The 55,297-nt window shown below is 69.2% G+C and carries 55 protein-coding genes (1 of these 55 cut by a window edge); 30 read left to right on the forward strand and 25 right to left on the reverse strand.

From position 1 onward, the window contains the following. The first annotated feature begins 397 nt into the window (after window positions 1-397). Window positions 398-1,618, forward strand: coding sequence for a glycosyl hydrolase 53 family protein (locus AC1DYP_RS19585; RefSeq protein ID WP_477047743.1), 1,221 nt, complete (start codon window positions 398-400; stop codon window positions 1,616-1,618). 55 nt (window positions 1,619-1,673) lie between these two features. On the opposite strand, the gene AC1DYP_RS19590 is transcribed toward AC1DYP_RS19585, so the two are convergent. The 4 genes from AC1DYP_RS19590 to AC1DYP_RS19605 all read right to left on the reverse strand — a co-directional run bounded on the left by AC1DYP_RS19590 (window position 1,674) and on the right by AC1DYP_RS19605 (window position 5,074). Next, window positions 1,674-2,393 carry a M48 family metallopeptidase gene (locus AC1DYP_RS19590; protein ID WP_477034513.1) on the reverse strand — a complete coding sequence of 240 codons (720 nt, stop codon included), beginning with the start codon at window positions 2,391-2,393 and terminating at the stop codon, window positions 1,674-1,676. A 167-nt stretch (window positions 2,394-2,560) separates the two neighbouring features. Then, window positions 2,561-3,817, reverse strand: coding sequence for a polyhydroxyalkanoate depolymerase (locus AC1DYP_RS19595; protein ID WP_477047744.1), 1,257 nt, complete (start codon window positions 3,815-3,817; stop codon window positions 2,561-2,563). 92 nt (window positions 3,818-3,909) lie between these two features. Continuing rightward, complete coding sequence (locus tag AC1DYP_RS19600; RefSeq protein WP_477047745.1) at window positions 3,910-4,491, reverse strand: hypothetical protein; 582 nt, start codon at window positions 4,489-4,491, stop codon at window positions 3,910-3,912. Then, complete coding sequence (locus AC1DYP_RS19605) at window positions 4,478-5,074, reverse strand: SCO family protein (protein WP_477047746.1); 597 nt, start codon at window positions 5,072-5,074, stop codon at window positions 4,478-4,480. The genes AC1DYP_RS19600 and AC1DYP_RS19605 overlap by 14 nt, the downstream gene beginning before the upstream one ends. Before the next feature lie 55 nt (window positions 5,075-5,129). On the opposite strand from AC1DYP_RS19605, the gene AC1DYP_RS19610 reads away from it, so the two are divergent. Together AC1DYP_RS19610 and AC1DYP_RS19615 are read left to right on the forward strand one after the other, a co-directional pair. Beyond that, the gene (locus AC1DYP_RS19610; RefSeq protein WP_477047747.1) at window positions 5,130-6,539 is read left to right on the forward strand and encodes an ActS/PrrB/RegB family redox-sensitive histidine kinase; all 1,410 of its coding nucleotides are present in this window, start codon (window positions 5,130-5,132) and stop codon (window positions 6,537-6,539) included. An 88-nt stretch (window positions 6,540-6,627) separates the two neighbouring features. Continuing rightward, window positions 6,628-7,185: an ActR/PrrA/RegA family redox response regulator transcription factor gene (locus AC1DYP_RS19615; RefSeq protein WP_056443726.1), complete on the forward strand. Its 558-nt coding sequence runs from the start codon at window positions 6,628-6,630 to the stop codon at window positions 7,183-7,185. A 155-nt stretch (window positions 7,186-7,340) separates the two neighbouring features. Here the strand turns inward: AC1DYP_RS19615 and AC1DYP_RS19620 are convergent, their stop codons facing one another. The 3 genes from AC1DYP_RS19620 to AC1DYP_RS19630 all read right to left on the reverse strand — a co-directional run bounded on the left by AC1DYP_RS19620 (window position 7,341) and on the right by AC1DYP_RS19630 (window position 9,284). Then, complete coding sequence (locus tag AC1DYP_RS19620; protein ID WP_477047748.1) at window positions 7,341-8,126, reverse strand: SDR family oxidoreductase; 786 nt, start codon at window positions 8,124-8,126, stop codon at window positions 7,341-7,343. Between the two features lie 202 nt (window positions 8,127-8,328). Further along, window positions 8,329-8,613 (reverse strand): 4a-hydroxytetrahydrobiopterin dehydratase, encoded by a 285-nt coding sequence (locus AC1DYP_RS19625; RefSeq protein WP_477047749.1) that lies wholly within the window; start codon window positions 8,611-8,613, stop codon window positions 8,329-8,331. 29 nt (window positions 8,614-8,642) lie between these two features. Continuing rightward, complete coding sequence (locus AC1DYP_RS19630; RefSeq protein ID WP_477047750.1) at window positions 8,643-9,284, reverse strand: HAD-IA family hydrolase; 642 nt, start codon at window positions 9,282-9,284, stop codon at window positions 8,643-8,645. Window positions 9,285-9,436: 152 nt separating this feature from the next. Between AC1DYP_RS19630 and AC1DYP_RS19635 the strand changes: the two genes are divergently transcribed. From AC1DYP_RS19635 to AC1DYP_RS19645, 3 genes are all read left to right on the forward strand, one after another. After that, on the forward strand, window positions 9,437-9,811 hold the full coding sequence (locus AC1DYP_RS19635; RefSeq protein WP_477047751.1) for a hypothetical protein: 375 nt from the start codon (window positions 9,437-9,439) through the stop codon (window positions 9,809-9,811). Between the two features lie 344 nt (window positions 9,812-10,155). Then, window positions 10,156-12,150, forward strand: coding sequence for an AsmA family protein (locus AC1DYP_RS19640; RefSeq protein WP_477047752.1), 1,995 nt, complete (start codon window positions 10,156-10,158; stop codon window positions 12,148-12,150). Between the two features lie 327 nt (window positions 12,151-12,477). Beyond that, window positions 12,478-12,753 (forward strand): YjhX family toxin, encoded by a 276-nt coding sequence (locus AC1DYP_RS19645; protein ID WP_477047753.1) that lies wholly within the window; start codon window positions 12,478-12,480, stop codon window positions 12,751-12,753. On the opposite strand, the gene rsmD is transcribed toward AC1DYP_RS19645, so the two are convergent. Next, entirely contained in the window at window positions 12,754-13,317 is a 564-nt protein-coding gene (gene rsmD / locus AC1DYP_RS19650; protein WP_477047754.1) for a 16S rRNA (guanine(966)-N(2))-methyltransferase RsmD, read from the reverse strand. It abuts the gene before it with no gap. 2 nt (window positions 13,318-13,319) lie between these two features. After that, window positions 13,320-13,958: a TMEM175 family protein gene (locus AC1DYP_RS19655; protein ID WP_477047755.1), complete on the reverse strand. Its 639-nt coding sequence runs from the start codon at window positions 13,956-13,958 to the stop codon at window positions 13,320-13,322. A gap of 141 nt (window positions 13,959-14,099) precedes the next feature. Between AC1DYP_RS19655 and AC1DYP_RS19660 the strand changes: the two genes are divergently transcribed. Continuing rightward, window positions 14,100-15,062 carry a lysostaphin resistance A-like protein gene (locus AC1DYP_RS19660; RefSeq protein ID WP_477047756.1) on the forward strand — a complete coding sequence of 321 codons (963 nt, stop codon included), beginning with the start codon at window positions 14,100-14,102 and terminating at the stop codon, window positions 15,060-15,062. 4 nt (window positions 15,063-15,066) lie between these two features. Here the strand turns inward: AC1DYP_RS19660 and AC1DYP_RS19665 are convergent, their stop codons facing one another. Both AC1DYP_RS19665 and AC1DYP_RS19670 read right to left on the reverse strand, forming a co-directional pair. Beyond that, window positions 15,067-15,705, reverse strand: coding sequence for a lysophospholipid acyltransferase family protein (locus AC1DYP_RS19665; RefSeq protein WP_477047757.1), 639 nt, complete (start codon window positions 15,703-15,705; stop codon window positions 15,067-15,069). A gap of 2 nt (window positions 15,706-15,707) precedes the next feature. After that, the gene (locus AC1DYP_RS19670; RefSeq protein WP_477047758.1) at window positions 15,708-16,682 is read right to left on the reverse strand and encodes a phosphatidate cytidylyltransferase; all 975 of its coding nucleotides are present in this window, start codon (window positions 16,680-16,682) and stop codon (window positions 15,708-15,710) included. Between the two features lie 71 nt (window positions 16,683-16,753). Between AC1DYP_RS19670 and AC1DYP_RS19675 the strand changes: the two genes are divergently transcribed. Then, the gene (locus tag AC1DYP_RS19675) at window positions 16,754-17,416 is read left to right on the forward strand and encodes a CDP-alcohol phosphatidyltransferase family protein (protein ID WP_477047759.1); all 663 of its coding nucleotides are present in this window, start codon (window positions 16,754-16,756) and stop codon (window positions 17,414-17,416) included. 8 nt (window positions 17,417-17,424) lie between these two features. Here the strand turns inward: AC1DYP_RS19675 and AC1DYP_RS19680 are convergent, their stop codons facing one another. Next, entirely contained in the window at window positions 17,425-18,915 is a 1,491-nt protein-coding gene (locus AC1DYP_RS19680) for a pseudouridine synthase (protein WP_477047760.1), read from the reverse strand. A gap of 129 nt (window positions 18,916-19,044) precedes the next feature. Here AC1DYP_RS19680 and AC1DYP_RS19685 point away from each other — a divergent pair, with 129 nt between their 5' ends. Genes AC1DYP_RS19685 through AC1DYP_RS19695 form a run of 3 tightly spaced genes read left to right on the forward strand, consistent with a single transcriptional unit; the run spans window position 19,045 to window position 20,481 of the window. Next, window positions 19,045-19,575, forward strand: a complete 531-nt coding sequence (locus AC1DYP_RS19685; RefSeq protein WP_477047761.1) for a DUF7662 domain-containing protein — start codon at window positions 19,045-19,047, stop codon at window positions 19,573-19,575. A gap of 4 nt (window positions 19,576-19,579) precedes the next feature. Beyond that, window positions 19,580-19,990 (forward strand): type II toxin-antitoxin system VapC family toxin, encoded by a 411-nt coding sequence (locus tag AC1DYP_RS19690; protein ID WP_477047762.1) that lies wholly within the window; start codon window positions 19,580-19,582, stop codon window positions 19,988-19,990. Window positions 19,991-20,022: 32 nt separating this feature from the next. After that, entirely contained in the window at window positions 20,023-20,481 is a 459-nt protein-coding gene (locus AC1DYP_RS19695; protein ID WP_477047802.1) for a nucleoside deaminase, read from the forward strand. 3 nt (window positions 20,482-20,484) lie between these two features. On the opposite strand, the gene AC1DYP_RS19700 is transcribed toward AC1DYP_RS19695, so the two are convergent. Then, on the reverse strand, window positions 20,485-20,892 hold the full coding sequence (locus AC1DYP_RS19700) for a hypothetical protein (protein ID WP_477047763.1): 408 nt from the start codon (window positions 20,890-20,892) through the stop codon (window positions 20,485-20,487). 128 nt (window positions 20,893-21,020) lie between these two features. Here AC1DYP_RS19700 and pseB point away from each other — a divergent pair, with 128 nt between their 5' ends. The 3 genes from pseB to AC1DYP_RS19715 are packed head-to-tail and all read left to right on the forward strand — an operon-like array spanning window position 21,021 to window position 23,434. Then, window positions 21,021-22,055 (forward strand): UDP-N-acetylglucosamine 4,6-dehydratase (inverting), encoded by a 1,035-nt coding sequence (gene pseB, locus AC1DYP_RS19705; RefSeq protein WP_477047764.1) that lies wholly within the window; start codon window positions 21,021-21,023, stop codon window positions 22,053-22,055. Further along, on the forward strand, window positions 22,055-23,221 hold the full coding sequence (gene pseC, locus AC1DYP_RS19710) for a UDP-4-amino-4,6-dideoxy-N-acetyl-beta-L-altrosamine transaminase (protein ID WP_477047765.1): 1,167 nt from the start codon (window positions 22,055-22,057) through the stop codon (window positions 23,219-23,221). The genes pseB and pseC overlap by 1 nt, the downstream gene beginning before the upstream one ends. Next, window positions 23,222-23,434, forward strand: coding sequence for a hypothetical protein (locus AC1DYP_RS19715; protein ID WP_477047766.1), 213 nt, complete (start codon window positions 23,222-23,224; stop codon window positions 23,432-23,434). Here AC1DYP_RS19715 and AC1DYP_RS19720 read toward each other — a convergent pair. After that, window positions 23,431-25,152 carry a hypothetical protein gene (locus AC1DYP_RS19720; RefSeq protein WP_477047767.1) on the reverse strand — a complete coding sequence of 574 codons (1,722 nt, stop codon included), beginning with the start codon at window positions 25,150-25,152 and terminating at the stop codon, window positions 23,431-23,433. The two genes, AC1DYP_RS19715 and AC1DYP_RS19720, sit on opposite strands and share 4 nt — an antisense overlap. A 230-nt stretch (window positions 25,153-25,382) precedes the next feature. Between AC1DYP_RS19720 and AC1DYP_RS19725 the strand changes: the two genes are divergently transcribed. The 5 genes from AC1DYP_RS19725 (at window position 25,383) to AC1DYP_RS19745 (ending at window position 28,993) form a co-directional block, all read left to right on the forward strand. Continuing rightward, window positions 25,383-26,090, forward strand: coding sequence for a response regulator transcription factor (locus tag AC1DYP_RS19725; RefSeq protein ID WP_165190936.1), 708 nt, complete (start codon window positions 25,383-25,385; stop codon window positions 26,088-26,090). A 43-nt stretch (window positions 26,091-26,133) separates the two neighbouring features. Further along, window positions 26,134-27,804, forward strand: a complete 1,671-nt coding sequence (locus tag AC1DYP_RS19730) for a sensor histidine kinase (protein ID WP_477047768.1) — start codon at window positions 26,134-26,136, stop codon at window positions 27,802-27,804. Next, window positions 27,801-28,235, forward strand: coding sequence for an HPr kinase/phosphorylase (locus tag AC1DYP_RS19735; RefSeq protein WP_477047769.1), 435 nt, complete (start codon window positions 27,801-27,803; stop codon window positions 28,233-28,235). Before AC1DYP_RS19730 ends, AC1DYP_RS19735 begins: the two co-directional genes overlap by 4 nt. A gap of 75 nt (window positions 28,236-28,310) precedes the next feature. Next, window positions 28,311-28,718, forward strand: coding sequence for a PTS sugar transporter subunit IIA (locus AC1DYP_RS19740; protein WP_029909326.1), 408 nt, complete (start codon window positions 28,311-28,313; stop codon window positions 28,716-28,718). Then, window positions 28,715-28,993 carry an HPr family phosphocarrier protein gene (locus AC1DYP_RS19745; protein WP_165190933.1) on the forward strand — a complete coding sequence of 93 codons (279 nt, stop codon included), beginning with the start codon at window positions 28,715-28,717 and terminating at the stop codon, window positions 28,991-28,993. The genes AC1DYP_RS19740 and AC1DYP_RS19745 overlap by 4 nt, the downstream gene beginning before the upstream one ends. A 13-nt stretch (window positions 28,994-29,006) precedes the next feature. Here the strand turns inward: AC1DYP_RS19745 and AC1DYP_RS19750 are convergent, their stop codons facing one another. Continuing rightward, a complete protein-coding gene (locus tag AC1DYP_RS19750; RefSeq protein ID WP_477047770.1) occupies window positions 29,007-29,918 on the reverse strand; it encodes a diiron oxygenase in 912 nt (303 codons plus the stop codon). 65 nt (window positions 29,919-29,983) lie between these two features. Beyond that, a complete protein-coding gene (locus AC1DYP_RS19755; RefSeq protein WP_477034540.1) occupies window positions 29,984-30,268 on the reverse strand; it encodes a DUF4242 domain-containing protein in 285 nt (94 codons plus the stop codon). Between the two features lie 107 nt (window positions 30,269-30,375). Between AC1DYP_RS19755 and AC1DYP_RS19760 the strand changes: the two genes are divergently transcribed. After that, complete coding sequence (locus AC1DYP_RS19760; protein WP_477047771.1) at window positions 30,376-31,311, forward strand: LysR substrate-binding domain-containing protein; 936 nt, start codon at window positions 30,376-30,378, stop codon at window positions 31,309-31,311. A 7-nt stretch (window positions 31,312-31,318) separates the two neighbouring features. Here the strand turns inward: AC1DYP_RS19760 and bioB are convergent, their stop codons facing one another. Then, window positions 31,319-32,341 carry a biotin synthase BioB gene (bioB, locus tag AC1DYP_RS19765; RefSeq protein WP_477047772.1) on the reverse strand — a complete coding sequence of 341 codons (1,023 nt, stop codon included), beginning with the start codon at window positions 32,339-32,341 and terminating at the stop codon, window positions 31,319-31,321. Window positions 32,342-32,450: 109 nt separating this feature from the next. Here bioB and AC1DYP_RS19770 point away from each other — a divergent pair, with 109 nt between their 5' ends. The 3 genes from AC1DYP_RS19770 to ahcY all read left to right on the forward strand — a co-directional run bounded on the left by AC1DYP_RS19770 (window position 32,451) and on the right by ahcY (window position 36,608). After that, window positions 32,451-33,989 (forward strand): CYTH and CHAD domain-containing protein, encoded by a 1,539-nt coding sequence (locus AC1DYP_RS19770; protein ID WP_477047773.1) that lies wholly within the window; start codon window positions 32,451-32,453, stop codon window positions 33,987-33,989. Between the two features lie 54 nt (window positions 33,990-34,043). Continuing rightward, window positions 34,044-35,093 (forward strand): DUF1176 domain-containing protein, encoded by a 1,050-nt coding sequence (locus tag AC1DYP_RS19775; RefSeq protein WP_477047774.1) that lies wholly within the window; start codon window positions 34,044-34,046, stop codon window positions 35,091-35,093. Window positions 35,094-35,216: 123 nt separating this feature from the next. After that, window positions 35,217-36,608, forward strand: a complete 1,392-nt coding sequence (gene ahcY / locus AC1DYP_RS19780; protein WP_477047775.1) for an adenosylhomocysteinase — start codon at window positions 35,217-35,219, stop codon at window positions 36,606-36,608. Window positions 36,609-36,665: 57 nt separating this feature from the next. On the opposite strand, the gene AC1DYP_RS19785 is transcribed toward ahcY, so the two are convergent. Further along, a complete protein-coding gene (locus AC1DYP_RS19785) occupies window positions 36,666-37,997 on the reverse strand; it encodes a site-2 protease family protein (RefSeq protein WP_477047776.1) in 1,332 nt (443 codons plus the stop codon). Between the two features lie 107 nt (window positions 37,998-38,104). Here AC1DYP_RS19785 and AC1DYP_RS19790 point away from each other — a divergent pair, with 107 nt between their 5' ends. After that, window positions 38,105-38,953, forward strand: a complete 849-nt coding sequence (locus AC1DYP_RS19790; RefSeq protein WP_477034546.1) for a pyridoxal kinase — start codon at window positions 38,105-38,107, stop codon at window positions 38,951-38,953. Here the strand turns inward: AC1DYP_RS19790 and AC1DYP_RS19795 are convergent. Further along, window positions 38,950-39,867, reverse strand: a complete 918-nt coding sequence (locus AC1DYP_RS19795; protein WP_477047777.1) for a 2-hydroxyacid dehydrogenase — start codon at window positions 39,865-39,867, stop codon at window positions 38,950-38,952. The two genes, AC1DYP_RS19790 and AC1DYP_RS19795, sit on opposite strands and share 4 nt — an antisense overlap. 68 nt (window positions 39,868-39,935) lie before the next feature. On the opposite strand from AC1DYP_RS19795, the gene AC1DYP_RS19800 reads away from it, so the two are divergent. After that, entirely contained in the window at window positions 39,936-41,063 is a 1,128-nt protein-coding gene (locus AC1DYP_RS19800; protein WP_477047778.1) for a serine hydrolase domain-containing protein, read from the forward strand. 17 nt (window positions 41,064-41,080) lie between these two features. After that, on the forward strand, window positions 41,081-41,896 hold the full coding sequence (locus AC1DYP_RS19805; protein WP_477047779.1) for a transporter: 816 nt from the start codon (window positions 41,081-41,083) through the stop codon (window positions 41,894-41,896). Here AC1DYP_RS19805 and AC1DYP_RS19810 read toward each other — a convergent pair. From AC1DYP_RS19810 to AC1DYP_RS19830, 5 genes are all read right to left on the reverse strand, one after another. Beyond that, window positions 41,893-43,320, reverse strand: coding sequence for an MFS transporter (locus AC1DYP_RS19810; protein ID WP_477047780.1), 1,428 nt, complete (start codon window positions 43,318-43,320; stop codon window positions 41,893-41,895). The genes AC1DYP_RS19805 and AC1DYP_RS19810 overlap by 4 nt on opposite strands. A 138-nt stretch (window positions 43,321-43,458) precedes the next feature. Beyond that, complete coding sequence (locus AC1DYP_RS19815; RefSeq protein WP_477047781.1) at window positions 43,459-44,604, reverse strand: serine hydrolase domain-containing protein; 1,146 nt, start codon at window positions 44,602-44,604, stop codon at window positions 43,459-43,461. A gap of 85 nt (window positions 44,605-44,689) precedes the next feature. Continuing rightward, the gene (gene rarD, locus AC1DYP_RS19820; RefSeq protein WP_477047782.1) at window positions 44,690-45,604 is read right to left on the reverse strand and encodes an EamA family transporter RarD; all 915 of its coding nucleotides are present in this window, start codon (window positions 45,602-45,604) and stop codon (window positions 44,690-44,692) included. Window positions 45,605-45,713: 109 nt separating this feature from the next. Beyond that, window positions 45,714-46,742: an aspartate-semialdehyde dehydrogenase gene (locus tag AC1DYP_RS19825; protein WP_477047783.1), complete on the reverse strand. Its 1,029-nt coding sequence runs from the start codon at window positions 46,740-46,742 to the stop codon at window positions 45,714-45,716. 169 nt (window positions 46,743-46,911) lie between these two features. After that, on the reverse strand, window positions 46,912-47,805 hold the full coding sequence (locus AC1DYP_RS19830) for a LysR family transcriptional regulator (RefSeq protein WP_477047784.1): 894 nt from the start codon (window positions 47,803-47,805) through the stop codon (window positions 46,912-46,914). 106 nt (window positions 47,806-47,911) lie between these two features. Between AC1DYP_RS19830 and AC1DYP_RS19835 the strand changes: the two genes are divergently transcribed. From AC1DYP_RS19835 to AC1DYP_RS19850, 4 genes are all read left to right on the forward strand, one after another. Continuing rightward, window positions 47,912-48,922: an aldo/keto reductase gene (locus AC1DYP_RS19835; protein ID WP_477047785.1), complete on the forward strand. Its 1,011-nt coding sequence runs from the start codon at window positions 47,912-47,914 to the stop codon at window positions 48,920-48,922. Window positions 48,923-49,009: 87 nt separating this feature from the next. Then, on the forward strand, window positions 49,010-50,197 hold the full coding sequence (locus tag AC1DYP_RS19840; RefSeq protein WP_477047786.1) for a class I SAM-dependent methyltransferase: 1,188 nt from the start codon (window positions 49,010-49,012) through the stop codon (window positions 50,195-50,197). A gap of 90 nt (window positions 50,198-50,287) precedes the next feature. Next, on the forward strand, window positions 50,288-51,340 hold the full coding sequence (locus AC1DYP_RS19845) for an alpha/beta hydrolase-fold protein (protein ID WP_477047787.1): 1,053 nt from the start codon (window positions 50,288-50,290) through the stop codon (window positions 51,338-51,340). Window positions 51,341-51,493: 153 nt separating this feature from the next. Beyond that, entirely contained in the window at window positions 51,494-52,924 is a 1,431-nt protein-coding gene (locus AC1DYP_RS19850) for an APC family permease (RefSeq protein WP_477047788.1), read from the forward strand. A gap of 40 nt (window positions 52,925-52,964) precedes the next feature. Here the strand turns inward: AC1DYP_RS19850 and AC1DYP_RS19855 are convergent, their stop codons facing one another. Further along, on the reverse strand, window positions 52,965-55,297 hold the 3' portion of the coding sequence (locus AC1DYP_RS19855) for a calcium-binding protein (protein ID WP_477047789.1). Its footprint extends 163 nt past the window's final position; 2,333 of the gene's 2,496 nt are visible here — the last part of the coding sequence; its start codon lies off the right edge, out of view; the stop codon is at window positions 52,965-52,967.

Here is a 55,297-nt window from a genome sequence, read left to right on the forward strand (position 1 = left end):
ACGCGCTTTGTCCCCGTTCGACGCCGACGGCGGGCGGGCTCCCCAACGACAGGAGTCCCCGGACACGCTGAAGTAACCCCCTCCAGCCCAGTCCCGCTCGATCGCCCCCCGCCGCCGCATCGGTCGCTGGCCATGCGCCCTTTCCCTGCGACGAGGTGGGATCAGGATACGGGCGGTTGGGAAGGTGAGGATCAAATCGGGTCGAGAAATTTCAGGGCTTTGAAATCGCCGGGGTTTGTTGGCTGAACGCCGAGGATAAGCGCCCTTGCCCCTCCCTCTCCCTATGGGAGAAGGGCCAAGGACGGCGCCGCCACGGGCATCAAATCCCTAGAAAATGGGACCACATCCCATATGATGATTTCCGGCGCCGCGAGAGCGCGATACGGAGGAGACCGTCATGGGCCATGGGATCGATCGACGCGCCCTGGGCGCCGGGTTGCTGGCCCTGCCGCTGGCGGGCGTCGCCCACGCCGCCGTCCCGGCGTCCGGCGCTCGTCCCGGCCCCTTCCTGATCGGCGCGGACATCACCTGGGTCCCGCAGGACGAGGCTGACGGCGCGACCTATTTCGCCGGCGGTCGCCGGCGGGACATCCTGGCCATCCTGGGCCAGGCCGGGTTCAACGCCGTCAAGCTGCGGGTCTTCGTCAATCCGGAGAACGGCTATTCGAAGGGCCGCTCCGACGCCTTCGGCGCGCCCTGGGCCGGCCTGGAACAGACCGTGCGCATGGCCAGGCGGGTCAAGGCGGCGGGCATGCACCTGACGATCAGCTTCCACTACAGCGACAACTGGGCCGACCCCCAGAAGCAGGTCAGGCCGGCGGCCTGGGCGGGCCTGCCCCTGTCCGGCCTGGCCAAGGCCGTGGAGGACCACACCCGCCAGGTGCTGACCGCCCTGAGCAAGGCCGGAGCGCCCGCCGACATGGTCATCGTCGGCAACGAGATCACCTTCGGCCTGCTGTGGCCCGACGGCCGCGTGCCCGCGGCCGCCCCGACCGGCAATCCCGCCACCGACGCGGTCCACCTGAACGTTCCCGACGCCGGCGGGTGGGACAATCTGGCGGTGCTGCTGAAGGCGGGGCTGGCCGGCGCCCGCGAGGCCGCGCCCACGGCCAGGACCTCGCTGCACAACCACCTGGGCCGCCACCGGGCGATCGTCGAAGGCTGGATGGACAACCTGCTCAGCCGGGGCGTGATCTTCGACGCCACGGGCTTCTCCTGCTATCAGCAGGCGGCCGAGGGCGACTGGGAACGCACGTTCACGAACTTCGCCCGGCGCTATCCGGACCACGGCCTGTTCGCCGCCGAATATTCCAGCCGCAAGCGCTATGTGAACGACCTGGTCCACGCCGTGGCCGGCCGGCGCGGCTGGGGAACCTTCATCTGGGAGCCCACGCGCCACCAGGAGGCCCTGTTCGACCAGGACGGCCATAACGCCGGCGAGGGGCCCAAGCCCAACCTGCTGTCCCAGGGGATCAACGCCGCCGAGGCGCCCGGCGCGACGATCCCCGGCGCGGCGCCCCCGCCGCCCAGGCGCGAGCCCGAGCACCACGGCGGACGCTACGACGCCAACGCGCTGATGGATCTCTATCCGGCGATGGCGCGGGACTACGGTAGATAGGCGGTGCTGCGCAAAACCCCTCCCTCTCTCTATGAGAGAGGGGTTTGAACGCCCCTCAAGCCGAGATCGCGTGCAACTCCGCCGCGTGGGCCCGCAGCCAGCGCCGGTGCGGCGCGGGATCGCCCGACAACTTCTCGCACAGGGCCCAGAAGCGGGGGCCGTGATTGGCCTCGATCAGGTGGGCGCATTCGTGGGCGACCACGTAGTCGGCGACGTCGAACGGGGCCAGCACCAGCCGCCAGCTGTAGCGGATCGCCGCCGGATGGCCGGGGCGGGCCGGGCGGCACGAGCCCCAGCGGGCCTTGGGGTCGGCGATGGCCACCGAGGGCATGGGACGGCCCAGGGCGGCGGCGTGGTGGGCGGTGCGCTCGGTCAGGCGGGTCAAGGCCTCGCGCTTGGCCAGACGGATGATCTTCAGGGACCATGTGCTGTCGTCGGGCGCGATCAGCGCGTCGTCGGTCATCTTGGGCCGGCCGGCGCCGACCTCCAGCCGGTAGGGCTTGCCCAGCAGGCGCAGGATGCCGCCTGGGGCGATGACCTGGCGGTTGGGCAGGGCGGCCAGCTGGCCCGCGATCCACTCGGCCTTCTCGTGGGCGAAGGCGACGGCTTCGGACAGCCGGCGCGGGGTGGGGGCCAGGGCCACCACCTCGGACTTGGCCCGGTCGACCCGCAGCGAGATCCGCCGCGCCCGGCCGTCGACCTTCAGCCGCACCGCGCAGCCGCGCACGTCCAGGCGGTCACCGTCGGCGTAGCGCTGCGGGCGGAAGAGGTTCATGTCCTGTAGATCGCCCCTCCCGCTGCGTCGCGCAAGCTCCTCCCCCTGTGGGGGAGGCGGCCGAAGGCCGGTGGGGGGATGTTTGCGGCTTCGACCACGAGACCGAAGATCCTATAACTCCCCCCTCCGATCGCTTCGCGATCACCTCCCCCATGGGGGGAGGATTGTCAGCTCTGGAAGTTCGGGTCGCTCTTGAGGATGAAGTCGCGGACCCGCGGATAGATCTCCTCGCGGAACCGGCGGCCGTTGAACACCCCGTAGTGGCCGACGTTCGGCTGGACGTAGTCTTCCTTCATCGACTCGGGCAGGGCCGAGCACAGGGCGTGCGCGGCCTGGGTCTGGCCGATGCCGGAGATGTCGTCGTTCTCGCCCTCGACGGTCATCAGGCCGATGTCGGTGATCAGGTCGGGCCGGACCAACTGGCCGCGATGGGTCAGCTCGCCCTTGGGCAGCAGGTGCTGCTGGAAGACGATGTCGATGGTCTGGAGGTAGAACTCCTCGGTCAGGTCCAGCACCGACAGATACTCGTCGTAGAACTCCAGGTGCTTGTCGGCGCTGTCGCCGTCGCCCTTCACCAGGTCCTGGAAGTAGCGCTGGTGCGCGTCCTGGTGCTTCTGGGCGTTCATGCTCATGAAGCTGGCCAGCTGGACGAAGCCCGGATAGACGCGCCGGCCCATGCCCGGATAGGGCGGGGGCACGGTGTAGATCATGTTCGACTGGAACCAGGCGAAGGGCTTTTCCTCGGCCAGGTTGTTGGTCACGGTCGGCGACAGGCGCGCGTCGATCGGCGAACCCATGAAGGTCATGCTGGCGGGACGCGACGGGTCGCCGTCCTCGGCCATCAGGGCGGCGGCGGCCAGGACCGGCGGGCCGGGCTGGCAGACGGCCACGACGTTGGGACGCGGACCCAGCACCCGCAGCATGTCGCGGATGTGGTCGATATAGTCGTGGAAGTCGAAGCGGCCCTGCAGGACCGAGACCTCGCGGGCGTTGATCCAGTCGACGACGAACACGGCGTGGTCGGGCAGGAAGGCCTCGACCGTGCCGCGCAACAGGGTCGCGTAGTGACCCGAAAGGGGCGCGACGATCAGCACGGCGGGGTCCAGCTGGAACTTGCCGGCCCGGCGCATGTCGGCCATGTCGCGGTCGAACTGGATCAGCCGCGCCCACGGGCTTTCCCAGACCACGGTCGGGCGCACCCGCACGTCGACCTGGCCGACCTTGACCGTGTCGATGCGCCAGTCCGGCTTGCCGTAGCGGCGGGTGACGTTCGAGAACAGGTCGGCGCCGGCGTGGATGCGTCGGCCAAGATCGCTCTCGGCCGCCGGATTCAGGGGCGAGCCCCAGAAGTCGCGGGCCGCGCGGGCCGCGAGGCGCAGAGGGGTCGAGGCATAGAAGCTTGCCTCATGCAGAGCGTACAGCATGGCGCATCCAGTATGTTGCGATGCAGCATAACACGCCAAACCCTAAGAAGGTACAGCCTTCCGGTAGCGGTACAGCGTCGCGGAGCCGCGCTTCAGACGGCTCTGCGTGCGCGAAGCTTACGATAGATCAGATAGATCGGCGCGACGGCCATCGCCAACATTGCCAGAAAGGCAACTGGGTTACCCTGTTCGCGTCGTCGATCCTCGATTTGTGCATCACGCTGCAAGCGCCGCGCGCGTTGTTCGAAGGTCAGAACCTCATGCCCTCGAACGGACAGCGAAGCGAGAATATGCGGCCTCCCGAACGGTTGCTGCGGCACGGTAAAATACCGAGCCGTGACAAGCTCGCCACCGAGTGATCCCGGCGGCGCCTGGGCCTCGTTTAGGCAACCCATCACCTTGGAGCCCGGTGTGCATTTTAGGATCAAGGTTTCGCCGGTGGCCGCTCGCAACACATAGGGGGCCGTATAATAGGTTGATGGCGGCTCCAGGATTCCGACAAAGGTCTGGAGATCCTGGGGGCGCGGGACGCTCCAAGGTCGCGGCTCTAAATCTGCTTGATGATAGAACAGGTAGGCGAAACCCCAGGCGACCGTCGTCGCTAGAGCAATGACGGCCCAGGGCAGGCGGCCCCAAACCTCAGCAGGGCGCCTCTCCGATTTACCGTCCGCCACTCATCGAGTCCTTGATCTGCCGGGCGATCTCCTCGGGCGGCAGGTTGTAGGCGATGACCTTGTCGAACCGGCCCTTGGGATCCATCAGATAGATCGCCGTCGAGTGGTCGACGCTGTAGTCCGGCCCGTCGCCGACCTGCTTGTAATAGGCCCGGTAGGACTTGGCGGCGGCGGCCACCTGCTGCGGCGTGCCGGTCAGGCCGACGATGTTCTTGGGCAGGGTCGGGCCCGACAGGAAGGTCTTCAGCTGTTCGGGATTGTCGCGGCCGGGGTCGACCGAGATGAAGACGATCTTCAGGTCCTTGGCCTTGGGCCCCAACTGGTCGCTGGCGGCGGCCAGGGCCTGCAGGGTGCCGGGGCAGACGTCCGGGCAATAGGTGAAGCCGAAGAACACCGCGTTCCACTGGCCCTTCAGCGTCGCCTCGGTGGTCGGCTTGCCGTTCTGGTCGACCAGCTGGAAGGGTCCGCCCACCAGGGACGGCGGCGGGGCCTTGTCGAAGACCCCCGCCCTGAAGATCAGCACGCCGGCCACCAGCACGGCCAGGATACCGGCCAGAATCGCGAACAACCGATGACGCGGCATGGGCGTTGAACCTTTCGCTCTCGCCAGGGGAGAATTTCTGGCCTTAAGGTGCGACATGGCTGACGCGTCTCTGAAGAATGCGCCGCATAGTTCGCCTCGAACGGGGCTCGATAAGCCTGACGTCGAGGCGGCGCAAGACGAGGACTGGTCCTGGGCGGGTCCCGGGCTGCGTCGCGGACGCTTAAGGGTTCGCACCCTGATCGCCCAGCGCTGGCTGATGGTGGTCGGCCAGGCGGTCGCCGTGCTGGTCGCCGGCCTGGTCCTGGACCTGAAGATTCCCTACGCCCTGTGCTTTTCCCTGATCGCGATGTCGGCGTGGCTGAACGTGCTGATCGGCCTGGCGTTCGGCGGGCAGCGGATGGCGCGCGAGGGCGAGGCCACGGCCCAGATCGCCTTCGACACCCTGCAGCTGGCGGGGATGCTCTACCTGACCGGCGGGATCATCAATCCGTTCTCCCTGCTGCTGATCGCCCCCGTCACCCTGGCCGCCGCCACCCTGCCCGCCCGGTTCGCCGCGGGGATCGGGGCCATGGCCGTGGCGGCCTGCCTGGTCCTGGCCTTCTTCAACCTGCCCTTGCCCTACCGGCCGGCGGCGGGACCAGGGCCCGTGCCCGGCGGCCTGACCCTGATGACGATCATCCTGTCGCGGGTGCTGGGCATCGCCCTGACCGGCGCCTACGCCTGGCAGGCGGCGACGGAATCGGCGCGGATGGAGCTGGCGCTGAACGTCACCGAGACGGTGCTGGCCCGCGAGCAGCGGCTCTCGGCCCTGGGCGCCCTGGCCGCCGCCGCCGCCCACGAGCTGGGCACGCCCCTGGCCACCATCTCGGTCGTGGCCCGCGAGATGGTCCGCAACGCCCCCGACGAACAGACCCGCGAGGACGCCGAGCTGATGATCGGCCAGGCGGCCCGCTGCCGCGAGATCCTGGCCCGGCTGACCGAGATGCCCGAGGCCAAGGACGCGGTGCACGAGCGCATCAGCCTGGTGCAGCTGGTGCACGAGGTGATCGAGCCGCACATGATCCACGGCGTCCGGGTCGAGGCGGTGGTCAACGGTCCGCCCGGCGATTCCGCGCCCGACATCTGGCGGCGGGCCGAGATTCTCCACGCCCTGACGACGATCGTCGAGAACGCCGTCGACTTCGCCCGCGCCGAGGTGATCGTCGTCGCCCGCTTCGACACCCGCGCCGTGGTGATCGAGGTCCGGGACGACGGGCCGGGCTTCTCGCCCGAGATCCTCGCCAAGCTGGGCGAGCCCTATGTCACCTCGCGTCCGGGGGCGGAGGGCTCCAGGACAGGCCACATCGGCATGGGCCTGGGCTTCTTCATCGCCAAGACCCTGTTGGAACGGACTGGGGCCACGGTGGATTTCAGGAACGGACGGCGTGGCGGCGCGGTGGTCGCGGCGCGCTGGCCGAGGTCGGCGCTGGAGGCGCCGGCCATCATCGGAGCAAGCGAGCTGTAATGAAACACTTGCGACACTCGGCGATTGGGCAACAAGATGGCTCGCTCGTGGCCCGGTTGAGTGTCGGCGTTGGGAGGCGCTGAATTTCATGGCGGATATCAGTGAGATGGTCGCGGCTCTGCCCGACAAGTCCCTGCTGCTTCTCGACGACGACGCGCCCCTGCGCACGCGCTTGGGTCGAGCGCTGGAACAGCGCGGATTTGCGGTGACGCTCTGCGCGTCGGTCGCCGAGGCGATGAGCGCCCTGCGAACCTCGGCCCCCGCCCACGCCGTGCTCGACATGCGGCTGGAGGACGGCACCGGCCTGAAGGTCGTGGAGGCCGTGCGCGACGTTCGCCCCGACGCCAAGGTCATCATGCTGACCGGCTACGGCAACATCGCCACCGCCGTCGCGGCGGTGAAGGCCGGGGTGATCGACTATCTCTCCAAGCCGGCCGACGCCGACGACGTGGCCCGCGCCCTGCTGGCCGCCAAGGACGCCGCCCCCGTCCCGCCCGAAAACCCGATGAGCGCCGACCGGGTCCGCTGGGAGCACATCCAGCGGGTCTACGAGATGTGCGGCCACAACGTCTCCGAGACCGCCCGACGGCTGAACATGCACCGACGGACGCTGCAGCGGATTTTGGCCAAGCGCGCGCCGCGCTGAGGACGCCGGCCCTCCCCCCGTGGGGGCGGCGATCGCGAAGCGATCGGTGGGGGGAGTTTTAGGGTCGTCGATCCTGGAGCTGGCCGCCCGCCGATCACTCCCCCCACCGTCGGCCTTCGGCCGCCACCTCCCCCACGGGGGGAGGTCGGCTCGTTTCACATCGCCGAAATGCCGCCGTCCAGCTTCAGCTCGGCGCCGGTCATGAACTTGCTCTCGTCGCTGGCGAGGTACAGCACGGCGTTGGCGATGTCGTTGGGTTCGCCGATGTGGCCCAGCGGGATCTGGCGGCCCAGCTTGGCGTGGGCCTCCTCCTTGCCCAGGCGCTGGCTCAGCGGATCCAGGATCGGCGTGTCGATGAAGGTCGGGTGGATCGAGTTGGAGCGGATATCCAGCCCCATCTTGGCGCAGTACAGGGCGATGTTCTTGCTCAGCAGCCAGACGCCGGCCTTGGAGGCGTTGTAGGCCGGCGAATTGTGGTTGGCGATCAGGCCGGCGATCGAGCTGATGTTGACGATCGAGCCCGGCTGGTGGGCGCGCATGTATTTCAGCGCGTGCTTGGCTCCCAGGAAGACGCTGTCGACATTGATCGACATGATCTTCTTCCAGAGGTCGAACTCCATCTGCTCCAGCGGTCGGTCGCCCGCCACGCCGGCGTTGTTGAGCAGGACCGAAATCCCGCCCATCGCCGCGTCGGCCTTTTCCAGCGCCTCGATCCACTGGTCTTCCTGGGTGACGTCCAGCTGGAAGGCGAAGGCCGTGCCCGCGCCGTGGGCGGCGTTGATCTCGTCCGCCACGGCCTGGGCCCCGGCGAAGTTGATGTCGGCCAGGCTGACCTTGGCGCCTTCCTCGGCCAGGCGTCGTGCGGCCGCCGCGCCCAGGCCCTGGGCCCCGCCGGTGATGAAGGCCTTCTTGCCGGCGACCCGGCCCGTGCTCTGCGCCATTTGCGGCGTCCTCCCGATTATAATTCAAACGCTAGTTTGAACCGGATAAGGGGCGGGTGCAACAGGCCCTCCCCCTGTGGGGGAGGTGTCGGCGAAGCCGACGGAGGGGGGAGTGGTCGGATGATAGCCAGACCCGCGATCGGCGACCCTAAAACTCCCCCCACCGATCGCTGCGCGATCGCCTCCCCCACAGGGGGAGGGACTAGGCGATCGAATCCATGAACTTGGCCATCTCCACGTCCAGTTCGCTGACCCCATCCGCGTCATGGGTCGTCAGCACCACCTCGACCCGGTTGTAGACGTTGAACCACTCCGGATGGTGGTCGAGCTTGTCGGCCTTCAGGGCCACGCGGGTCATGAAGCCGAAGGCGGCGTTGAAGTCGGCGAACTTGAAGGTCTTGCCGATCGCGTCCTTCTCGGACACGGCGGCCCAGCCTTCGAGTTGCGAGAGGGCGGCGACGGCGCCGATCTTGGCGGGGCGGGACATGGGCGGCTCCTGCGAGGGATTTTCCCCAGTCAGAACGCCAAACCGGTCGCCGCCGCAAGGTCCTCCAGCGCCTGGTCCTCGGTGGCGACCTTGATGGCGGTCATGCCCAGGGCCGCGGCCGGCTTGCAGTTGACCCCCAGGTCGTCGAGGTAGACGCAGTTCTCCGGGGCGACCGCCAGCAGCTCGCACATCATCTGGTAGATGCGTGGATCGGGCTTGCGGACCCCGGCCTTGGAGCTTTCGAGCACCGCCTCGAACTGGGCGAAGATGTCGGCGATCGCCTCGGCCTTCTCCGCCGAGCCGGCCATGCCCGTGCCGTGGCCGGTGACGACGTTGTTGGTGATGCAGCCGACCTTGAACCGCGCCTTGCAGGCCTTCAGCGCCGCCACCACGCGGGGCCGCACGTCGCCCGACAGCAGAGGCAGCACCTCGGCGCCGCGCAGCGGATGCCCTAGCCGGGTCGCCTCCTCCAGGAACATCGCGTCGAAGGCCGCCGCGTCGATCTCGTTGCGCTCGAACAGCGCCCAGGCGTTGGCGTCGGGATCGGCGGCGTTGACCCGGCGGATGAAGTCCTGGGGCAGGCCGCGCCGGGCCTCGAACCGTCGGAAGGCCTCGAACGGCGAGGTGGTGAACACCCCGCCGAAATCCCAGATCACCGCCTCGATCGCCATGTCCGCCTCAAACAACTGTTTGATCGAAGCTAGGCGGCGGGCGCGATCCTGGCAATCGCCTGATGAATCTTCATGGCCAAGCTCGCGTTGAAGATGAAAGCGGGCGAAACCGTGCGGGGGCTCTGGTTTGTTAACCTTCTGGAGTTTTCGCCATGACCCGCCGTCTGTTTCCGCTGCTCGTCCTAGCCGCCGTCGCGTGCGGCGCGGGAACCGCGTCGGCCCAAGCCTGGCCGGGCGAGTGCGTGACGCGACGGGTCACCGGCCCGGGCGGCGCCTATCGTTGGGACCGCGTCGAATGCGAAGCGGTGACCGGCTGGAGCCACGACCCCAGGGCGCTGGAGGTGGTGGACGGCCCGTTTCGCGGCGATCGCTACGGCGGCTGGAGCGTCGCCATTTCGAACCCAGGCTACTCGGGCCGCGACGCGGGACCGTCCCAGGACGGCCCGCACGGCGCGTCCTATCCGGCTTATCGCGTCGCGGGTCGCGACGCGGGCGGCTTCCTGGTTTGGCCAGGCAAGCTGCCGTAACGACTCATGTTTTGGCCCGAGGATTGCGTCTGGGGGGACCGTACGCATCATTTCGGGACGGGGGAACTTTCACTATGCGCCAACCGAGCAAACCGCTCTTCAAGACCTATGAGATCGTGGCGATCGTCGCCTTCGTCGTCGCCGCGATCGGCGTCGGCAGCCTGCGGCTGGTCTACTAGCCGCCCCGCCCCTCGGGGCGAACTGACCGACTTCGGAACATAAGGACCCCGTCCGCGCGTTGTGGACGGGTATCCGGAGGTTCCACCCTGACGACGCTCGCGCCTAATCCGCCCCCCAGTCTCGCCGCGCGCCTGCGTGGCCTGCCGCCGCGCGCGCGTTGGGGGATGATCGGCGCGATCCTGCTGACGGTCGCGATCGTCGTCTTCCTGGTCCTGTTCGACTGGAACTGGTTCCGGGGACCGCTCGGCCGCTTCGCCTCGGCGCGCCTGGACCGCGAGGTGGTGATCACCGGCGACCTGCGCGTCCATCCCTGGTCGTTCTCGCCGAAGGTTGAGGCCTATGGCATCCGGGTCGCCCAGCCGGACTGGGCCGCCAAGGCCGATCCCAAGGGCTCGCCGGCCGGTTCTCCGATGGCCAAGGTCGATCGCATCGCGGTGCAGATCAAGCTCCTGCCCCTGCTGAAGGGCGACGTGATCCTGCCGCTGCTGGCCGTGGACCGTCCCGACGTGCGCCTGCTGCGCGAAGGCTCGGGCCGCGCCAACTGGACGTTCGGCGACCCCAACGCGCCCAAGAAGCCGCTGAAGCTGCCGGCCATCCAGCACTTCGTCATCAATGACGGCAAATTGCGCTACCAGGACCAGCAGCGCGACATCTTCTTCCTGGGCACGGTCAGCTCCAACGAACACGCCAGCAGCGACGGGCGCGGCAAGTTCGTGCTGGAGGGCAAGGGTCAGCTGAACCGGTCGCCGTTCACCGCCCTGGTCACCGGCGGTCCGCTGCTGAACATCTCGCCCAACCGGCCCTATCCGTTCGACGCCCGCGTCGACGCCGGCTCGACCCACGTGACGGCCAAGGGCGACATCACCAAGCCGTTCGACCTGGGCCGGTTCGAGACCCAGCTCAACGTGTCGGGCACGGACCTGAACCGGCTCTACGCCCTGACCGGCCTGACCCTGCCCAACACCCCGCCCTACAAGATCAGCGGCCATCTGAGCCGCCGGGGCGAGCGGTTCGACTTCAAGAAGCTGAGCGGCCGGATCGGCGACAGCGACGTCTCGGGCGACCTGTTCGTTCTGGCCCGCGCGCGGCCCTATCTGGAGGCCGACCTGCAGTCCAAGCGCCTGGACTTCGACGACCTGGGCAGCATCTTCGGCGCGGCGCCGGCCACCGGCAGGGGCGAGACCGCCTCGGCCGGCCAGAAGGTCGAGGCCGCCCAGCGCGACGCCACCCAGCGCCTGCTGCCCGACGCCACCCTGCAGGTCGAGCGCGTCAAGGCGATGGACGCCAAGGTCAAGTACCGCGCCCTGACGGTCAACGCGCCCAACCTGCCGCTGCAGAAGGTCCGCGCCGACCTGGTCCTGGAAAAGGGCGTGCTGACCGTCGATCCGCTGGCCTTCACCTTCTCGCGTGGCGACCTGGCTGGAAAGGTGCGGCTGGACGCCAACCCCAAGGTTCCGCGCACCGACCTCGACATGCGCCTGACCAACGCCAAGCTGGAAGACTTCATCTCGATCAAGAACAGCAATGGCCAGCCGGCCATCGAAGGCGGCGTGATGGCCCGGGCCAAGCTGACCGGCTACGGCAACTCGGTGCACCGCGCCGCGTCCAGCGCCAACGGCCAGGTGACGCTGGTGTCGCCCAAGGGTCAGATCCGCCAGGCCTTCGCCGAACTGCTGGGCGTCAACGCCTCCAAGGGCCTGTTGCTGCTGATGAGCAAGGACAACCGCGAGACCAGCGTCCGCTGCGCCGTGGCCGACTTCACCGTCAAGGACGGGATCATGACCTCCAACCAGATCGTCGCCGACACCGGCGTGGTGCTGGCCAAGGGCAAGGGCACGATCGATCTGCAGAACGAGCGCATGAACCTGCGCATCGACGGCGACAGCAAGAAGCCGCGCTTGGTGCGCCTGTTCATCCCGATCACCATCAAGGGCCCGTTCATGGCGCCGAAGGTCGGGCTGGACGCCGGCGGCGCGGTGGCCCAGGGCGGCATCGCCGCGGCGCTGGGCGCCTTCGTCACGCCCCTGGCCGCCATCCTGCCCTTCGTCACCGGCGGCGAGGCCAAGGACGCCGACTGCGCCGGCATCGTCGCCGACGCGCGCAAGGACGGCGCGCCGGTCAAGGTGGCCCAGACGACTCCGGCGAAGGCGAAGAAGTAGCAACCCTCCCCCTGTGGGGGAGGTGTCGGCGAAGCCGACGGAGGGGGGAGTGATCGGAGGTCGATCGTCCAGCCAATCCCCCCACCGATCGCTATGCGATCGCCTCCCCCACAGGGGGAGGGCCTAACGCGACAAGAAGGATGACGGCCCGGCGTGAGGTGCGCTAGGCTCAGCGCATCCGAAACCCAGTGTGGTTCATGTCCGAGATTGTATTCGAGGCCCGGGCCTAAGGCTCCGAACCTCCCGTTCGACAGCTGATCAGGCCCCGATCCGTCCGCTCGCCCGTGACGGCGAGCGTGTTCACGCCTCGATCCTCGGACCACTTCCTTGAACATTTCCAAGCCGCAGCAACGCACGCTGCACGCGCTGGCGCAGGGCGCCCGCATCGAACTCCTGCGCGACGACAACGGCCGCGTCGTCGGCGCCGACTGCATCACCGGCGAGGGCTGGCGCCTGAGCGACTGCACGCTGGGGGTCTTCAAGACCCTCAAGCGGCGCCGCTTCATCGCCAGCGCCGACGGCGGTCCCTACCGGATCACCCGTCTTGGCGCGGTGAACCTGCGCAGCCAGCTGGACAACCGCGTCACGGCGCGGGGCTGGTAGCTAGGCGAGTCGATAGAAGAAGACGCGCGCGGCGCCGTAGTCGCGCGCGTCGAGCCGCTCGAACCCGGCCGGGGCTGGATCGGGCTCGTCGCGGCCGCGCTCGAACATCACGATCGCGCCCGGGGCAAGCCAGTCGCCGGCCACCAGCGCGTCCAGGGCCTTTTCGCCCAGGCCCCTGGCGTAGGGCGGGTCGAGGAAGGCGATGTCGAACGGCGCGCCGATGCTGCCGGGGCGCGTGCCCGGGTCGGTGGCGTCGCGCCGATGCACCCGGGCCTGGCCGAACAGGCCGAAGGCTTCCATGTTCTCGCGGATCGCGCCGCGCGCCGTGTCGTCGGTCTCGACGAACAGGCAGAAGGCGGCCCCGCGCGACATCGCCTCCAGGCCCAGGGCCCCCGAGCCGGCGAACACGTCGATCACGCGGGCTCCATGCAGCTCCGGCGCCCAGGCTGCGTGCTCGAGGATGTTGAACACCGCCTGCCGGGCCCGGTCGGACGTGGGGCGGGTGGTGTCGCCCGGCGGGGTGACGATGGCCTTGCCGCGATACTGGCCCGAGACGATGCGCATGTTCAGGCCGCCTCTGGCTCTGGCTCTGGCGCCGGCTTGGGCTGCAGGCGACGGCCGACGAAGCTCAGGCCCGCCGCGATCGCGCCGATGGCGACGAAGCCCCAGGGCGTATGGGTCAGCACGCTGACGAACGACAGGCCGCAGAACAGGCCCGGCAGCAGCGAGACGCGCGCCAGGATGAACAGCCGCGTCGGCAGGTCGATCGGCTCGGCCAGCTTGCCGATGAAGGCCGCATAGCCCCAGGCCAGGCCCTGGGCGATCCCGACGCCGGCCACCAGGCCGACATAGATGACCAGCGCGCCCATGCTGTTGGCTTCCCACAGCAGTTCTGTGCCCAGGGGCAGCAGCGCCACCAGGCCCAGCATCAGGAAGTTCAGCACGTCCAGCACGCCGTCGGCTTTCCGCAGACGGGAATAGGTGCGGCGATGGCTGATCCACAGCACGCCGATCGCGGCGAAGCTGACGGCGTAGGCGATCAGCTTGTTGGCCATCAGGTGGAAGAACGACCCCACGTCGCCATGCCAGCCCTCGGGCGGATGGATCTCGATGGCCAGCAGGGTGATGGCGATCGCGAACACCGCGTCCGAGAACAGGATCAGGCGGTGAAGGTGTTGTGCTTCCTTGTCGGTGATGTCGGTCATGCGCGCCCCGCTCTTGCCCTGCCCCGTTTCTGCCCCGATGTGTGCCGCGCGCCGGCCATCGCGGCAAGTCGCGTGTCGCGCGGCTTGCGTCGCGCGCGGCGAACGCCTAGCGATGATCCAGGGCCAGGATCGGAAACAGTGGTGCTAGCGGAACTTCGACGGTCGCCGTTCCTGGACGATCTGACGCCGAACGACCGGCGCGTCGTCCCGCTCCTGCTGACCCTGCCGATCGGCACGATCGCGGCCCTGCTGGCGGCGATCATCTGCGGCATCGCGGTCTTCCTGGCCTTCGCGGCCGGCGGCGGCGGGGTCGAGGCGGCCGAGCGGCTGATGACCATGATCGGCGGCGGTGAAACGCCGGCCGGCCTGACGCAGACCGCCTTCGTCCTCAACCTGCTGGCCTGGGTGAACGGCGGCATGGCCCTGGCCTTCGTGAGCGTCGCGGCGCTCCTGCAGCGCCGCCGGCTGGCCTCCTATTTCACGGCCGCGTCACCGTTCCGCTGGCGGCTGATGCTGCTGGGCCTGGGTCTGTTCGCGGTGACGATCGGACCCTTGCTGCTGGCGTCGGCGGCGCTGGACGCCAAGGCGCCGGCCATGCCGATCCTGACGGTCAGCCCGGACCTCGCCGGCCGGCTGATCTACGCGATCATGGTCGTGTCGCTGCTGGTGATCGCGGCCGCCGCCGAGGAGCTTGTCTTCCGGGGCTGGCTGATCAAGGTGGTCGGCGCCTGGTTTCCCGACCCGCGGGTGGTGCTGGTGCTCAGCGGTCTGCTGTTCTCGGCCATCCACTTCGATCCCAATCTCGACGCCTTCCTGATGCGGTTGGCCATGGGCGTGGGTCTGGCTTGGATGGCCCTGCGGCTAGGCGGGATCGAGTTCGCCATCGGAGCCCACGCGGCCAACAACATCATGATCCTGCTGTTCATCCAGCCCATGACTCTGAAACCCGAGGGGCCGCACGCCTTTCCGCCCGAAATCCTGCTGATCGCGCCCCTGATGCTGGCCGGCTACGTGGCCCTGGCCGAGTTCGCCGCCCGGTGGTCGCCGCTGCGGCGGTGGGTGCAGATCCCGGTCGGCGCGGATCCCCTGGCGGTTTTCGACTAGGTCGTCACGACCAGCGCAAGGGCGGCGCCTCGGCCTTCAGGGCCAGCAGCGCCGCGCGCAGCCGCGCCATGAAGGCGTGCCGGTCGCCATTCCAGCTCATGGACTCGCCGACCAGCACCGCGCAGTTCAGCGGGGCGGGGATCGCCTCGCCCTTGGGCAGGACCCGGCCGGCCCCCTGGATCCAGACCGGCGTCACCGGCGCCTCCGGGAAGGCCTCGGCCAGGCGGGCGACACCGCTTTTCAGCTGGCCCAGCTCGTCGCCGTCGCCGCGCGTGCCCTCGGGAAAGACCACCACGATCTCGCCGGCCGCCAGGGCCGCGCGGGCCGGCGCCAGGACGTCCTCGCCAGCGCCAGCCTTCAGACGCGCCACCGGCACGATGCCGATCACGTGGCGCGAGAACCAGCCGATCACCGGATCCTTCAGGAAGTAGTCGGCCGCCGCCACCGGCCGCACGCGGCCCACGGCGCGCGACGGGAAGATCGCCAGGAGCAGCAGGGTGTCGACATGGCTGGAATGGTTGGCCGCCACGATGGCCGGCCCCGTCAGCGGCAGGCGTTCGCGGCCGGTGACGTCGGCCCCGGTCAGGAACAGGGCCATGGGCCGGGCCACCAGCACCAGCAGCAGGAAGCGCAGCCAGCCCACGGTCAGAACTTCTGGAGCGCGAACAGCGCCAGCAGGTGGAAATAGAGCGGGGCGGTGAAGGTCAGGCTGTCGGCGCGGTCCAGCACCCCGCCATGGCCGGGAATGGCGTGCGAAGTGTCCTTGACCCCGATGTCGCGCTTGACCGCGCTCATGGTCACGTCGCCGGCGAAACCCGCCACGGGCAGGGCCAGGGCGACGATCAGCAGGCCGTGGCCGGCCAGCGGCGTGAACACCGGTCCCGCGAACCAGATCAGCAGGCCCGTCGCCAGCCAGCCGCCCAGGAAGCCCTCCCAGGTCTTGTTGGGGCTGACCGTGGGCGCGATCTTGTGACGGCCCAGCAGCTTGCCGAACACGTACTGGGCCACGTCGTTGAACTCGGTGACCAGCAGCAGGAAGAACACCAGCCCCGCCGCCCCGGCCGGCAGGCGGTCGGTGTCGGGCGTGCGCATCAGGAAGGCCGCGAAGCCCAGATTGTAGACGCAGGTCACCAGGCCCCAGTGGAAGGTGGCGGCGGTGGTCAGGAAACCGCGCGTCTGGCCCAGCATGGCCATCAGGAACGGCAGGCCCAGGAACGTCCAGACCGGGATGAAGACCAGGTAGAACATGTAGCGGTCGGCGGCGATGAAGCCGTAGGCGGCCAGCAGGATCAGATAGGCCGCCAGGATCGCGGGGCGATCCTCCTTGCGGATCGGAGCCAGGGAGAGGAACTCGCGCAGGGCCATGAACGAGATCAGGGCGAAGACGAGCACCGTCGCCTGCCAGCCCAGCAGCAGGGCCCCGGCCAGCAGGGCCACCATCACCCACCAGCTGGCGATCCGCTGGCGCAGTTCGCGATAGGCGTCGCCCGGCTTGAGCGCCGTCAGCACCGTGGCGATCGCCCCGGCCACGCTCAGCAGGGCTGTCACCCCGGCCAGGCCGATCAGCAGGACCGGCGGCTGGGCGGCGAAGACGGCGCGAACGGTCGAGACGATGTCCATGCGGCTCCCGCCAAACACCCCTGGAGGTGAACCGGTTTAGCTATAGCCTAGTTCTCGACTTGGAGGAGCACATGACCCAGGACCTGGACAACCGTCGCCCGTTGAAGGTCCGCGACGCCGCTTTCGCCCGGCGGATGGCTCAGCGCCTGGCCGAGGCCAAGGTCAGTCCCGACGCCGTCTCGGCGGCCGGCGTCGCCTTCGCCGCCCTGGGCGGATCGCTGCTGATGACGGCCGGCGGCCTGGAGGGCTGGCTTTTCCGGGCGGTGGTCCTGGTGCTGGCGGCGGTCTGCATCCAGGCGCGGCTGCTGTGCAACTTGCTGGACGGCCTGGTGGCGGTCGAGCACGGCCGGGGCGGAACCGCCGGGCCGATCTGGAACGAGCTGCCCGACCGGATCGCCGACGTCCTGCTGCTGGCCGGGGCCGGCTATGGCGTCCAGACGGCGGGCCTGGACGGCGCCGCGGCGGTCGGCTGGATCGCGGCGGTGCTGGCGGTGCTGACGGCCTACGTCCGCGAACTGGGCCGGGGGCTGGGACAGCCCGCCGACTTCTCCGGCCCGATGGCCAAGCAACAGCGCATGGCCGTTCTGACCGCGTTCTGCCTGATCTCGGTGTTCGAATCGCTATGGCGCGGCCACGGCCAGATGCTGCTGTGCGGCCTGCTGGTGATCGCGGCGGGAACGCTGATCACCATGGTGAGGCGGACCAGGAACTTGGCGCGGGGGCTGCGGGGTTAGCGGCGTCGCTAGCGCTTACCGCGCGGCGCGCCCGACCCGCCCGGACGCGGCCCGCTCGGTTTGCCGCCCGCGCGCGGCGGACCCTTGGGACCGTCCGGTCGAGCGCCGGCCTTGGCCATCCCCGGCTTGGACCACACCTTGCCGGCTTCGCCAGGCTTGCCCGCGCCGGTCGCCTTGACCGAGCTGGGCTTGCCGCCCGGACGCGCGCCGCCCGGCTTGCCGCCGGTCTTGGCCGGACCGTCGCCCAGAGGCTTGTAGCCATTGGCCCGCAGCGCGCCGAGCTTGGGTTTGGACGACTCCTGACCGGCGCTCTTGGCCGGCCGCGCGTCCTTGCCCTGGGCCGCGCGCTTGTCCGCCGCGTTCTTGTCGGCCATCTCCTTGTCGCGGATCCGCTTGGCGGCAGCGTCGCGGTAGGTCAGCGGCTTGGGGCCGATCATCTTGCTCTCGATCGACTTCTTGGCGTGCGCGACCGGCGCACGGCCGGCGATCGCGGGCTTCTTCTTCGGCTTGGCCCAGCCTGGCTTGCGGACGAACTTCTCCTCCTCGACCCTTTCGTCGGGGATCAGGATCGAGGTCTGGACCGCCTTGTTGGTGCGCGGCACGCCGCGGCGCTGCATGTCGCCGCCGCCCGCGGTGCCCACCGCCTTCAGCGGGTCGGCCACGCCGATGAACTGCGGCTTGTCGCCCTTGGGCATGTTCTCTTCGGCGACGATGCCTTCCAGCAGCTCGCGGATCACCCGGGGGCCGACCTCCTCGACCTGGCCCGGCAGCAGGGTGCCCAGGGCGAACGGGCCGTAGGACAGGCGGATCAGGCGGTTGACCTTCAGGCCGATGGACTCCAGCACCCGCCGCACTTCCCGGTTCTTGCCTTCGCTCAGCGACAGGGTGATCCAGATGTTCTTGCCGCCGCCGGCCTTTTCCTGGGCCTTGTCGAGGCGCGCCTCGATCGGGCCGTAGCGGACGCCCTCGACCGTGCAGCCGTCCTTCAGCCGATCCAGCTTGGCCTGGGTGGTGTCGCCGAAGGCGCGGGCGCGGTAGCGGCGGACCCAGGCGTTGTTGGGCATCTCCAGGGCGCGCGACAGGGCGCCGTCGTTGGTCAGCAGCAGCAGGCCCTCGGAGTTGAGGTCCAGGCGTCCGACCGAGATCAGGCGCGGCAGGTCGCGCGGCAGGGCCGAGAACACCGTCGGGCGCTGCTTGGGATCGTTGTGGGTGGTCATCAGCCCGGTGGGCTTGTGATAGCGGAAGACGCGCGTCGCCTCGGGCGCGTCGATCATCTTGCCGTCGACGGTCAGGATGTCGTCGGGGCGGACCTTGATGGCGGGGGTGGTCAGGACCTCGCCGTTCAGGGCGACCCGGCCGTCCTCGATCAGTCGCTCGACCGCGCGCCGCGAGGCCACGCCGGCCCGCGCCAGCATCTTGGCGACCCGCGCGCCGTCTCCGTCGTCGTCCTGACCCGGAATGGCGTTGTCATGCAGGTGGGGCTGGTATTTGTCGGTCACGGCGTCGGTCCTTCAAGGGCTGGGCGCATCTCACGATGGGCGGTTTTCTAATGCGCACCGAACTGGGCGGGGATCAAGGTGGACGCCATTCGTCTATAGTATATACTTCGTTTGTGGCGGAGACATACTATGAAGCCCACGAAGTACGAACCGCTCAAGCGTCACCTCGAAGGGATGTTCCAGCACGGCGAGGTGCGTCTCTCCTTCGCGGAGATCGAAAAGATCCTGGGCTTTTCCTTGCCGCCCTCGGCCTACGAGGCTCAGCCCTGGTGGTCGAACACCCGCGCGGGCCATTCCCAGGCGGTCGCCTGGCTGGACGCCGGCTGGAAGACGACCGCGCTGGACCTCGCCGGGCGGCAGGTCAGTTTCGTCAGGGATGAGGGCGTCGCCGGCCCCGCCGAGGAACGTACGCCGTTCGTGCGAAACGACGCAGTGGTCACCTTTCCTCTGGATGCGCTCGGCGAACGCGCTGTCCGCATGCTCGACAGGCATGTGAAGGACCACGGCGGGGATTCGACCAGCGCCTGCATCGCCCTGCTCGACCAGTTGGCCAACGACCGGCTCGTGGCGATGGTCGAATGGTTCCAGAAGGCTTCAAAGCCATCCGCCATCTCCGGCGCCGACCTGATCCGCGAAGATCGAGATAGTGATGAGCGATGAGATCGTGCTCGACGCCTCGGTCGCTGTCGATTGGCTTCTTCCCGGACCAGGTTCGGCGGCGGCGTTGGCGTTTGTGCGATCAGGCGCGCGGCGGATCGCGCCGGACCTGATCTTCGCCGAATTCGCTTCCGCCGCGACCAAGTTCGTTCGACACGGCTTGACGCCAAAGGCGGTTGCGCGCGACGCGGTCCAGCGACTCCCCGATTTGATCGATGAGATCGCGCCGCTGGGCGGCTTGGCGGGTCCCGCCTACGACCTGACGGCGCGCCACGGCTTTTCCGTCTACGACTCTGTCTATCTGGCCTTGGCCAGGCGACGCGGCCTTCTTCTGGTCACGGCCGACGCGAAGCTTGCTAGAAGGGCCGTCGACATCGGCATGGCCGACCACGTCCGCCTCCTGATCCCGGAGTCCTGATCATCGCTCCCCTTCCGCCCTTTGGCGCCCCGATCACCGACGAAGCCGTCATGGCCCTGGCCCTGGACGAGGCCCGCGCGGCCGCCCAGGCCGGCGAGACGCCGGTGGGTGCGGTGATCCTCGACCCGGCGACCGGCGAGATCCTGGCCCGGGCCGGCAACGGGCCGATCGGCGCGCACGATCCGACGGCCCATGCTGAGATCGCCGCGATGCGGATCGCCGCCGCCAAGCTCGGCAACTATCGCCTGACCGACCTGACCCTGGTGGTGACCCTGGAGCCCTGCGCCATGTGCGCCGGGGCGATCAGCCATGCGCGGATCGGCAGGGTGGTGTTCGGGGCCGAGGATCCGAAGGGCGGGGCGGTGGTGCACGGCCCCAAGTTCTTCGCCCAGCCCACCTGCCACTGGCGGCCGGAGGTGACCGGCGGCGTGATGGCCCAGGAGAGCGCGGACCTGCTGCGGGGGTTCTTCAGGGAGCGGCGGAAGAAGTAGCGCCTAGTTCACCATCGCCGAGCCGAGCAGCACCTTGGAGCCCTTGCGGCCCAGCACCTTGTCGGCGGCTTCCTGCATCCTGCCGCCCAGATAGTTCAGGTCCGGCGCCGAGCCGCGCGGCATGCCGGCGGTGTAGGTCATCAGCACCTGGGCGAAGGCGGCGCGCAGGCGGGGCTCCGACTGCTGGGCGCGCTCCATGAGGGCCGGATCCAGCGCCTGCACCCCGGCCTCCAGGGTCATGACCCCCCGGCGGCCGTCGCGGCGGATCGTGGTCGCCGTCAGCGGCTGCAGGGCGAAATAGGTCACGGGCGCCTTCTTCTCCTCCTTGCCGTGGCCGGCGAAGGCGGGCGGGGCGGCCAGGCTGGCGGCGGCCAGCAGCGACAGGACGGAGAGGGCGAGAGCGCGGCGCATGAGCCCTTGTGGCACGACGTGGTTGACGTCCTCTTTACGTCTGACGGGCACAAAGGGGCGTTAACCATGAATCGTCCCGCGCGCGGCGGATCACGTGCAGTTCGCGGCGGGGACGTAGGAGACTGAAATTGGGGCGCTTTTCACCGAAGAAGCTCGATCTGGACGGCAAGGTCATCCTGGTGACCGGCGGCACCGGTTCGTTTGGCCGTCGCTTCATCGAAACCGTCCTGCGACGTTCGGACCCGCGGAAGGTGATCGTCTATTCCCGCGACGAATTGAAGCAGAGCGACATGCAGCTGGAGCTGCGCGAGCAGTTCGACGAGGCGACCTACGGAAAGATGCGCTTCTTCCTGGGCGACGTGCGCGACCGTGAGCGCCTGACCCTGGCCCTGCGCGGCGTCGACATCGTCATCCACGCCGCGGCCCTGAAGCAGGTGCCGGCCGCCGAATACAATCCTTCGGAATGCATCCACACCAACATCATGGGCGCCGAGAACGTGGTCTGGGCCAGCCTCAACAACGGCGTCAAGCAGGTGGTGGCCCTGTCGACCGACAAGGCCTGCAACCCGATCAACCTGTACGGCGCGACCAAGCTGGCCTCGGACAAGACCTTCGTGGCCGCCAACAACCTGTCGGGCGACATCGGCACGCGCTTCGCGGTGGTCCGCTACGGCAACGTCGTGGGCTCGCGCGGCAGCGTGGTGCCGCTCTACAAGCGCCTGCTGAGCCAGGGCGCGACCGAGCTGCCGGTCACCGACGCGCGGATGACCCGCTTCTGGATCACGCTGAACGAAGGCGTGGAGTTCGTGCTGTCGTCGCTGGAGATCATGCGCGGCGGCGAGATCTTCGTGCCCAAGATCCCATCCATGACCATGCCCGACCTGGTCAAGGCCATGTCGCCGGACGTCGGCATGAAGATCGTCGGCATCCGTCCGGGCGAAAAGCTGCACGAGATGATGATCAGCGCCGACGACGCCCGCGCCACCGTCGAGCTCGAGGATCGCTACGTGATCGAGCCGACCTTCGTGGAATATCCGCGTACGCCGTTCCGGGGCGAGGCGGCGGCCAAGGACGTGGCCGAGGGCTTCAGCTACAGCAGCGACAACAACGACGACTGGCTCAGCGAGGACGGCCTGAACGCCATGCTGGCCGAGAAGGCCTGATGAGCAACCCGCCGTTCCTGCCGTACGGCCGTCAGACCATCGAGGACGACGACGTGGCGGCGGTGGCGGCGGCCCTGCGCGCCGATTTCCTGACCACGGGCCCGACCGTCGAGGCCTTCGAGACGGCGTTCAAGGCCAAGGTCGGGGCCGAGCACGCCATCGCCGTGGCCAACGGCACCGCCACCCTGCACCTGGCGATGCTGGCTCTGGGCGTCGGCGAGGGCGACGTCTGCATCGCGCCCTCGGTCACCTTCCTGGCGACGGCCAACTGCGCCCGCTACGTGGGGGCCGAGGTGGTGTTCGCCGACGTCGATCCCGACAGCGGCCTGATGACGCCCGAAACCCTGGCAGAAGCTCTGACCCGCGCGCCTGGTCGCCGGGTGAAGGCCGTGCTGCCAGTGCATCTGCGCGGCGACGTTTGCGATTTGCCGGTGCTGCGCGAACTGGCGGCCGGAGCCGGCGCGGCGCTGGTCGAGGACGCGCCCCACGCCCTGGGCTCGGTCGCCACCTTCGATGGCGTCGCCCATCCCGTCGGCGACGGCGCCTATTCGGCCTTCGCCAGCTTCTCGTTCCACCCGGTCAAGACCCTGGCGACCGGCGAAGGTGGCATGCTGACCACCAACGACGCCGCCCTGGCGGCCCGGGCCCGCAGCCTGCGCGGCCACGGCATGGTCCGCCCGGCCGGCGCCGAGCCTTGGGTCTACGAGATGCCGGAGCTGGGCTTCAACTACCGCATCCCCGACGTGCTCTGCGCCCTGGGGATCTCGCAGCTGTCCAAGCTGGACCGCTTCGTCGCCCGTCGCCGGACGCTGACCGCGCTCTACGCCGAAAAGCTGGCCGCCCTGCCCCCGACCGTGCGCCTGGCCGAGAGCCCCGCCTGGTCAGACCCGGCCCTGCACCTGCTGACCGTGCTGATCGATTTCGAAGCCGTCGGAACCACCCGCCGCGCGGTGGTCGAGGCGCTGAAGGCCCGAGGCGTCGGCAGCCAGGTCCACTACATCCCGGTGCACAGCCAGCCCTACTACCAGGCCCGCTACGGCGCCCTGGATTTGCCCGGCGCCGACGCCTGGTACGCCCGCTGCCTGACCCTGCCGCTGTATCCGACCATGGAGGACGGCGATGTCGACCGGGTGGTCGAGGCGCTGGCGGCGGCGCTGGGGTGCTAGATGCCCAAGTACCGCCACCGGTATCACTTCCCGGAGCGGACGATCGACGGTTTGGGCGTCCTGACCTACGCCGATGACGACGCGGCGATCCACGCGCTGGCGGCGCTCGACACTGAACGTGTTCCGGTTGAACTCTGGCGTCAGGAGCGAAAGCCGAGGCTTCTGGCGACCAAGGCCGGGGACGGCTCGGTCACCCGCGCCGCAGTGGCCTAGGCCGCCGCCTTCTGCTGAACCATGCCCTTGAGCAGGTCCATCGTCTCCGGAGAAGCCGCCAGTTCCTCGCGGGCTTCCGGGGCGCGGGCCAGTTTCAGGACTTCGACCTTGGCCTTGTCGGCGACGGGGCCCGTGGGTCCGGCCTCGCCCATGGCCAGCTTGATCAGCACCGACATCTTCTGAGCCAGAGGCGCGGGGGCGCGAACGAGCATTGTGACCAGCCGGGCGTCGACCTCGATCATGCCGCCGACCTCGCCCAGCCGGGCGCACAGCGGTTCGTAGTCCTCGACCACCAGGCCCGAACGGACCAGGGCGCGTTGCAGGCCGGCCAGGGCGGCCAGCTTGGCGGCCGCCGAGTCGGGTCCCTGGCGCAGTTCGCGTTCGAAGCGCAGGGCCAGGACGTTGGCCGACAGCCAGCGGGCCGCGGTGCGCTTGTTGACCGCGCCCATGACGTTCTCGGCCAGGCGGATCAGCATCTGCACCTCCTCGCGCGACGAGCGGTCGCGGCCGAGCAGGGCTTCGATGAACTCGCCGTTCAGCAGGGTCTTGGAGCGGGTGGTGAAGGCGCTGGTGATGTCTTCCGGCGGCAGGATGCGGCCCGCGGCGGCCGTCAGGCTCATGGCCAGGGCGCGCAGGAACTCGATTTCGGCCTCGGCGTCGGCGGGCTTGAGGCGACGCACGCCGTTCAGCTCCTTGAGCACCCGCTGGGCGATCGACATGCGCACGGCGGGGAATTCCTCGCCGCTGAGCCATTCGCACAGGCGCTTGGCCGTGCCGTTCAGCTCGGGCATGCAGTTGCGCACACCGGCCTCGACGCGGATCAGGCCTTCGACCTGGGCGCCGCCCGCCAGGCGGGTCATGGCCGCCAGGGTGGTGCCGAGGTCGGCTTCGCCGCCCTCCTTGTTGCTGCCCAGCAGGTCGGCCATGCCGGCCTTGGAGCCGATGATCTCGGCCAGGGGCGTCTCGATGGCGGCCAGTGCGGCGGCGCGGGCCTTGGGATCGGTGGGCGCGGCGTCGGCCAGGTCGAGCAGGCGGGCCAGCTTCTCGGACCAGTTCTTGCCGGGCGCGATCGAGGCGGCGACGCCGGCCCCCAGCAGGAAGGCGCGGTCGGGATCGATGGCCAGCCGCTCGGCGGCGCGGGCGAAGCCTTCCTTGTCCAGGTCGGGCAGGTCGCCCTTCTTGAACGCCTTCATCAGGTTGGCGACGGTGCGTTCGACCAGGCCCTGGAAGGTGCGGATCAGTTCGTGGACCGACATGCCCCGGGCCTCGGCCTCGGGAATGGCGATCTTCTGCAGGGCGTGCTGCAGGTCGGTGCCGGAGGCTTCCAGCTTCTCGACCAGGTCGGGACGGTGCAGCAGCTCGAACGGCGTGGCGTGGTGACGCTCCAGGAATCCTTCCAGCAGCCGGCCGATGCGGTCGCGCGCGTGGGCGGTGTAGAGGTCGGACGGCTGGACGCAGAGCGGTTCCAGGTCCTCCTGCACCTTCTTGGGCTTGCCGCCGTCGACCTGGCCCTTGGTGAAGATCGAGATCGACTTGTATTCGCGGGTGTCGGGGTCGAGGGTTTCCTTGCTGACACGCACGGCGACGGCCCGGCCCTGCTCCAGCGCCTCCTCGGCGGTCTGCAGGGCGTGGGTCCGGATCTCGGTCGCCATGTCGAGCGTCCACTGCGCGCCGACCTTGCGGCGCACGAATAGCTCGTAATGGACTTGGTCGCTCATCAGCAAAAGGCTCCCCGAGACTCCGTTATGGGATACGAGACCTTAAGGTGAGGTTGCCGCCCGAAACGCCTTGCGCGCGGCCCGCCAGGCCCCTTCGGGACGTACGCGCCGTAATCGCGCCACGCTGGGGCCGCAAAAGACCGGGAAAGCTTAGCCGCTCCGCGCGTTGTAGCGGGCGACGCCGATCGATAGTATCGGCAGGAAATCCGCGAAAGGACCCATAGGGCTCGATGGCCGATATTACTCTTATCGACGACGACGAGAACATCGTCGCCTCGGTTTCGCTGGCGCTGGAAAGCCATGGCCACGTGGTGAAGGCTTATTACGACGGCGCGTCGGGTCTCGACGCGGTCGAGAGCCAGGCGCCCGACCTGGTGATCCTGGACGTCAAGATGCCGCGCATGGACGGCATGGAAGTGCTGCGCCGCCTGCGCCAGACCACCGAGATCCCGGTGATCATGCTGACCTCCAAGGACGACGAGATCGACGAGATCCTCGGCTTCAACCTCGGGGCCGACGACTACATCCACAAGCCGTTCAGCCAGCGCCTGCTGCTGGAGCGGGTCAAGGCCGTGCTGCGCCGGGCCCGCCCGGAAGAGGACGAGCCGGGCGTCGCGCCGGGCGCGGCCAATTCCAAGATCATGAAGCGCGGCAAGCTGACGCTGGATTCCGCGCGTCACGACAGCCTGTGGGACGGCCGGCCGGTGCGCCTGACGGTCACCGAGTTCCTGCTGCTGCAGTCGCTGGCCCAGCGCCCGGGCTTCGTGAAGAGCCGCGACAACCTGATGGACGCCGCCTACGACGATCAGGTCTATGTCGACGACCGCACCATCGACAGCCACATCAAGCGGATGCGCAAGAAGTTCCGCCAGGTCGATCCGGAATTCGATTCCATCGAGACCCTGTACGGCGTCGGCTACCGCTATCGCGAATCCTGATCCCGCCGTGGGATCGGAGGCCGCAGCCAAGCCGAAACGGCGGATGACCTGGCCCAGACCGGCTTGGCCCACGCTTGCCTGGCCCCCTAAACTCGCCTGGCCCAGGGGTTCGCGCCTGGGCCGGCTGATCATCGGGCTCAACCTGCTGGCCTTGGCCGTGCTGCTGGGCGGGGCGCTGGTGCTGAACGAGCTGCGCAGCGGCCTGATCAACACCCGCATCGACAGCCTGACCACCCAGGGCGAGCTGATCGCCAACGTGATCGACCTGGCCGCCACCGTCGGCGATCCGGAACCGCGCCTGGTGCCCGACCAGGCCAGCGACATCCTGCAGAGCCTGTTCATCCCGCGCTCGCAGCGCGCGCGGCTGTTCGACGCCCAGGGCAACCAGCTGGCCGATTCCTACGTGGTCGCCGACCGGGTGGAGTCCAAGGTCCTGCCGCCGGCCCGCAAGCCCGGCCAGCCGGCGTTCGGCCTGCCCGCCCAGGACACCGACGCCAAGCCGGAGGTGGCGCGCGCGGCGCGGGCCGCCCTGGCCGCCGAGATCGCCCAGGCCAAGCTGGGCGAGCCGGTGGCCGGCACCCGCATCGACGAGATGGGCGAGCGCGTGGTGTCGGTGTCGATCCCGATCCAGCACGTGCGCGCCGTCTTGGGCGTGCTGACCCTGGAAGCCGGCGACATCGACCAGATCATCGCGGCCGAGCGCAAGGCCCTGCTGCCCTTCGCCCTGATCGCCATCGCCACCACCCTGATCTCGTCGTTCCTGCTCAACCGCCTGATCGCCCAGCCGGTGCTGCGGATGGCCAGCGCCGCCGACCGCGTGCGGCTGGACGGCGCCCGGGCCATCTCCCTGCCCGACATCTCCGACCGCAAGGACGAGCTGGGCGACCTGTCGCGGGCCCTGGAGGAGATGACCGACTCGATGTCCGAGCGGATGGACGCCATCGAGCGCTTCGCCGCCGACGTCGCCCACGAGATCAAGAACCCCCTGACCTCGATCCGCTCGGCGATCGAGACCCTGGACCTGGTCACCGATCCGGCGGCCCGGGCCCGGCTGCTGGGCATACTGCAACAGGACGTCACCCGCCTGGACCGGCTGGTCACCGACATCTCCAACGCCTCCAGGCTGGACGCGGAGCTGTCGCGCGAGGCGCCGCGGGCCTTCGAGCTGAACCTGCTGCTGGCCGAGGTGATCCATCTGTACGAGGCCCAGCTGCGTCCGGGCGAGGCGCCGGGCAGCGTGCGGGTGACCTTCGACGCCAAGGCCGCCCCGCAGCACGCCCGGATCGTGGCGCGCGAGACCCCGATGGGCCAGGTGTTCCGCAACCTGATCGACAACGCCCGCTCGTTCAGCGCCGCCGACGGCGAGGTGCGGGTGACGCTGAAGCGCGATCCGGGGCTGCGCGATCATCACAACCGCTTGATCGTCACGGTCGACGACGACGGTCCCGGCATTCCGCCCGACAATCTCGAGACCATCTTCGAGCGGTTCTACACCTCGCGGCCGAAGGGCAAGGCGTTCGGCGGCAATTCGGGCCTGGGCCTGTCGATCGCCCGCCAGATCGTCGAGGCGCACGGCGGGACCATGCGGGCCGAGAACCGCAAGACCGCCGAGGGCAAGGTGATCGGCGCGCGGTTCCGGGTCGACCTGCCCGAGGCCGGCGCCCACAACGCCCACCATCACGGCGGTTCACGCGACGGGGGCTCGCGCGAATGATCCGCCATGCGGGGCTGATCGCCCGCCGGGTCGCCGGCGAATGGCGCGGCGCGCTGATCGAAGGCGCGTCGGGCGTCGGCAAGAGCGACCTGGCGCTGCGGGCGCTGGACCAGGGCTTCGTGCTGGTCGCCGACGACCGCACCCTGGTGTTCGTTTCCGGCGGCAAGCTCTATGGCCGCGCGCCCGACGCCCTGGCCGGCCTCGTCGAGGCGCGAGGCCTGGGCGTGCTGCCCCAGCCCTATCGACCGTTCTGCCGGATCGATCTTCTGGTGCGCTGCGTGGATCGGCCGCAGGCGGTCGAGCGGCTGCCTGATCCCGCGTTCGAGGCCGTCGAAGGCGTTTCCACGCGGGTTCTGCACCTGTGGCCTCTGGAACCCGCCGCGCCGGGGAAAATCCGACGGATGTTTGAGCATCTTGGAGTCCCCGACTAACAAGCGTATCAAGGCGGCCCGCGCGGCCCTCCCTGGCCGCCACGGGTTATGGGGATCCCGTTTGAGAGATCAGGCATGATCGGGCTCGTGATAGTCACGCACGGGCGGCTGGCGGAGGAGTTCGTCTCCGCCATGGAGCATGTGGTCGGACCGCAGAGCGCGGTGAAGGCCATCTGCATCGGCCCGGAAGACGACATGGAACGTCGCCGGTCGGACATTCTGAAGGCGTGCGCCGCTGTCGACCAGGACGGCGACGGCGTGATTCTGCTGACCGACATGTTCGGCGGCACGCCGTCGAATCTGGCCATCTCGGTGATGGAGCAGACCAAGGCCGAGGTGATCGCCGGTCTGAACCTGCCGATGCTGATCAAGCTGGCCAGCGTGCGCCAGCGCGAAAACCTGCAGGCCTGCGTCGCCCACGCCCAAGAGGCTGGACGCAAATATATCTCCGTGGCCTCCTACGTGCTCGCTGGGGAAAAGTGAGTCGCATGGCGGCGCGCACGGTCGAGATCGTCAATGAACGGGGCCTGCACGCCCGCGCCTCGGCCAAGTTCGTCAAGCTGGCCTCGGGTTTCGACGCCGAGGTCACGGTCGCCCGCGACGGCACCAGCGTCGACGCCCGCTCGATCATGGGCCTGATGATGCTGGCCGCCGGCATCGGCTCGACCATCGACATCGAGGCCGAGGGCCCCGAGGCCGACGCGGCCGTCGAGGCCCTCACCGAGCTGGTGTCCAACCGCTTCGACGAGGAGCGGTAGGGCTCAGCAGGGCTCAGCAGAAGATTGGCGCGACGCTCTCCAGACGGGCGCGGGCGGCCGGGCTGACCTCGCCGACGGTCTTCAGGAACCCTTCGTTGCGGAGCGCCGAGCCGATGAAGGTCCAGCGCATCGCCTGGTGCTGGACCTCGCCGAAGGTCTTCTTCTCGGCGTCCGACAGCGAACGGCCCGCGGCGGCCTCCAGCGCCGCCAGGTCCAGATCGACCTGCTGGGCCAGGCCGCCGTCGATGAAGGCGCCGATGTCCAGGAAGTCATCGACCGCCTTGTCGACCTGTTCCGGCGTGGCCCGGGCGGCCAGTTCGAGGAAGACCAGGGCGTCCAGCTTGGCGTGCTGGGACTCCTCGATCCAGTGGTGCTTGAGCAGGCTCTTGAACTGCGGGTCGAGATCCTGGTCGTCCTGGACGCTTTCGACATAGTGGCGTTGGGTCGCCCATTCGATGCCGAGAACGAACAGCGCCAGCCCTAGGCGGCTATGGTTACGGACCGCCGCGCCGATCGCATCGGCCGGCCCGATGAAGCCGCAGGGCGTGTCGAAGCCGTCCTCGAACGCCTGCCGGAAACGGACGAACAGCTCGATATGCTTGGCCTCCTCGGCCGCGAACTGGGTCAGGGCGGGCGTCCGGTGCGGATCCTGGCCCGGCTTGGACGGGGCCAGGTCCTCGATCAGGGGCAGGATGCAGCGCTCCACCAGCTCGAACATCGCCAGATAGACGAAGCCGCGAATCTGGTTGAGCTTCAGGCGTTCGGCCGGGCTCAGGAAGTCGAGCGCCGCCGTGCGGGCGAAGGTCTCCGGCATGAACGGCTTGGAAAAGTCCATCGGCTTGTCGAGGCCGATGATGTCCTCGACGCGCCAGTTCACGCGCTTGGAGGTTTCGAGCAGGCGCTCGTAGTTCAGGTCCTGGATCATGGGTCGTCTCCTCGCGCGGCGAGGCGCCCCTCGGGCGCATGCCGCGACGGTGAGCTCGCCGCCGGCTAGTTGTTGGCGGTGGTCGGGTCGATGATCTGCGGGATCTCGGTGATCGAGGTCACCGGAAAGCCGCTCAGCTCGGCATGGGCGTGGATCACGTCCTCGCCGTCCGCGAGATAGATGCAGAAGGTCCGATCCCCAGCGACATAGCTGTGCTGCCACTGGATGTTCCGGCCTATCTTTTCGATCGCCTGGTTCGAGGCGCGAGCAGCCCCACAGAGCTCGATGATCGACATGCCGCCGATCCCGGGGATTTCGCGTTCGACCAGGTAACGCTTGAGATGGCCCATGGCGCCGCCCCGCATCACCCTTGGAATGACCACAGCATCGCGCCGTCGGGCCCCGGGCGCAATCCAAACCTTGTGGCGCTGGCTAAAGGTTTTACTTATGATGCGGCATGCCTGCGCCTCCTTATCTCCGATCCCTGCAGGCGTTGGAGCTGGCCGTGCGCCACGGCTCCTTCGTCGGGGCCGCCGTCGATCTGGGCGTCACGCCGGCGGCCGTGGGCCAGAGGGTGAAGGCGCTGGAGGACTATCTGGGCGTCGAGCTGCTGGTCCGGGGACGCGGGGGCGTCAGCGCGACCGCGGCCCTGAGCTCGGCCTTGCCACGCCTGCGCGAAGGGTTCCAGGCGCTGGAGGCGGCGGCCGAGGAACTGGAGCTGCAGCGCGGCCGTGAACTGCACATCGCCGCGGCGTCCGACGTCGCGGAGCTCTGGCTCAAGCCCTGCCTGGAGCGCTTCCGGGCCCTGCATCCCAACATCCTTTTCACCGTCAACGGCGAGGGCGACGCGGCGCGACGGCTGGGGCGGGTCGATTGCGAGATCAGCTTCGCAAGCGCCGGCGAGGACCCCGCGCGGCGGCTGTTGTTCCGGGACTACGTGGTTCCGGTGGCCTCGCCCGAAAACGTCGCCCGCACCGCGCACATCGACCTGAAGACCCGGCTCGAGGGCTTCCCGATCCTGCACCTGGACTTCTACAAGGACGATCCGGCCGGTCTTTCCTGGCCGGACTGGGTCGCGGCCAACGGCGTTTCACGGGCCTTTCCGGAGCGCGGGATGCGCTTCCAGCGCATCGGCTCGGCCCTCGACGCGGTGGCGGCCAACGCGGGGGTGACCCTTTGCGGCCTGGCCCTGATCACCGAACAACTGGACGCCGGCGTCGTCGCCCTGCCGTTCCCGATCGAGACCGGACGCTGGAGCGAGCACGGTTTCGTGGCCCGTTTCCGGTCGGACCTCGCGGGTCAGAGACACGTCGAGCGCTTCCGCGCCTGGCTGGTCGAGGAGGCGCGGCTCACCGCCGACAGGCTGGCCGCGATCGTCGACGGCCGGCTCTAGCGGACGGCTACTCCGCCGCCACGCTTTCCGGCGCGACGGTCTTCACGCCCATCGGCCGCAGGTCCAGGTCCCTGAACAGCGCGCTGTCCTCGTCCTGGCCGGGCAGGGGGGTGGTCAGCAGCTTGCCGCCGACGAAGATCGAGTTGGCGCCGGCCAGGAAGCACAGAGCTTGCAACTCGCGGTTCATCTCGTCGCGCCCGGCCGACAGGCGGACCATCGATTTGGGGCAGACGATCCGGGCCACGGCGACCGTGCGGACGAACTCGATCGAGTCGATCTGGCCTTCCTTCAGCACCTTGTCGCCCAGCGGCGTGCCGCTGACCGGCACCAGGCCGTTGATCGGCAGGCTGTCGGGGTGGGCCGGCAGGGTGGCCAGCTGGTGCAGCAGGCTGGCGCGGTCGCGGCGGGTCTCGCCCATGCCGACGATGCCGCCGCAGCAGGTGCTCATGCCCGCGTCGCGCACATAGGCCAGGGTGTCCAGCCGCTCCTGGTAGGTGCGGGTGGTGACCACGTCGCCATAGTATTCCGGGCCGGTGTCGAGGTTGTGGTTGTAGTAGTCCAGGCCGGCGTCCTTCAGCTCCTTCGCCTGTTCCGGCGTCAGCATGCCCAGGGTCGCGCAGGTCTCCAGGCCCAGGGCCTTCACGCCGCCGATCATCGCCGCCAGCCTGGGCAGGTCGCGGTCCTTCAGCTCGCGCCAGGCCGCGCCCATGCAGAAGCGCTGGGCCCCGCCGTCGCGCGCCTCGCGGGCCTTGGCGATCACGACCTCGGCGTCCATCAGCTTCTCGGCCTTCAGGCCGGTCTTGAAGTGGGCCGACTGGCTGCAATAGCCGCAGTTCTCGGCGCAGCCGCCGGTCTTGACCGACAGCAGCTGCGACAGCTGCACTTCCGACGGATCGAACCAGGCCCGGTGCACGGTCGCGGCCTGGAACATCAGCTCCATGAACGGCTGGTCGAACAGGGCCTGGACCTGGTCGAGGGTCCAATCGTGACGGGGCTCGTGACGAGCGGGGGCGGCGTTGATCTGGCTCATGGCGCGCAGGTTTGGACTCGGTCACTTCGATTGGCAAGCACGTCCCGCGTGCGAAGGCTGGTAATAGCCCGATGCAGCCAAAGTCGGTTCGCGAGGTTATAAGGTGCGCATGGATCACGAAATCGAGCTGAAGTTCCTGATCGCACCAGAGGCTTCGAACGCGGTCCTGGCCCGGCTCGAGGGGCGGGAAGCGGTTCGGCAGCTCGACGCCACCTATTTCGACACCATCGACCACGCCCTGCGCAAGGCGGGCTTCGGCCTGCGCATCCGCGACGGCGAGAACGGCCGCAAGCAGACCCTGAAGTCGGCCTCGTCGGGCGGGGTGTTCGCGCGCGGCGAATGGGAGAGCGCCGTGGAGGGAGCCGAGCCCGACCGCGACCTGCTGGCCAAGACCCCGGCCGCCCAGGCCATCAACGGCGACACTCTGGTTGCGGTGTTCACCACCAACGTCAAGCGCGTGACCCGGCTGATCGAACGCGACGGCGCGACCATCGAGGCGGCCCTCGACCAGGGCGAACTGCTGGCCGACGACCGCCGCGCGGCGGTCAGCGAGCTTGAGCTGGAACTGAAGACCGGCGCGCCGAGCGTGCTGTTCGACCTGGCGCGCGACCTGGCCGCCCACGCGCCGCTGCGGCTGTCGCTGGTCAGCAAGGCCGAGCGTGGCTACGCCCTGGCGCTCAACGAAACGGACGGCCCCCGCCCCGACGCGCCGCTGGATCCCGGCGCGACGACCGGAGAGGCGTTGCAGGCGCTCGGCCGGACGGCCCTGTGCCGCCTGTGCGCCGCCGCCGAAGCCCTGCACGCCCGCCCCGGTCCCGAACGGGTGCACAAGCTGCGGGTGGCGGCGCGACGGTTCCGGGCCCTGCTGTCGACCTTCAAGGCCCTGGCCGGCGCTCCGGACGCCGCTCACGTCAAGGCCGAGCTGAAATGGCTGGCCGACGAACTGGGCGAGGCGCGGAACCTGGACGTGTTCATCGCCGACGTCTGGCGGCCGGCCGCCGAAAGCCAGGCTGCGGGGGATCCGGCCGCGCAGGACCAGCCCGATGCGGCGGCCCAGGAGGAGGCGCAGGCCCTGGCGGCGTTCGGCAAGGCGCTGCTGTCGGCCCAGACCGACGCCTACGGCAGGGCCGACGCGGCCGTGGACAGCGCCCGCTTCCGCGCCCTGGCCATCGACGCCGCCGCTTGGCTGGAAGCCGGGGCCTGGACCACCGACAAGGCTCTCGAGAAGCGCCGTGACAAGCCCGCCGCCGACTTCGCCGCCAAGGCGCTGGACAAGCGCCGCCGCCGCATCCGCAACGACGGCCGCGACCTGGCCGCTCTCAGCCCCCAGGAACGACATGAGCTGCGCATTCGCGGCAAGAAGCTGCGCTACGCGGTCGAGGACCTGGGCGGGTTGTTCCCCGACCATCCCAAACGCCTAGCCCGCTTCGTCGAAGCGACCAAGGATCTCCAGGACGCCCTGGGCGTGCTCAACGACCTGGCCGCCCGCGAGGCCCTGGCCCGGGAGGTGGCGATGTCCTGCGAGGACCCCCAGGCCGCCTTCGCCGCCGGCCGCCTGACGGCGGGCCGCGAGGGTCGCGAGAAGGAACTTCTGGTTGAGGCCCAAGGCGCCTATGTTAGCTTCGCCGAGGCCAAACGGTTCTGGTGACCAGGCGGTTCTGGTGACCAAACGGCTCTGGTGAAACGTCCCGGGGGGGATCCAATGTTCAAGCTCAGGACGGTCCTTGTCGGCGCCGCCGCTTGCGCGGTGCTCATCCTGGGGACGCCCTTGGCCGGCCAATCCCGCGCGGCGGCGGCGGACAAGCGGGTCGCCACGTTCAAGGACTGGGTCGTGGCTTGCGACAATCTCCGCAACTGCGAGGCCGACGGCTTCACGGCCCCGGACGAGGAGTCGATGAGCCGCCCCAATCACATGGCGATCCTGCAGCTCAATCGCGGCGGGGGACCCGACGATCCGGTCCAGGCAACGCTGCAACTGATGGAGGATGTGCCGGACGGGTTCGAGGGCAAGCCGTTGGTGCTGGCCGTCGACGAACGACCGCTGACGAGCGTTCGGGGCGCCAAGGACTTTTCGGTCACGCTGAGCGCCGCCCAGGTCGGCCCGCTGCTGGTCGCCGCCCGCAACGGAACCACCTTGACCCTCAGCCTGGGCGACCGGGAACTGGGCGTGGTGTCGCTGGCCGGCCTGGCCGCCGCCCTGCGCCGGATGGACGACCAGCAGGGCCGCGTCGGCACCGTCACGGCGATCGTCGCCAAGGGCGCGGCGCCCGCGTCGTCCGTGCCGCCGCGGCCGGCCATCGAGGTGGTTCGCCGCGCGCCCGCCTTCGCTCAGACGGGCCTGTCCGACAGGCCTCCCGCCTCGGTCAAGGCGCTGGTGGCCAAGAACGACTGCGACCAGGACCCCGCTTGGGACGGCGGTTACGTCCGGGCCTATCGCCTGTCGGCCGACCAGGTGATGTGGCGAGTGTCCTGTGCGGGCGGGGTCGGCGCCGCCGAGGCGCTGCTGGTCGTCACCGACAACAAGGGCGGCAAGCCGTGGATGCCGTTCGACGGCCTGATCAGCGGCGGCGCCTACGATCCGAAGACCCGCCTTCTGGGTCTCTACACCAGGGAGAACCGCTTCGGCGATTGCGGCGAGGGCGGCGAGTGGGCCTGGACCGGGACGGCCTTCGTCGTGGTCCGCGAGATGGCCATGCCCGTGTGCCGAGGTCAGATCAACTGGCCGGTCACCTACCAGGCCAAGGTCGAATAGGTCGGCGCGGCCCTGAACGCGGGATGTGGGGCATATAAAGAAATCCTTATGCCTTAATTGCGAGAACCGGCGGGGCGCGGTATAGACCGCGCAAGACCATCCCCCGACCGCAGGAGCCCGACCGTGGCCGACTACATCGTCAAGGACATCTCGCTCGCCGATTACGGCCGCAAGGAAATCGCCATCGCCGAGACCGAAATGCCCGGTCTGATGGCCACCCGCGCCGAATACGGCCCTGCCCAGGTCCTGAAGGGCGCCCGCATCGCCGGCAGCCTGCACATGACCATCCAGACCGCCGTTCTGATCGAGACCCTCACCGCTCTGGGCGCCGACGTCCGCTGGGCCTCGTGCAACATCTTCTCGACCCAGGACCACGCCGCGGCCGCCATCGCCGCCGCCGGCGTCCCGGTGTTCGCCTTCAAGGGCGAGAACCTGGTCGAGTACTGGGAATACGCCCACAAGATCTTCGAATGGTCGGACGGCGGCTATCCGAACCTGATCCTCGACGACGGCGGCGACGCGACCCTGCTCTGCGTGCTGGGTCCGAAGGCCGAGAAGGATCCCTCGATCCTCAACAACCCGACCAACGAGGAAGAAGAAGCGCTCTACACCGTGATGAAGCGCTACCTGGCCGAAAAGCCGGGCTTCTACTCGGCGATCCGCGACGCCGTCGGCGGCGTGTCGGAAGAAACCACCACGGGCGTGCACCGCCTGTACCAGATGGCCCAGAAGGGCGAACTGCCGTTCCCCGCCATCAACGTCAACGACAGCGTCACCAAGAGCAAGTTCGACAACCTGTACGGTTGCCGGGAATCGCTGGTCGACGCCATCCGTCGCGGCACCGACGTCATGCTCTCGGGCAAGGTCGCGGTGGTCTGCGGCTACGGCGACGTGGGCAAGGGCTCGGCGGCTTCGCTGCGCCAAGGCGGCGCCCGCGTGATCGTCACCGAAATCGATCCGATCTGCGCCCTGCAGGCGGCGATGGAAGGCTATGAAGTCCAGACCCTGGACGACTGCGCCGGCCGCGCCGACATCTTCGTCACCGCCACGGGCAACAAGGACGTCATCACCGTCGATCACATGCGGCAGATGCGCAACAACGCCATCGTCTGCAACATCGGCCACTTCGACTCGGAAATTCAGGTCGCGGGCCTGAAGAACTTCAAGTGGGACGAGATCAAGCCGCAGGTCCACCACATCGAGTTCCCGGACGGCAAGAAGATCATCCTGCTGTCGGAAGGCCGCCTGGTGAACCTGGGCAACGCCACCGGTCACCCGAGCTTCGTGATGTCGGCCAGCTTCACCAACCAGACGCTGGCACAGATCGAACTGTGGACCAACAAGACGGCCTACAAGAACGACGTCTACACCCTGCCCAAGCACCTGGACGAAAAGGTCGCCCTGCTCCACCTGGAGAAGCTGGGCGCCAAGCTGTCGACCCTGCGCAAGGACCAGGCCGACTACATCGGCGTGCCGGAAAAGGGCCCGTTCAAGCCGGACCACTACCGCTACTAGGCCTGGCTCCAAGCCAAGCCGGAAGGGCCCGTCGCGGAAACGCGGCGGGCCTTTCCTTTAGACGGCTGGGCGTTCCAGAGAGTGCGCCAGGACGTGGTCGCTCAGCCGCTCGGCCTCGGCCGCGCCGATCAAGTCGCTGCGCGCACGTCGAGCCTGGGCCAGTTGTCGGCTGAAGGCCGCCTTGTCGGCAGCCGCTTCGAGTTCGGGTAGGGCTTGAACCAGCAGCACTTCGCCAGCATCGGCCTGGCCTCGGGCGGCCAGCCACGCGCCATGGGTTCCCTTGATGTCCGGCGCGTCGGGCAACAGCGCCAGAGCGATCTGCAGCTGCCGTTCCGCGAGATCGAGATCGGCGTCGGAAGCAGCGTTGATCGCCGACCAAGCGATGTTCCCGGCCATCCAGCCGGTCATGACCGCATGCCAGTCGAACGGTCGGGGCGGTCCGGCCGTCGCCTCGGCCGTTAGGGCGCGATAGCGGGCCAGGGCCATGCGGTCGCCTTGCGCTTGGGCAGTGCAATGAACAACCATGCCCAACACATAGGGATCGTTCGGCCAAACCTTCAGCTTGGCTTCGAAGACGTTAGCGGCTTCCGAGAAGCGGCCGGCCAGCGTCAGGCGCTGGGTTTGTTGGAGCAGGAGCAACCGCTCGTCGGCCACTTGATCGGGCTTCTGGAACAGCGCCACGACAAGGGCGCCGTCGGAAGGGTGGTCGCCGCCCTTGGCTGGCCACAACGCGTTAAACGCCATCAACAGATGCAGGATCGTCCAGCCAACGATAACCGCTCCTGCCAAACCCCAAAGGGAGTCCTCTAGAAGCGGATAGAGCGCCGTCGCCGCGCAGGCCGTCGTCAGGTTGGCCAGGGCTCCGCCGAGATAGCTCACGCCGCGCCGCCAGGGACCTGCGCCCTCCGGTGGGATGAACTGGGTCAGTCCGCCAAGGGCCGCGTAGCGATGGATCGACCAACGGACTCCCCAAGCGCGACGGCGCAGGATCACGGGACCCCGTCCGACGCGCGCCTCGATCACATCGAAACCGACCGCCTTGGCCGCCAGGACGTGTCCGGATTCGTGGATCAGGATCGCCAGCGGGCGCGTCAGGACCAGCGTCAGCCAGACTGTCAGACCGAAGGTGAAGCCGCCTTGCAGGCCGCACCAACTGGCGATCACGGCGGACATGAAGAGCTGATTGAACCAGCCGCGCCAGTAGAGGCGATCGACTCCGTCGACCCGATAGGGCTTGCATCCGAAACAGACTGGTCGCGATCGTCCGAACACACCGCCACGCTCGATCCGAAACGAAGAGGCGACCTCGGATCGGAACCCGCATTGGCGGCAGTGACGCGCCACGTGCGCCGCGACGGTGCGGTCCGAAACTAAATTTAGCATGGCCATAGCCTGTTCATGGTCATGCTTGGCGAGTCAATGATGTGGCCTGCCAGGCTCCCTCAGCCAGCCGACAGGGCCCCCCGCGGCCGCAATGCTCGGCTAAGCCGCTTGTCATGCCGCTTGCTCTGATCATCTCCAGCCATGTCGCCGGCAGCCGGGTCGGCGCGTCGGCCCAGGCCGCCGCCCTCGTGCAGTTCCGCATCGACTCGATGATCGTGCCGACCGTGCTGTACGGCCGCCATCCCGGCTGGGGCATTCCCGGCGGCGCGCCGGCCCCCATCGAGGTGATGGAGGGCATGCTCGACGGCATCGAGGCCAACGGCCTGTTCGGCCTGACCGACGTGGTCATCACGGGCTATTTCGCCAGCGCCGCCCAGGTGCGCGCCGCGGCCCGCACCATCGACGCCGTGCGCGCCGCCCCGCGCGACGGCGCCGCCGCCCGCAAGCCGACCGTGATCATCGACCCGACCATGGGCGACGCCGGCAAGGGCCTCTACGTCCCGGCCGAGGTGGCCGAGGCCATCGCCGCCGACCTGATCCCCCGCGCCGACATCGTGGCCTGCAACGCCTGGGAGCTTCAACGCCTGACCGGCACGGACTCGCGCGATCCGCAAGCCGCCGTGCGGGCGGGGCGTCTGCTGAACAAGCCGACCCTGGTGTCGTCCGTGCAGAGAGGGAACGAGATCGGCGTCGTCTATGTCGACCGCAAGGAAGCCTGGCTGGCGGCCCACGCCAAGGCCGAGCGCTCGCCCAGCGGCACCGGCGACCTGCTGACCGCCCTCTACGCCGCCTCGATCCTGGAAGGCCAGACCATCTCGTACGGCCTGGCCCGCGCCGTCGGCGGCGTGGCCGAGACGGTGACGGCGGCCAACATCTGGAACGCCCCCGAACTGCCGATCGTGGCCATGGCCGCGCGCATCAAGCAGACCTCGCCGACCGTGCGGATCGAAAGGCTGGCCTAACCGCCGAAATGCGCGGCTAGGTTCGTCAGCACCAGGTCGGCCATGGCCTTGCGGCCCTCTATCGTCGCGCTGCCGGTGTGGGGTTGCAGCACCACGTCGTCGCGATCCAACAAGGCGGCGGGAACGTGCGGCTCGTCCGCGAAGACGTCCAGCGCCGCTCCGGCGATGACGCCGGCCTCCAGCGCCGCGATCAGGGCCGCCTCGTCGACCACCGAACCCCGTGAGACGTTGATCAGCAGGCCGCGCGGACCCAGGGCTTCCAGCACGGCGGCGTCGACAAGGGCCTGCGTGCCCGACCCGCCGGCGGTGGCCACGAACAGCACCTCGACGCTGCGCGCCAGGTCCAGCGGGCTGGCGGCATAGGCGTAGGGCGCGTCGTCCACGGGCCGACGGCTGTGATAGGCGACCTGGGCGGCGAAGGGCGCGACGCGCGCGGCGATGGCCCGGCCGATCTGGCCCAGCCCCAGCACCCCGACGCGCCGGCCGCTGGCGCGCGAGGCCAGCGGCGGGTTGGCCCCCGGCGTCCACTGGCCCGCGCGCACGAAGCGGTCGCCGACCATCATCCGCCGCGACAGGGCCAGCCACAGGCCGACGGCCAGGTCGGCGACGTCGTCGGTGAGCACGCCGGGGGTGGTCGTCACCGCCACCCCGCGCGCGGCGGCCACGTCGAGATCGACCGCGTCCAGCCCGACCCCGTTGACCGCCACGATCTCCAGCGCCGGCAGCCGGGCCCAGAGGTCGGCCGGGACACCGGTCTGGCCGCCGGTGACGATCCCGCGCACCTTGGGACCGACCGACGCCAGCAGGGCCTCGGGATCGGCGGCCCGGTGCAGGCGGTGAACGACGTAGCGGGCGTCCAGGGCGGCCTCCAGGCTTTGCGAGAACGGCTGCAGCGACAGCAGGTCGACGGCCATGGGCGGACTCCGGGCGGGACGTTATCCTCCGATGGCAAACCCGGCCGGCCTGGGCTAGACGAAATCGCATGACCGTCGACATCACCGGCTTCTGCCCCGACCGCTTTTCCGCCGTCCGCGACGCGTTCGCGGCCAATTTCGAGAACGCCGGCGAGCTGGGCGCGCGCTTCAGCCTGGCCGTCCATGGCGAGGTCGTCGTCGACCTGATGGGCGGCTTCGCGGACCGCAAGCACGAGGTCGCCTTCGGGCCCGACACGCTGACGCCGCTGTTCTCGACCACCAAGGCCGTCGCCGCCCTGCTGATCGCCCGGCTCGTCGACCAGGGCAAGCTGACCTACGACCAGACGGTGGCCTCGGTCTGGCCGGAGTTCGCGCAAAACGGCAAGCAGGACGTCACGGTCGGCCAGGTGATGTCGCACCAGGACGGGCTGTCGGGCTTTCCGGACGAGACCGACCCGTCGATCTGGTTCGACTGGCAGGCCACCACCGCCAAGCTCGCCGCCATGGCGCCGCTGTGGCCGGTTGGCTCGGCCAGCGGCTACCACCCGGTGACCTTCGGCTTCACGGCCGGCGAGATCTTCCGCCGGGTCGACGGCCGGACCATGGGCGCGGCGCTGCGCGAGGACCTGGCCCAGCCGCTGGACCTGGATATCTGGATCGGCCTGCCCGACAGCGAGCACGCCCGCTGCGCCGAACTGATGCGTCCCACGGCGCTGCCGAAGTTCGGCGAGATCAACGAGGCCGTGAAGGCCGCCTTCATGACCAAGTGGGCGGCGCCCGGCGGACGCGGCACGGCGGACTGGCGGCGGGCCGAAATCCCGTCGGCCAACGGCCACGCCACCGCCCCGGCCCTGGCCCGTCTGATGGGCGCCCTGGCGTCCGGCGGCGAGCTGGACGGCGTCCAGGTGCTGTCGCCGGCCCTGATCGTCCAGGCGAGCGCCGAGCGGATCGTCGGCCAGGACCTGGTCCTGCCTTATGTGATCAGCTGGGGCGCCGGCTTCATGCGCAACACGCCCAACTTCTTCTACGGCCCGAATCCGGACGCCTTCGGCCACAGCGGCTGGGGCGGCTCGTGCGCCTTCGCCGATCCGGCGCGCGGCGTGTCGGGGGCCTATGTGATGAACAAGCAGGGGACCGAGCTGATCGGCGACCCGCGCGCCGTGCGCCTGATCCAGGCGGCCTACACCGCGCTCTAGCGGCTTCGGAGATCAGCATGGGCAAGGCCGGGATCGCGAGAGTCGTCGGACTGGCCGGCCTGGCCTGGGTCTCGACCGCCCACGCCGAGGACGCCGCCCGCGCGTTCTGCGCCGACCGGCCGGGCAAGGGCTCGCCGCCTTGCGTGCTCGACGCCGGACGCTTCCAGGCCGAGCTGGGCGTGGCCGACGGCGCCTGGAGCCGGGGCGGCGGGGTCTCGACCGACGACGAAACCTACGGGGCGCTCGAGCTGCGGCTGGGCCTGACGCCGATGCTGGAAGGCCAGTTGGCCTGGAGCGCCCACGAACGGGTTCGCCAAGAGGATCGGGCGACCGGCGACGCCTCCACGGCGAAGGGGGAGGGCGACCTGACCCTCAGCCTGCGCTGGTCGCTGCGCAATCCCGGCGGCGACGGCGTCTCGGTCGCCTTGCAGCCCTTCGTCTCCGCCCCGACGGGAACGGGCGGGATCGGCGATCGCGTATGGCTGGGCGGGGTGATCGCGCCGGTCTCCCTGCCGCTGAACGCCGACTGGTCGCTGGCCCTGTCGCCCGAGCTGAGCGCGCGGCCGGACGCCGACGGTTCGGGACGTCACGCCGGGTTCGGCGGCGCGGTCGGGGTGGGGCGTTCGTTCGGTCCGCTGGCCCTGGGCGCCGAGCTGTGGGCCGACCGCGACGAGAATCCGTCGGGCGGCGTCACCTCGGCCAGCTTCGACCTGACGGCCGCCTGGACCCTGCGGTCGGTCAAGGACCTGCAGCTGGACGCCTCGGCCTATGTCGGGCTGAACCGCGCCACGCCGGACCTCGAACTGGCGGTGGGCGTGGCCAAGCGGTTCTAGGTCTCGGCGCGCGACTTGGGCGCGATCATCAGCCACCCCACGACGCCGGCCGCCACGGCCATCGTGGCGCTGATCGCCATCACCCACGGATAGCCGTGGGGGCCCGGCGCGAAATAGATCAGGCCCAGCACCGCCACCGCCAACAGGCCGGCGATGCGGGCGACGGCGTTGTTGACGCCCGAGGCGACGCCGGCGTGGCTGGCGGCCACGGCGCTCATCACCGTGTTGGTCAGGGGCGCCACCGCGAGGGTCATGCCCAGGGCGACCACCAGCAGGCCGGGCAGGACGCCGGTCCAGAAGCCCGAGCCGATCCAGGGCGCGCCCAGCAGGCCGAAACCGATCCCGGCCAGGATCGGCCCGACCGTCAGCATCGGCCGGGGCCCGAACCGGTCGGCCAGCCGGCCCGCCAGGCCCGACAGGCTGCCCATGATCAGCGAGAACGGCAGCAGGGTCGCCCCGGCTTTGGCCGCCGAATAGCCGTGGCGGGCGATCAGCTCGTACGGCAGGAAGAACAGGGCGCCGGTCAGGCCGAAATATAGCGCCAGGGTCAGCAGGTTGGCGCCGCTGAAGGTCCGCGAGCGATAGAGCGCCAGCGGCATCATCGGGTGTTTCTCGCGCGCCTGGCTGACCAGGAAGCCCGCCAGCAGGGCCGCGCCGGCCGCCMGCGCGGCCCACACCGCGCCGCTGGTCCAGCCGCGTTCGCCCGCCGCCGTCAGGCCCCAGGTCACCGCGCCCAGGCCGGCGGCGGCCAGGACCGCGCCGCGCCAGTCCAGGTGCTCGACCTCCGGGTCGCGGCTCTCGCGCACCGCCGCCAGGGCCAGCCCGATGGTGGCGGCGGCCAGTGGGATGTTGATCAGGAAGATGGCGCGCCACGAGACGTGGTCGACCAGCCAGCCGCCCAGCACCGGGCCGATCGCCGTGGTCACCGCCCCGAACCCGGCCCAGGCGCCGATCGCCGCGCCGCGTTCGTCGTCGTCGAAGGTCGAGCCCAGGATCGCCAGGCTGGCGGGCACCAGCATGGCCGCGGCGATCCCCTGCACCGCCCGGGCGGCGATCAGCCAGCCCGCGTCGGGGGCCAGGGCGCAGCCCAGCGAGGCCGCCGCGAACAGCAGGACGCCGATCACGAACACTCGCCGCCGTCCGTAGCGGTCGCCGGCCGAGCCGCCGATCAGCACCAGGGCGCCCAGCAGCAGCAGGTAGGCGTTGACGATCCACTGCACCTGGGCGGCGTCGGCCTTCAAGGCGGTCCGCATGGCGGGCAGCGCGACATTGACCACCGAGCCGTCGATGAAGGCCATGCTCGAGCCCAGGACCGTGGCGGCCAGGGCGAGGCGCTTACGGGGCGTCGAGCCGTCCGGACTGGCGGCGCGGATGACGCCTTCGTCGCAGGGAGGATGTTGCGGACCGGCCATGGGCGCGAGCATGGCCCAAGGCCGGCCCCCGCGCCAAGTCTTGACCCGAGGACTGCTGTCAGGCTCTGGCCAGCAGGGCGGCCATCGCCTCTTCCTGGCGGGTCAGCATCGAGCGCCCCTTGTTGCGCGTCAGCGGCGCGGCCTGGCCGGTCAGCAGTAGGCGTCTCCGGCGTGGCCGATCCAGCCCTCGCAGCCGTCGAACGGATTGTCGTAGCCCTCGGTCCCGGTCAGGGTCTGGACGCCTAGGCCGTAGGCGCGGATCAAGCCGCCATAGCCTTCGCCGTTGGGGCGGGCCGGATCGAACCGCCAGGTCGGCGTGGTCATGGCTTCGAAGGTCTCGGACTTCAGGATCGGGGCGCCGCGCCGGGCCAGCAATCGGCCGATCTTTTCCAGGTCTTTGATCGAGGCCCGCAGGCCGCCCTGCGGCGCGAACACGAAGCCGTTCTCGCCGGGGACATAGCTGTCCAGCGAACGTCCCGCCGCCTCGGCGCCGACGCGGACGGCGGCCTGGGGCGCGGGCGGCAGGGTCTGGTCCAGCTGGGCGACCCAGGGTCCGGCGGCGTCCCACGGCCCGTCGTCGGACGGAGCCTTGCGATAGAGCACGGCGCGCCGGTCACGGACCGCCTGCGAGACGCCGCTCCAGTTGAAGCCGCCCTTCAGGTCCAGAGGCTCCAACACCCGGGCGGCCATGAACCGGTCGAAGCGCTGGCCCGACAGGCGCTCGATCAGCTGGGCGACCACGGCGTAGTTGACGTCGGCATAGGCGAACCAGTCGCCCGGCGCTTCTTCGGCCGGACCGAACCAGGCGCCGTCGTCCCACTGGACGCCGCCGGGCGTCAGGGCCGCGCTCAGCGGGCGGCCGAAGACCACCGGATAGCTGGGGCCGTTGCGCAGGCCGCTGGTGTGCGACATCAGCCGGCGCGGGGTGATCGCCGCCTGGGGGAAGCGCGGATGGCGCAGGGACCAACCGAGAATGTCGGAAACGTCGTCGTCCAGCCCGACCTTGCCGGCCTCGACCAGGGTCATGAAGCCGATCGCCGTGACCAGCTTGGAGATCGAGGCGATGCGGGCGGGGGAGCCCGGGGTCATGGCCCGGCCGCTCGCGACGTCGGCCAGGCCGCGCGCCACGGTCCGCACAGCGGGCTTGGCCGGATCGCGGAAGGCGACCCCGGCCAGGGCCGGGACGGCGGCCTCGGGCTCGCCCTCGCCGGCCAATAGGTCGTCCAGCGGATCGCGCGCCCCGCCGGTCAGGGCCAGGGCGCCGGCGGCGGCGAGCAGGGAACGTCGGGTCGGCATGCGGCGGCTCTCGTGGACGCCGCAGCCTAGCCGGTGTTCGAAACCGCCGTCATCCCCCGAACCGGTCGAGGGATGACGCATCGGGTCAGGCCGTCGCCAGCACGCGCGTGCGCTTCCACGCCCCGTAGGCGAAGACCGCCACGCCCAGCCAGATGAACACGAACGACAGGGCCCGCATCGGCGTGAAGGCCTCGCCCAGGATGACGCCGATCAGGAACTGGATCGTGGGCGCGATGAACTGCAGGAAGCCCATGGCGCTGAGCGGCATGCGACGCGCCGACCAGGCGAACAGGGCCAGGGGCACGACCGTGGCCGGTCCGGCGATCAGCAGCATGGTGGTGACCCCGGCCCCCGTCGCGAAGTGGCCGACGCCGGTCGCCTGCAGGTGCAGCACGTACAGCAGGCCCGGCACGGCCAGATAGGCGCATTCGATGAACAGGCCCGTCTGGGCGTCGGCCTTCACCTGCTTCCGCAGGATGGCGTAGGCGCAGAAGCTGAAGGCCACGCCCAGCGAGATGATCGGCAGGTGGCCCAGGGCCGCGGTCTGGATCGCCACGCCGATCACGGCCAGGCCGATGGCGATCGCGCCCTCGCGGCTGATCCGCTCGCGGAACAGGATGGCCCCGGCCGCCATGTTCATCAGCGGGTTGATGTAATAGCCCAGGCTGGTCTCGATCACGTGGCCGGCGTTGACCGCGAACACGTAGATCGACCAGTTGGTGAAGATGGCCGCCGTCGAACAGGCCAGCACCAGCATGGTCTTGGGCTGGCGCAGCACGGCCATCACCTGCCCGCCCTGGCGGGCCAGCAGCACGGCCAGGAACGCCCAGGGCGCGGCCCACAGGGTGCGGTGGGCGATCATTTCCCAGGAGCCGACGCCCAGATTGGCCAGCAGGTGGAAGTACAGCGGCAGGAAGCCCCACAGCAGGTAGCAGCCCACCGCCGCGATCAACGCCGTCCGGGCTTCGTCCGGGCTCTTGGTCGTCAAGTCCGCCGACATCGCGTCGTTCCCCTCGGATCTCAAAAGAATCGCAAATGAAAAAGGGCTCCCGGGACCTTAAGTCCCGGGAGCCCCTGAAATCGTCCACCCGCTTGTTGCGGAGGGCGGTTTAGGCCGGGAGTTTCTGCTTGATGAGACCCTTCTCATGCAGCAGCTGCGCGATCTGCACGGCGTTCAGCGCCGCGCCCTTGCGCAGGTTGTCGGCCACGCACCAGAGCGCGATGCCGTTTTCCACGGTCGGGTCGGTGCGGATGCGCGAGACATAGACCGGGAACTCGCCGGCCGATTCCTTCGGCGTCATGTAGCCGCCGTCCTCGCGCTTATCGACCACCTGCACGCCGTCGGCGTCGCGCAGGATCTCGCGGACGTCGTMCTCGTCCAGCGGGGTCTCGAACTCGATGTTCACCGACTCGGCGTGGCCGACCATGACCGGCACGCGCACGCAGGTGGCGGTCAGCTTGATCGACGGATCCAGGATCTTCTTGGTCTCCATCATCATCTTCCACTCTTCCTTGGTGAAGCCGTCTTCCATGAAGACGTCGATGTGGGGGATGACGTTGAAGGCGATCTGCTTGGTGAATTTCTTCGGAGCCGGGGCGCCCAGGACGAACACGCCCTTGGTCTGCTCCCACAGCTCGTCCATGCCTTCCTTGCCCGCGCCCGAGACCGACTGGTAGGTCGAGACGACCACTCGCTTGATCTTGGCTTCGGCGTGCAGGGGGGCCAGCACCACCACCAGCTGCGCCGTGGAGCAGTTGGGGTTGGCGATGATGTTCTTGGGCAGCTTGTTGACGGCGTCCGGGTTCACTTCCGGCACCACCAGCGGCACGTCCGGATCCATCCGGAAGTGGCTGGAATTGTCGATGACGATCGGACCGGCCGCGCCGATCTTCTCGCCCCAGGCCTTGGAGATGGCGCCGCCGGCGCTCATCAGCACGATGTCGACCTTGGAGAAGTCGAACTGCTCCAGGTCTTCGCAGTGCAGGGTCTGGCTGCCGAACGAGACTTCCACGCCGATGGATTTGCGCGAGGCGATGGCATGCATCTTCTCCACGGGGAACTTCAGTTCCTCGAGGATATTGAACATCTCACGGCCCACATTGCCCGTGGCGCCGACCACGGCGACCCGGTAACCCATCGCAGCCTCCAATTCGTACTTGAGCCCGCCATCGGCGGCGGGAGCGGACCCGTTACGCCCGGGAAGCCGCATAAGCAAGAACAGGCTTTCTAATGCGATGCTTAGCGCAGGGGGTTCGGGGAAGATTTCACCCCGCCTGCGTGGATTCTGCATCGGGTAGGGGAAAACGCTACCGCTTCTCGGCCTTCAGGAAGTCCACGAACGCCCGCAGCGGCGCGGGCATGTGGCGGCGGCTGGGATAGTAGAGATACGGCCCGCTGAACGGCGGCAGCCAGTCGTCCAGCACGGTCTCCAGTCGCCCGGCGGCGATGGAATGGGCGACGAAGCCCTCGAAGGTGGCCAGCAGGCCCAGTCCCGCCTCGACGGCGGCCAGTTCCAGCTCGCCGCTGTTGGTGATCAGCGGTCCGTCGGGCTGGACCTTGATCACCTCGCCGTCCTTCTCGAACTCCCAGGCGTAGCTGGACCCGCTGGGGAAGCGGTGGCGGATGCAGGGGTGGTTCAGCACCTCGCGCGGATGGGTCGGGCGGCCGTGCTCGGCGAAATAGGCCGGAGAGCCGACCACCACGAAACGCTGCGGCCCGGCCAGGGGCACGGCGATCATGTCCTTCTCCAGCCGCTCGTCATAGCGCGCTCCGGCGTCGAAGCCCGCGGCCAGCACGTCGACGAAGGCCTCCTCGACGCTGACCTCGACCCGGATTCCCGGATGAGCGGCCAGGAAGCGGGGGATCAGGTCGGGAAAGACGATCCGCGACACCGCGCCCGGCACGTTCAGCTTCAAGACGCCGATCGGGCTGTCGCGGAAGGCGTTGATCTCGTCCAGGGCCAGGCCGACGTCGGCCAGGGCGGGGGTCAGGCGGGCCAGCAGCCGCTCGCCGGCCTCGGTCGGGGTGACGCTGCGGGTGGTGCGGTTCAGCAATCGCACGCCCAGGTCGGCCTCCAGCCGGCGCAGGGCTTCCGACAGCGACGAGGCCGAGACCCCGCGCTGGGCGGCCGCGCCCCGGAAGCTGCGGGCCCGGGCCACGGCTGTGAAGGCGTCTAGATCGGCGAGGTCGGGCTGGGCCATTGTGCTATTTTCCGAACAGCTCGTGCGGCAATGACCGGATTATCGCACGCGAGGCGGCGGCGCATAGTCCCCGCCATCGAACACGCACGCTTTCGGAGACTCCCCCATGCAAACGCGTCAACTCGGCAAGAGCGGCCCGGTCGTCTCGGCCCTGGGCCTGGGCGCCATGGGCATGTCGGGCATGTACGGCCCGGCCGACCGCGCCGAGAGCCTGGCCACGATCGACGCGGCCCTGGAGGCCGGGATCACCCTGATCGACACCGGCGACTTCTACGGCATGGGCCACAACGAGATGCTGATCGGCGAGGCCTTGCGCGGTGGCCTCCTTAAAGGAAATAGGCGCGACAAGGCGATCCTCAGCGTCAAGTTCGGCGCCCAGCGCGATCCCGGGGCCGGCTGGATCGGCTTCGACGGCCGCCCGGCGGCGGTGAAGACCTCGCTGGCCTATACGCTGCAGCGCCTGGGCGTCGACCACATCGACATCTATCGCCCCGCCCGCCTGGACCCCGTCGTGCCGATCGAGGACACGGTCGGGGCCATCGCCGACATGGTCAAGGCCGGCTATGTGCGCCACATCGGCCTGTCGGAAGTGGGCGCCGAGACCATCCGCAAGGCCCACGCCGTCCATCCGATCGTCGACCTGCAGATCGAATATGCGCTGATCACCCGCGGGGTCGAGGACAAGATCCTGCCGGTGCTGCGCGAGCTGGGGATCGGCATGACCGCCTACGGCGTGCTGTCGCGCGGCCTGATCAGCGGCCACTGGGACAAGGACCAGGGCAAGGCCAAGGGCGACTTCCGGGCCGGCGGTCCACGCTTCCAGGGCGAGAACGTCGACAAGAACCTGGCCTTGGTCGAGGCGTTGCGGAAGATCGCCGACGCCAAGGGCGTCAGCGTCGCCCAGATCGCCATCGCCTGGGCGGCCGCCCAAGGGGACGACATCGTGCCGCTGGTCGGGGCCCGCACCCGCGCACGCCTCTCCGAGTCGCTGGGCGCGCTGGACGTGACCCTGTCGGCCGGCGACCTGGCCGCGATCGAGCAGGCCGTGCCCAAGGGCGCGGCGGCCGGCACGCGCTATGCCGAAGCCCAGATGGCCCACCTCGACAGCGAGCACTGACTGGTTCGCCGGCTCCCGTTTTCAAGGGTGGGCGGATGAAAATTTCGGTCTGTTATTGGCCGCGAAGCTGGGTTTAGCTTCGCGGCCATGATCGAAGCTCTGCTGAAAAAGATGGTCAAGGTGGGCGACCTGACGGTCCACCTGCCCAACGGTTCGACGACCAAGGCCGGCGACGGCTCGGGTCCGCCGGTGACGATGCGCGTCAACGGCCGCGGCCTGCGCCGCCTGGTCGCCAATCCCAGCCTGGGTCTCGGCGAGGCCTATATGGAAGGCGACCTGAAGATCGAGCAGGGCACGCTGTGGGACCTGCTGGAGATCGTCGGCAAGAGCGGCGGGCGCACGCCCAAGCGCGGCACGCCGCTGAAGCGGGCCCAGAAGGCGATCAAGCGCTCGGTGCAGTCGGTCAACGACCGCATCGCCTCGCGCCGCAACGTCGCCCACCACTACGACGTCTCCAACGAGCTCTATAAGCGCTTCCTCGACAAGGACATGCAGTACAGCTGCGCCTATTTCGCGCGGCCGGACATGACCCTGGAAGAGGCCCAGGCCGCCAAGAAGGCCCACATCGGCGCCAAGCTGAACATCACGCCCGGCATGAAGGTGCTGGACATCGGCTCGGGCTGGGGCGGCATGTCCCTGACCCTGGCGGCCGACCATGGGGCGAAGATGACCGGGGTCACCCTGTCGACCGAGCAACTGGCCCTGGCCACCGAGCGCGCCGAGAAGGCCGGCCTGTCCGACCAGGTCGAATTCCGGCTGACCGACTATCGCGACCTGGACGAGACCTTCGACCGCATCGTCTCGGTCGGCATGCTCGAGCACGTCGGCGCGCCGAACTTCCAGACCTATTTCGACACCGTCAAACGCCTGCTGGCCGACGACGGCAGCGCGGTGATCCACTCGATCGGACGGATGTCGGGCCCCGGCGCGACCAACGCCTTCACCGCCAAGTACATCTTCCCGGGCGGCTACATCCCGGGCCTGTCGGAGATCGTCAAAGCCGTCGAGGCCGCGGGCTTGTGGATCACCGACATCGAGATCCTGCGCCTGCACTATGCCGAGACCTGCAAGCACTGGCGCATGCGGTTCCTGGCCGATCCGGACATCCCCGCCATGTTCGACGAGCGGTTCCGGCGGATGTGGGAGTTCTACCTGTGCGGGGCCGAGCTGGGCTTCCGCTACGGCGGCCACATGGTGTTCCAGATCCAGGTGGCCAAGAAGGTCGGCGCCCTGCCGATCACCCGGGACTACATGTTCGACGGCGAACGGCGCTAGCGGCGCCGTACTTGCGCCCAATTGCAGGGCGTTGATGACCTTCAGTTGAGTGGCGTGGCGTTCTCCCTGGGTGTGACACGGAGAGTCCCGATGATCCGGTTCGGCCTGCTGCTCGCGGCCTTCATGATGCTGCTGGCGGTCCCGCCCGCCCTGGCCCAGAGCCAGGTGCGCGACTTCGAGGTCGCGTCGAAGGCCTTCGACGGGAACAAGCTCGGGATCAGCGGCCAGCGGCGCGTGCGGGTCTATCTGCCCGACGGCTACGAGGCCTCGGGCCGGCGCTACCCGGTGATCTACTACCTGCACAACATCTTCGAGGACGAGCGCGCGGCGTTCGACCAGCACGATCTTCGGGGGCTGCTGGACCGGGCGATCAAGGCGGGGACGATCCCGCCGGTGATCGTGGTCGCCGCCGACTTCAGCACGCCGCTGGGCGGATCGATCTACGCCAACTCGCCGGTCACGGGGAACTGGCGCGACTTCATGGTCAAGGATCTGGTCCCGTGGACCGACGGCCGGTTCCGCACCCTGGCCAGCCGCGACTCGCGGGGCCTGGCCGGCGACCGGATGGGCGGGCACGGGGCCATCGCCTTCGGCATGCGCCATCCGGACGTGTTCGGCGCGGTCTACGCCCTGCATCCGGTCGGCACGGGCCTGGGGCTGCAGACCATGTCCTCGCGCCCGAACTTCGACCTGCTGCAGGGCGCCAAGTCGCTGGACGACCTGAAGGCCGACCCGTTCTCCCAGCTGTTCACCGCCATCTACCAGGCCCACCTGCCCAATCCGGCCAAGCCGCCGCTCTATGTCGACCCGCCGGCCCGCAAGGTGGACGGCAAGCTGATCATCGACGCGGCCCTGACCGAGAAGCTGATCGACAGTTTCGCGCTCGAACGCTCGGTGGGACGCTACGCCGACAACCTCAGGACCCTGCGCGGCTTCAAGTTCGACTGGACGCGGGGCGATCCCAATCCCGACCACGTGGTCTCCAACCAGGCCTTCTCGCGCCTGCTGACCGAATACGACGTGCCGCACGAGGCCGAGGAGTATGTCGGCGGCTGGGGCGACCGCACCTGGGGCGAGACGGGGCGGGTCCGGACGGATTTGCTGCCGTTCTTCGCCCAGACGCTGATGTTCGAGGGAGGTTAGGCCCTCCCCCATGGGGGAGGCGATCGCGCGGCGATCGGTGGGGGGATATTGTCGAGCGATCGAACCTGTGCGACCAGCGCCCGATCACCCCCKCCGTCGGCTTCGCCGACACCTCCCCCACAGGGGGAGGGCCGTCAGCCTCAAGGACTCCCCATGGGCCAGTTTCGCGCGGCCGACCTTCTTCGCCGCAAGCCCGTGGGCCGGGTCGTCGCCGAGGGCGGCGAGCATCTTCCGGAAGACCACGCCATTGGGGGCCTGCACCGCACGATCGGCCTGTTCCAGCTGACGATGCTGGGCGTCGGGGCCACGATCGGCACCGGCATCTTCGTGGCCCTGACCACGGCCGTGCCGGCCGCCGGACCGGCCGTGATCGTCTCGTTCGTGATCGCCGGGATCACCGCGGCCCTGACGGCCCTGTGCTATGCCGAGCTGGCCTCGACCATCCCGGTGTCGGGTTCGTCCTACAGCTACGCCTACGCCACCCTGGGCGAGTTCGTGGCCTTCCTCGTCGGGGCGTGCCTCCTGCTGGAATACGCGGTCTCGGCCTCGGCCATCGCCGTGGGCTGGGGGCAGTATCTGAACGAGATGTTCTCCGACCTGATCGGCTGGCGCATGCCCGACGCCATCGCCAAGGCCCCCGGCGCGGGCGGGGTGTTCAACCTGCCGGCCGTGGTGCTGGTCGGCGCCTGCCTGATCCTGCTGCTGCGCGGGGTGAAGGAGTCGGTGAGCGTCAACGCCGTGCTGGTGGTGTTGAAGTTGCTGGTGCTGCTGTTCTTCGTGGTCATCGCCTTCAGCGGTTTCCACGCCGGCAACCTGACGCCGTTCGCGCCGATGGGCATGGCCGGGATCGGGGCGGCGGCCTCGTCGATCTTCTTCTCCTATATCGGCATCGACGCGGTCTCGACGGCCGGCGACGAGGTCAAGGACCCGCGCCGCACCCTGCCGCTGGGCATCATCCTGTCCCTGCTGATCGTCACCGGCGTCTACATCCTGGTGGCCCTGGCCGCCGTCGGGGCCCAGCCCTGGACGGCCTTCGCGGGGCAGGAAGCCGGGCTGGCGGTGATCCTGCGCAACCTGACCGGCCAGGCCTGGACCTCGCTGATCCTGTGCGTCGGGGCCATCGTCTCGATCTTCTCGATCACCCTGGTGGTCATGTACGGCCAGACCCGCATCCTCTACGCCATGAGCCGCGACGGCCTGCTGCCCAAGCTGTTCCAGCGGGTGAACCCGAAGACCCAGAGCCCGGACCTCAACACCTGGATCGTCGCGGCCTTCATCGCCCTGCTGGCCGCCTTCGTGCCGCTGGACACCCTGGTCAACCTGACAAGCATGGGCACGCTGATCGCCTTCGCCATCGTCTCGCTGGGGGTGATCATCCTGCGGCGGACCCAGCCGGACCTGCCGCGCGGCTACCGCGTGCCGCTCTATCCGGTCGTGCCGATCGTCAGCGTCGCTTTCTGCGGCTACCTGATCATCGGCCTGCCGCTGGACACCTGGATCCTGTTCGCGATCTGGGCGGCGGCGGCGTGCCTGATCTATTTCGGCTATTCGTTCAGGCGTTCCAGGCTGAATCTCACCTCGTGAGCCTGGTCGTCGCCGGGTGGCGAGCCCCGGCGACCGCGCCTCAGTAGAACAGGAAAAGATCCGACGACAGATCGGCGACGTGAAGATCCAGAAGTCCGATATAGGCCCCGCCTCCGAGGTCCACGCGCATGTCGGTCGCGCTGGTGTTCTGAACGTGGAGCAGAAGGCTCGCGAAATCGACGATGCCGGAGCCATTGACGTTCTTCTGGATGGCGATCACGTCATGATCGGCGCCGTGCGCCTTGAAGTCCATGATCAGATCCGAACCCGAACCATTGTCGAACGCGAACCAGTCCGCGCCCGCGCCGCCGTAGAGACGGTCGTTCCCGCCGCCGCCGACGATGCGGTCGTCCCCGCCGAGGGCGTAGATCACCTCGCCGCCGTCGCCGCCGTAGAGAACATCCTTGGCGTCGGTGGCCACCACGCCCTCCAGGCCCGAAAGGCGATCGCCTTCGCTGGTCAGCCCGTTCTTGAGATCGACCACGACGCCCAGCGCGCCAGGCAGGTCGAAGCGGACGAGGTCGGTCCCGGCGCCGCCGTCGATCACGTCGGCGCCGCCGCCGCCCCAGATCTGGTCGTCGCCGGCCTGGCCATAGAGCATGTTGGCCGCCGCATCGCCCACCAGCACGTCGCTCTCGCCTGACCCCACCACGCCCTCGATCCCCATCAGGAGATCGCCGGCCGCTTCGCCGGTGAAGCCCTGTCCGAGCGACAAGTCCACACGCACCGAGCCGGAGGCGTCGTAGCGCCCCAGATCGACGCCGTCGCCGCCGATCAGGATGTCGCCGCCCGCGCCGCCGTAGAGGTGATCGTTGCCGACGCCGCCGTCGAGGCGGTCGCCGCCGGCCTCGCCGCGCAGCACGTCGTCACCGGCCTGGCCGTAGAGGGTGTTGTCGCCGCCGTCGCCGGTCAGGGCGTCGCCGAAGGCCGAGCCCACCACGCCCTCGATCGACGAGAAGCTGTCGCCGAACGCCTCGCTGGAAAAGCCGCCGCGGGCCAGGTCGACGGTGATCGCGCTCGCCGCGAAGTCATATCGCGCGAAATCATAGCCGGCCCCGCCGACCAGCGAGTCCGCTCCGGCGCCGCCATAGAGGTGGTCGCCTCCATCGCCGCCGTCCAGCGTGTCGTTGCCAAGCTCGCCGCTCACGATGTCGTCGCCGGCCTGTCCGTAGAGGACATTGTTCGCGGCGTCGCCGAAGAGGGCGTCATTGAACGCGCTTCCGACGGCGCCCTCGATCTGCGCGTAGGAATCGCCCTCGGCGTAGCCGCCGGCCCCGGCGCCGCTGGTGAGGTTGACCAGCACGCCTTGGGTGGAGCTGTCATAGCGGGCCAGATCGAAGCCCGCGCCGCCGTCGAGGACGTCCGCGGCCGCGTTGGCGTAGAGGTGGTCGTGGCCCTGGCCGGCCGACAAGCGGCTGGCGCCCGACCCGGCGTAGAGGATGTCGTCGCCCCCGCCGCCGTCCAGGGTGGTGCGGCCCGACAGCCCGCCTATCAGCACGTCGCCATAGGCGGTGCCCTTCACGCCCTCGATGCTGACCAGGGTGTCGAGGCCGGCGGCGAGCGTGTCCTGCGGACCGCTGGCGGCCAGGTTGATCCTGACGCCGGAGGTCGCCGTTTCGTAGCTCGCCGTATCGAAACCGTCGCCGCCGTCGAGCAGGTCGGCGCCCTTTCCGCTTATCAGCAGATCGTCGCCGCCGCGGCCGTGAAAAGCGGCTCCGCCGCCATTATTCGTATACGAATTCACCTCGAAGGTGTTGGCGCCGTCGTCGCCATAGGCCGTGGCCGTGACCCAGGTGTTCACCCCCACGGACACGCGTTCGAAATTATGGATGGAGAGCGTGCTGGCGGCGTCGGACAGCGTATTGGCGGCCAGATCGACCGTGTAGTAGGGCACATAGAGCTGCAGCTTGTCAGTGCCGGCGCCGCCGTCGAAGTCGCCGTCCGTCTTTACGTAGGTGCTCGCCCAGATGTCGATGGTGTCGTCACCGTTCCCCCCATAGGCGCTGCCGCCGGGGCCGATGATTATATAGTCGTCTCCCTCGTCGCCGAAAATCTTGAGGTTGTTGTACATGGCGTCAAAGAAATCGTTCCCGCCGCCGCCGTGCACCTCCACCGCCAGCGGGCCATCCACCGAACGGAAATTGAAGTAGTCATAACCATCCGTTCCGCGGAAGATCTCGAAATTCTGGACCGTGACGGATTTCGGGTCGTTGTAGTCGTGTCGATCTTCAACGACGGCGCTGGTGGCCGAGGTCCAATACCAGGACAAGTATCTGTCGGGCGCCACCGCGCTGAGATCGAGCGTGTCGTCACCCGTCCCGCCGCCGTATTCCGAGCCGTGACTGGTGTAGACGGAGCTCAGGCGAACAGTGT

Source organism: Caulobacter sp. P1_D6 (assembly GCF_056406095.1).

Bases quoted from the DNA above. Each gene is read 5' to 3' on its own strand.
- AC1DYP_RS19585 (WP_477047743.1), top strand. From the start codon at position 398: ATGGGCCATGGGATCGATCGACGCGCCCTGGGCGCCGGGTTGCTGGCC.
- AC1DYP_RS19590 (WP_477034513.1), bottom strand. From the start codon at position 2,393: ATGAACCTCTTCCGCCCGCAGCGCTACGCCGACGGTGACCGCCTGGAC.
- AC1DYP_RS19595 (WP_477047744.1), bottom strand. From the start codon at position 3,817: ATGCTGTACGCTCTGCATGAGGCAAGCTTCTATGCCTCGACCCCTCTG.
- AC1DYP_RS19605 (WP_477047746.1), bottom strand. From the start codon at position 5,074: ATGCCGCGTCATCGGTTGTTCGCGATTCTGGCCGGTATCCTGGCCGTG.
- AC1DYP_RS19610 (WP_477047747.1), top strand. From the start codon at position 5,130: ATGGCTGACGCGTCTCTGAAGAATGCGCCGCATAGTTCGCCTCGAACG.
- AC1DYP_RS19615 (WP_056443726.1), top strand. From the start codon at position 6,628: ATGGCGGATATCAGTGAGATGGTCGCGGCTCTGCCCGACAAGTCCCTG.
- AC1DYP_RS19620 (WP_477047748.1), bottom strand. From the start codon at position 8,126: ATGGCGCAGAGCACGGGCCGGGTCGCCGGCAAGAAGGCCTTCATCACC.
- AC1DYP_RS19625 (WP_477047749.1), bottom strand. From the start codon at position 8,613: ATGTCCCGCCCCGCCAAGATCGGCGCCGTCGCCGCCCTCTCGCAACTC.
- AC1DYP_RS19630 (WP_477047750.1), bottom strand. From the start codon at position 9,284: ATGGCGATCGAGGCGGTGATCTGGGATTTCGGCGGGGTGTTCACCACC.
- AC1DYP_RS19635 (WP_477047751.1), top strand. From the start codon at position 9,437: ATGACCCGCCGTCTGTTTCCGCTGCTCGTCCTAGCCGCCGTCGCGTGC.
- AC1DYP_RS19640 (WP_477047752.1), top strand. From the start codon at position 10,156: ATGATCGGCGCGATCCTGCTGACGGTCGCGATCGTCGTCTTCCTGGTC.
- rsmD (WP_477047754.1), bottom strand. From the start codon at position 13,317: ATGCGCATCGTCTCGGGCCAGTATCGCGGCAAGGCCATCGTCACCCCG.
- AC1DYP_RS19655 (WP_477047755.1), bottom strand. From the start codon at position 13,958: ATGACCGACATCACCGACAAGGAAGCACAACACCTTCACCGCCTGATC.
- AC1DYP_RS19670 (WP_477047758.1), bottom strand. From the start codon at position 16,682: ATGGACATCGTCTCGACCGTTCGCGCCGTCTTCGCCGCCCAGCCGCCG.
- AC1DYP_RS19675 (WP_477047759.1), top strand. From the start codon at position 16,754: ATGACCCAGGACCTGGACAACCGTCGCCCGTTGAAGGTCCGCGACGCC.
- AC1DYP_RS19685 (WP_477047761.1), top strand. From the start codon at position 19,045: ATGAAGCCCACGAAGTACGAACCGCTCAAGCGTCACCTCGAAGGGATG.
- AC1DYP_RS19700 (WP_477047763.1), bottom strand. From the start codon at position 20,892: ATGCGCCGCGCTCTCGCCCTCTCCGTCCTGTCGCTGCTGGCCGCCGCC.
- pseC (WP_477047765.1), top strand. From the start codon at position 22,055: ATGAGCAACCCGCCGTTCCTGCCGTACGGCCGTCAGACCATCGAGGAC.
- AC1DYP_RS19715 (WP_477047766.1), top strand. From the start codon at position 23,222: ATGCCCAAGTACCGCCACCGGTATCACTTCCCGGAGCGGACGATCGAC.
- AC1DYP_RS19720 (WP_477047767.1), bottom strand. From the start codon at position 25,152: ATGAGCGACCAAGTCCATTACGAGCTATTCGTGCGCCGCAAGGTCGGC.
- AC1DYP_RS19725 (WP_165190936.1), top strand. From the start codon at position 25,383: ATGGCCGATATTACTCTTATCGACGACGACGAGAACATCGTCGCCTCG.
- AC1DYP_RS19730 (WP_477047768.1), top strand. From the start codon at position 26,134: ATGACCTGGCCCAGACCGGCTTGGCCCACGCTTGCCTGGCCCCCTAAA.
- AC1DYP_RS19735 (WP_477047769.1), top strand. From the start codon at position 27,801: ATGATCCGCCATGCGGGGCTGATCGCCCGCCGGGTCGCCGGCGAATGG.
- AC1DYP_RS19740 (WP_029909326.1), top strand. From the start codon at position 28,311: ATGATCGGGCTCGTGATAGTCACGCACGGGCGGCTGGCGGAGGAGTTC.
- AC1DYP_RS19750 (WP_477047770.1), bottom strand. From the start codon at position 29,918: ATGATCCAGGACCTGAACTACGAGCGCCTGCTCGAAACCTCCAAGCGC.
- AC1DYP_RS19755 (WP_477034540.1), bottom strand. From the start codon at position 30,268: ATGGGCCATCTCAAGCGTTACCTGGTCGAACGCGAAATCCCCGGGATC.
- AC1DYP_RS19760 (WP_477047771.1), top strand. From the start codon at position 30,376: ATGCCTGCGCCTCCTTATCTCCGATCCCTGCAGGCGTTGGAGCTGGCC.
- bioB (WP_477047772.1), bottom strand. From the start codon at position 32,341: ATGAGCCAGATCAACGCCGCCCCCGCTCGTCACGAGCCCCGTCACGAT.
- AC1DYP_RS19770 (WP_477047773.1), top strand. From the start codon at position 32,451: ATGGATCACGAAATCGAGCTGAAGTTCCTGATCGCACCAGAGGCTTCG.
- AC1DYP_RS19775 (WP_477047774.1), top strand. From the start codon at position 34,044: ATGTTCAAGCTCAGGACGGTCCTTGTCGGCGCCGCCGCTTGCGCGGTG.
- AC1DYP_RS19785 (WP_477047776.1), bottom strand. From the start codon at position 37,997: ATGGCCATGCTAAATTTAGTTTCGGACCGCACCGTCGCGGCGCACGTG.
- AC1DYP_RS19790 (WP_477034546.1), top strand. From the start codon at position 38,105: ATGCCGCTTGCTCTGATCATCTCCAGCCATGTCGCCGGCAGCCGGGTC.
- AC1DYP_RS19795 (WP_477047777.1), bottom strand. From the start codon at position 39,867: ATGGCCGTCGACCTGCTGTCGCTGCAGCCGTTCTCGCAAAGCCTGGAG.
- AC1DYP_RS19800 (WP_477047778.1), top strand. From the start codon at position 39,936: ATGACCGTCGACATCACCGGCTTCTGCCCCGACCGCTTTTCCGCCGTC.
- AC1DYP_RS19805 (WP_477047779.1), top strand. From the start codon at position 41,081: ATGGGCAAGGCCGGGATCGCGAGAGTCGTCGGACTGGCCGGCCTGGCC.
- AC1DYP_RS19815 (WP_477047781.1), bottom strand. From the start codon at position 44,604: ATGCCGACCCGACGTTCCCTGCTCGCCGCCGCCGGCGCCCTGGCCCTG.
- rarD (WP_477047782.1), bottom strand. From the start codon at position 45,604: ATGTCGGCGGACTTGACGACCAAGAGCCCGGACGAAGCCCGGACGGCG.
- AC1DYP_RS19830 (WP_477047784.1), bottom strand. From the start codon at position 47,805: ATGGCCCAGCCCGACCTCGCCGATCTAGACGCCTTCACAGCCGTGGCC.
- AC1DYP_RS19835 (WP_477047785.1), top strand. From the start codon at position 47,912: ATGCAAACGCGTCAACTCGGCAAGAGCGGCCCGGTCGTCTCGGCCCTG.
- AC1DYP_RS19840 (WP_477047786.1), top strand. From the start codon at position 49,010: ATGATCGAAGCTCTGCTGAAAAAGATGGTCAAGGTGGGCGACCTGACG.
- AC1DYP_RS19845 (WP_477047787.1), top strand. From the start codon at position 50,288: ATGATCCGGTTCGGCCTGCTGCTCGCGGCCTTCATGATGCTGCTGGCG.
- AC1DYP_RS19850 (WP_477047788.1), top strand. From the start codon at position 51,494: ATGGGCCAGTTTCGCGCGGCCGACCTTCTTCGCCGCAAGCCCGTGGGC.